The organism is Micromonospora sp. KC606, assembly GCF_004348675.1.
Lineage (GTDB): Bacteria > Actinomycetota > Actinomycetes > Mycobacteriales > Micromonosporaceae > Micromonospora.
Genome location: NZ_SMKN01000017.1, coordinates 1 through 56,783, shown reverse-complemented (window position 1 = coordinate 56,783; position 56,783 = coordinate 1). Strand labels below are relative to the sequence as shown.

Here is a 56,783-nt window from a genome sequence, read left to right as displayed (position 1 = left end):
ATCCACGGCGTGGGCGCGGGCCGCTCGGGGACGAGCAGCCATTCCTCGTCACAGCCGACCCCGAGCGCGGTCAGCACCTGCCCGGCAACCCGCCGGTGCCCGGTGGCGGACAGGTGCAGCCGGTCGGTGCTCCACAGCATCGGGTTGAGGAACGTGTTGTCGGCGTACAGGTCGACCATGATCGCGCCGTGCCGCTCGGCGGTCTCCCCGACCGCCCGATTGAGCAGCTCCACCCGGGGCGCGACGAGGCGCTGGCCGGGCAGCCGGGCCATCACGTCGGCGAACCGGAACAGGATCACGTCGGCGCCGCCGGAGCGCAGCCGGCCGACCACTTCGTCGTAGCGGCTGACCAGGGTGTGCGGGTCGAAGTTGCGGCGCAGCACGTCGTTGCCGCCAGCCGCGAAACTGATCAGGTCGGGTTTCATGGCCAGGGCCGCGGGCACCTGCTCGGCGACCACGCTGGGGAACAGCCGGCCGCGGATCGCCAGGTTGGCGTACCCGAAGTCCGGCCCGGCCTCGGCGGCCAGCCTGGTCGCCACCAGATCCGCCCACCCGCGGTAGGTGCCGTCCGGGTACGCGTCGTCCATGCCCTCGGTGAAGCTGTCCCCCACCGCCACGAAGCTGCGCCAGCGCACGCCGCCTCCCTCGTCCGGTTGCCTGCGGCGACCAGTTTGACACCGCCCGTCCCGGTGGCTGCCACCGCACGTCCGCCGGGGCGAGTCGGGCCCCTCCGCTTGCGGCATATCGGGCTGTCCGTCGCCTCGGACGCCCCAACATGCCGCAAGCGGAGTCAATCAATCAGAGTCGATCACGAGGACAGGAGCGTCAGCTGGACGGTCCCACGCCGGCGTTCACCGCGATGATCCGGTCGATCAGCCCGCCGCCGGGAAAGTCCATCATCAGCATCCCGGTACGCCGAACCGGCGGGTGCACCTCCGACCCCTCGGACAGGTAGGTCAACAGGAACGGGTTGACGCCCTGCACCCCGAGCGCGCCGCCGGCCACCGACTCCGGCGTGGCGAAGACGCTCGCCCCGCTGGTGAAGTTGACGTACATCCGGGTCGGGTCTCCGGCGCTGGTCGTGTCGAGGTGCCGGCGTACCCGGTCACGCTTGGTGGCGATCGCCCCGACGTTCGGCACGTGGTAGTCGTCCTGCACGTAGGTGGATGAGCCGTCGCCCCAGTCGGCGAACTGGGCCAGCCCGTACTGACCGTGCCGGCCACCGCGCGAGCCGTGCAGGACGGCGAGGACAACCTTGCCCCGGACCGCGCCGAGGGTGGGCACGGCGGCCCCGGTCCGCCGGTTGACCGAGGGGCCCCAGAACAGACCGGGTCGGGCGTCGCGGTAGCGGTCGAAGATGTCGGCAAAGCCGAGCTGCCCGGTGACGTCGGTGCAGGAGCCGAACTCCCCGGTGCACTCGTGCTTGAGTCGCATGACCACGGTCTCGGTGGGCCGTGCGACGAGGAACGAGCCGAGGACGTTCAGCACGTCGTCGAAGTTGGCCTGCTGGTACGTCGCCCCGTGGTGAATGGTGAAGGTGTTGCCGCCGCTGATGCGGGCGCGGATGTCGATGGCCCGTACCCCGGCGTCGAGTTGGGCGGCGAGAGTGGCGGCGCTGTTGCCGTGGTTCTCCTGGGTCTGCGTCCACGCTCCACCATGGATGGAGAGGGTGTCGTGGGTGCCGGGCAGGGAGAGGGCGGCGAGGTTTGCACCGTCCGGCAGGCGGCGCATCCAGTCGGGGTTGCTGGCGGAACGCAGGGAACGGTGGGCGGCGTCCGCCGCCAGCGCCGAGGCGGGCGACACCAGGAGCCCGCCGGTGGCGACGAACACGGTGGCGACGAGTCCGGCGGTGAGGCGCCGCCGGAGGACAGGGGTATTCATGCTCATGCCGGTGAATATAGAAATCTTCGACCCCGCGTGACCGGTTGGGAACGGGCCACCTACCGGGTGACCGCCACGATCTGCCAGGTTCGCAACCCGGCCGGTTCGGTGACGACGGCTACGTGGCGCCCACCCCGGTTCACCAGCAGCAGCGCGAATCCCGCACCCGCGCGCACCCGCAGCACCATCGACCCGTCCGGCCGGAAGAACACCTGCCGCAACTCCCGGCCCTCGGTCGGCAGCGTGACCTCCCGCCCGGTCCGCGTCTGCAGCACCGCGTTGACCGTGAGCATCCGGCCGATGTCGCCCACCTGCCCGTTCGGCCGGGTACGGAGCAACGCGATCCGGGTGCCGTCCGGGGAGAGACTGGCGACGTGGGTGCTGCGCCAGGGCGCGGGACCGGACAGGTGCGGAACCGGGCGAGGGCTGCTGCCGTCCGGGCCGAACATGGTCACCCCGGTGGCGCTGTTCATGGCGATGGTCCGGCCGTCGGCGGACCAGAGCGCGTGGCAGGCCTGCGGCTCGGTGTCCCACCACCGGACCGGGGCCTTGCGCCCACGGGTGTCCAGCACCCCGAACCGCTCCGGGTTGCCCATCGGGTCGGCGGCCCGGAACAGCAGGTGCCGGGAGTCCGGCGACCAGGTCGGTGTGACGCAGTACTGGTCGACGTGCCGGGTCAGCGCCCGCTTCCGCGAGCCGTCCACATCCGCCACGAACAGGGTGGCCGCCCGCTCGGGATCCACCCAGGCGACCCGTTGGCCGTCCGGCGAGACGCTCGCGTTGGCCAGCGCCGCCACCTGCGGCAGAGCGGCCAGGTCCTGGGGCTTCTGACCGGGCCGCCACGACCGCAGCCGGACCTGCTTCCTGCCGGCGACCTGCTCGGCCGGCAGATAGAAGAGCTGGCCGAACGCCGACGGGGAGCCGACCGGTGTGACGGCGGCAGCCGGCGAGGCCGAGGCTGATCCGGCCGGAGTCGCGGACGGTGGCGGCGACGTCCACGGTCTGGAGGTTACGGTGATCGGCAGTATCGGGGCGGGAGCGGCGGACGGCGTGGCGGCGGACCGACGTACGCCGGGCAGGTCGGCCAAACCGACGGCGAGCACCAGCACGGCGGCGGCGCCCGTCATGGCGTACCGGCCGGGCCGGTGCCGCGCGGGACGGGCGGGGCGGTCGGACAGGTCGATGGTCATCGCGTCGCCTCCGGCGTCGTTCGGTGGATACCTCCCTGACGGGATTCCGGTGGGGAAGGGTTGCCGGGGACGACGGCCGATGTCCGCTACGTGACAATGGTCGCTGACGACAACCTCTTTCGCCGTCGGGCGTCGCGCCGACCGCCAGCGGCGGTTTACGACTCGACGGTCGCGGCAGGACGCGGCCCCCCGAAGGTGGGAGCCCTCGACCTGCCGTGACCGGGGTGGATCAGGACGATGTGACGGCGAGGATCTGGTGTTTCTCCAGCGCCGCGGGCTCGACCGCCTCGGTGACCCGGCGCCCGTCGGAGTCGATCAGCAGGAGGCGGGTGCCGTCCGTCGCCCTCACCCGCGCCACCAGCCTGTCGTTTGGCAGGAAGTACGCCTGAAGCAACTTCCGCCCGCCCAGCGGCAGCTCGACGGTCGCACCGGTACGCGTGTCGAGGATCGTGTTGACGCTCAGGTTCCGACCGGTGTTCGCGCCTTCCTGCTTGTAGTCGATCCGCAGCAGCGCGACCCGCGAGCCGTCCGGCGACAGGCTGGCCACTTCGTAACTGTGGAAGCTGTTGCTGCCGCCCAGTCTCGGCACCACGTGGATGACCTTGCTGAGCCAGTTCATGACAACCACCTGGCCGCTGCCGTCGGTGTATGCGAGGAACCGGCCGTCCGCCGACCAGACCGGGTGGCAGCTGTCCTCCTCGATCTGGAGGAATTGGAAACTTTCCGTCTTCGGGTCGACCAGGCCGCGTGTCAGCGCGAGCGGTTTGCCCGGATTGTGCCGGACGGCCACGGTGATCCATTGGGTCTCTGGTGTCTCCCGACCCTCAGGGTGCCCTCGGTGCGGTACCCAGGACGGCCCCCAGCAGCTGCCCTCCACGCCCGAGTGGACCACCGCTCGGTTCGGTCCGTCGAGGTCGGCGAGCATCAGGTCCCTGTCCTGGACCCAGGCCACCTGTGTGCCGTCGGGTGAGACGGCCGGGCTGATCTCCAGCAGCGACCCGGGCAGGTCGACCAGCGTGGTGAGCTGGCCGCCCGGCCGCCAGGCCGCCAGCGCGTTGTTGGCCTTCTGGCTGACCTGTGGGGCGTAGAAGAGCCGCCCCACGCCCGACCACGGATCCGCCGCGGTGGGGCTGGCGGCGACGGACGGAGGGCCCCCGGGCAGCGGGGCCGGGGCGGCGTCCGGCCGGATCGCGAAAGCGGTGCCGGTGGCCGCGCCGAGCAGCGCCACCGCCGCGGCCGAGGTGGCGACCGCACGGCGGATGCCGATCCGGCGCGACGTGCGCAGGGCGCGGTCGCGCAGGTCGACCGGGGTGACCTCCTCGGCCAGGTCGGCCAGGTCCAGCCGGAGCCGCTGGTTGTTCATCGGGCACTTCCTTCCAGGACGTACAGCTCAGCGAGCTCAGGCGCGACGGCGCGTAACTTCGCCAGGGCCTTGGAGGTCTGGCTCTTCACGGTGCCGACGGTGACGCCGAGCATGTCGGCGGCCTCGGCCTCGCTGCGGTCCTCGAAGAAACGCAGCACCAGCACGGCACGCTGCTTCGCGGAGAGCCGAGCCAGCGCGGCCCGCAGGGTGAGGCGCAGGCTGGTCTGACTGGCGTGGTCGGCGTCGTGCCGCCGGGGCTCGGGCAGCTCACCCGTCACCGACTCCGCAACCCGACGACGACGCCACCAGGAGACCTGGAGGTGGTACATGGTCTTGCGGGTGTACGCCTCGGCGTTGCCCGTGTCGTGCAGCCGGCTCCACGACCGGTGGGTGCGGGCCAGGGCCGACTGGACCAGGTCCTCGGCCAGGTGCTGGTCCCCGGTCAACAGGTACGCCGACCGCAGCAGCGCCGGCGTCCGGGTACGAACGAACGAATCGAACTCACTCAGCAGCGGGTCCACACGAGCCGATCCTGATAGGGGTGGTTGACGACTACCCAGACGTCGATCCGGGCCGTCGGGGTTGCCGTCGGGCCGGAAACGAATACCGAGGGCGGCCAAATCGGATCGCCTACCCGGCGACCCCGACCGTACGCTGCGCTGATGTTGCTTCGTACATCGACCGCGCTGCTGCGGACCCTTCGGGAGGACCCGGCGGACGCGGAGGTGCCGAGCCATCGGCTCCTGGTCCGCGCCGGCTACGTCCGTCGGGCCGCGCCGGGCGGATACACCTGGCTGCCGCTGGGTCGATTGGTGCTGGACCGGGTGACCGAGATCGTCCGGCGGGAGATGACCGCGATCGGTGACCAGGAGGTGCACTTCCCGGCGCTGCTGCCGGCGGAGCCGTACCGAACCAGCGGCCGGTGGACCGAGTACGGCGACGACATCTTCACCCTCGCCGACCGCAGAGGCGCCGAGCACCTGCTCGGCCCGACCCACGAGGAGATGGCGGCCCTGCTGGTCAAGGACCTCCTCTCGTCGTACCGGGACTTCCCGGTGACGATCTTCCAGATCCAGACAAAGTTCCGGGACGAGGCCCGGCCCCGGGCCGGCCTGTTGCGCGGGCGCGAGTTCCTGATGAAGGACGCCTACTCGTTCGACCTGGACGAGGCAGGTCTGGCGGAGTCGTACGACCGGCACCGGGCCGCGTACCGGCGGGTCTTCGACCGGCTCGGGCTGGACTACACGGTCGTACACGCGGTGGCCGGTGCGATGGGAGGCTCCGCGTCGGAGGAGTTCCTGGCGGCCACGCCGGTCGGCGAGGACACCTTCGTCGGCTGCACCGCCTGCGACCACGCGGCGAACACCGAGGCGGTGACCACCCGCGTGCCGGCCGCCGGCGACCCGGACGTCCACCCGGCCGCCGAGGTGCACGACACCCCGCAGACGCCGACCATCGCCTCCCTGGTCGACCTGGCGAACGCCCGCCGGCTCGCCGGCCGGGACGACTGGACCGCCGCCGACACCCTGAAGAACGTGGTGCTGACCGTACGTCGGCCGGGCGCGGGGGCGGCCGAGCTGCTGGTGGTGGGGCTCCCCGGCGACCGCGAGGTGGACCTGAAGCGGGTCGACGCCGCGCTCGCCCCCGCCACCGTGGCGGTCTTCGGGGACTGGGCGGCCCGCCCGGAGTTGGTCCGCGGGTACATCGGCCCGCAGACCCTGGCCGGGCTGGGCGTACGGTACCTGGTCGACCCGCGGGTGGTCGCCGGCACCGCCTGGCTTACCGGGGCGAACGAGCCGGGGCGGCACGCCACGAACGTGGTCTGCGGCCGGGACTTCACCCCGGACGGCACGATCGAGGCGGCCGAGGTGCGCCCGGGTGACCCCTGCCCGGCCTGCGGCGACGGTGTGCTGACCATGCGGCGGGGCATCGAGGTGGGGCACATCTTCCAGCTCGGCCGCCGGTACACCGACGCGTTCGCCGTCGACGTGCTGGGCGCGCAGGGCAAGCCGGTCCGGCCCACCATGGGCTGCTACGGAATCGGCGTGTCCCGGGTGGTCGCCGCGGTCGCCGAACAGCACCACGACGAGCGAGGGCTGGTCTGGCCGGCGGCGGTCGCGCCGTGCGACGTACACCTGATCGCCGCCGGCAGGGGGCCGCAGCTCGACGCGGCGCTCGACCTCGGCGCACGCCTCGCCGACGCGGGCCTGCGGGTGCTGGTCGACGACCGGGTGAACGTGTCGGCCGGGGTGAAGTTCACCGACGCCGAGCTGATCGGCATCCCGCGCGCCGTCGTGGTCGGCCGCCGTCTCGCGGACGGGTACGTGGAACTGCGCGACCGGGCCACCGGCGAGCGCGCCGAGCTGCCGTTCGACGGCCTTGTCGAGCGACTGCCGACGGAGGTGCGCGCGGCGCTCCGCGACAGGGTGTAGCCGACGCGCCACGGGGTACCGCAGCGGGATCGACGACGGCGCAACGGAGGCTATCGATGTTCCGGGTCAGTGACGTGATGACGAAGCAGGTGGTGTACCTGCCGGCCGAGACCACCCTCGACGAGGCGGCCAGGGTGATGAAGGAGGCGGACATCGGCGACGTGGTCGTCACCGACGGGGCCACCCTCGCCGGTCTGCTCACCGACCGGGACATCGTGGTGCGGGCCGTCGCCGAGCGCAGCGACCCGGCCGCGACCGCCATCGGTTCGATCATGACCCGCGAGGTGGTGATGATCGAACAGCACTGCACCGCGGCGGAAGCCGCCCAGCTGATGCGCGAGCGCAACATCCGGCGGGTGCTGGTCTGCGACAACGAACGCAAGCTGGTCGGCATCGTCTCGCTGGGTGACCTGGCCATGCAGCTCGACCCCACCTCGGCGCTCGCCGACATCAGCGAGGCCGCGCCGAACGGCTGACCGCACGCGCCCGCACCGCCGGAGCACGCATCCGCTCGGGGGGCGGCGCGGCGCCGGTAGCCTGGCGGGATGCCCGAGATGCCGACGAAGCTGGCCGAGATCGTCGAGGAGTTCGCCGCAGCGCCGCGTGACGTGGTGCTGGAGATGCTGCTGGAGTACGCCGACGTCATACCGCCGCTGCCGGCCGGGACGGAGCGGGACGACCTGGAGCAGGTCCCCGAGTGCCAGACCGCCTTCTTCCTGCGGGCCGACGTCAACCCGGACGGCACGGTGAGTACGGTCTTCGACTGCCCGCCCGAGGCACCGACCACCCGCGCCTTCGCCGGCATCCTCGCCGAGGGGTTGGCCGGGGCGAGTGTGGCCGAGGTGCTGGCCGTGCCCGGCGACCTGTACCAGCGGATGGGGCTGGCCCAGGCGATCAGCCCGCTGCGGGTGCGCGGCGGCACGGCGATCCTCGCCCGGCTCCAGCGCCAGGTCCGGGAACAAGCCGGCTGAGCTCGGCGTTCACCTCAACCATGGAGATCGAGGTCTACGCCGACGTGGTCTGCCCCTGGTGCTGGATCGGCAAGCGCCGGCTGGAGGAGGCTCTGGAGTCGTACGACGGTGAGGTGACCGTCACGTACCGGCCGTTCCAGCTCGACCCGGCACCGGTCACCGAGCCCCGCCCGCTGCTCGCCGCGCTGGCCGACAAGTTCGGCGGCCCGCAGCGGGCGGAGTCGCTGGCCTCCCAGGTGACGCAGGTCGCAGCCAGCGTCGGCGTGGAGATGCGCTTCGACCACGCGGTGCAGGCCAACACCTTCGAGGCACACCGGCTGATCCGGTTCGCCGCCGAGCGGGGGCGGTCCGAGCAGGTGATCGAGGCGCTCTACCGGGCGCACTTCACCGACGGCGTGGATGTCGGCTCGCGGGACGCGCTGGTCACACTCGCCGTCGTCGTCGGCCTCGACGAGGCGGAGACCCGGGTGTACCTGGCGTCGAACGAGGGCCGGCGTGAGGTCGCCGCCGACCTGTCCGCCGCCCGCCAGCTCGGCGTGAGCAGCGTGCCGACCTTCGTGCTGGCCGGGAAGTACGCGGTCACCGGCGCGCAGGAGCCGGAGACCCTGCTCGCCGCGCTCCGCGAGGCCGCGCAGCGCGAGTCGGCTGTCGGGTGACCGGCTCGACCTGACGCGGATACGACGACCTTGGCGTAAGGACCGACGCCGGCAATGTTTCACGTGCAACAATATCGAAGCATGTCAATCATTTGGCTGGCTTGGCCAGATCTTCCAACACCGTCGCTCCGGGCAGGGCGCCGAGCGCCGGCCCGGGAACCACGATCTTGCTGTGCCGTAGGCCGGAGCCGACGATCACGTGCGGGATGGCGATCACCCGCGCGTCGACCAGGATCGGCCAGGATTCCGGCAATCCGATCGGGGTGATCCCGCCGTACTCCATGCCGGTCAGGTCCACCGCGTCGGCCATCGGCGCGAAGCTGGCCTTGCGCACGCCGAGCGTCCGCCGGACCATGCCGTTGACGTCGGCACGGGTGGTGGCCAGCACGACGCAGGCGGCGTGGCGGACGCCGCCCTCACGCCTGCCCGCGACCACCACGCAGTTCGCCGACACGTCGAGCCCCACCTCGTACGCCGCGCAGAACGCCGTCGTGTCGGCCAGCTCGGCGTCGATCGGGGCGACCAGCACGTCGCCCACGTCGATCGGCGCGTGCGCCGGCCACTGTTCCAGCGCGGCGGCTACCGGCGGTGCCAGCAGGTCGAGGCGGCTCCGGGCGGGTTCGGTCTTCAGCGTCCCCATCACGGATGCGATCCTCGCACCCGTCACGCCGATCCGCCCGCCACGCCGATCCACCCACCACGCCGGCCGCGTCCCCGTCCTGCGCCGCGTCCCGTCTTACCCCCGTGTCCCGTCCTGAGCCGCGTCCCGTCCTGCGCCGCCCACCCGTTATCGGCTCTGCCTCCGTCAGATAGCGGCGTCAGCACCGCTGGACACCGCTACTGGCGTATACGGCGATGGCGCACGCCAGCGACGGCCCGCGCGGGCGGGGTCAGTTGCCGCCGAGAAAGGCGTTCTCGCGCAGGAACGCACGGTCGTCGGCGGCGGCGTTCTGCGCCGCGCGCAACACCTGCGGGCGCCCTGCCTCCAGGTCCTCCATACCGTGCCGGACGGCGAGCCGGATCACGCCGTACAGGAAGACGAACCCGAAGACGTAGAGGATGACGGTGGCGATGAACATAAGCATGCCGTCACGGTAGGGCGAGCAGGAACGAGGGAAAGTTTCATTTCACCCGGGTTCACCCGGTCGTGTCCACGAGGTGGTCGGCCCAGGTCCGCCTGCCGGTCGGGGTGGCGGTGGTGGTCAGGCCCCCCGCCCGCAGCGCCCGGCCGAGCCGGCCGGGGAACCGGACCGGCAACAGCGGGCGGCGCGAGCCCCGTGCCGCCCGCCAGGCGCGTACCGCCTCGTCGAAGCGGAGCACCTGCGGCCCGCCGTACTCCTCGACGCCGCACAGCGGGCCGGCGGTGAGCCGTTCGGCGAGCCGGCCGGCGACCTCGTGCTGGTCAACGGGTTGGGCGAGCATCGCCGGATCGCCGACCACCGGGCCGAACCGGCTCGCCGTCCGCAACAGGACGTCCACGAACGGAAGGAACTGGGTGGCGCGCAGCACCGTCCAGGGCACCGGTCCGGCGGTGACCGCCTGCTCGGCCGCCAGCTTGTGCCGGTAGTAGCGGAACGGCACCCGGTCGACACCGACGATCGAGACATACACGAGGTGACCGACGCCGGCCCGCCCGGCGGCGAGCAGCAGGCGGCGGGTGCCGAGCACGTCCACCTGGTGGGTGTGCCGGCTGTTCGGCAGCGACGCCAGGTGCAGCACGGCGTCCACGCCGGCCACGGCCTCGGCCAGCCCGGCCCCGGTCGCCAGGTCCACCACCGCCCAGTCCGTCCCCGGGTCGTGCCGTGGATGCCGGCTCGTCGCCCGTACGTCGAATCCGTCGGCACGCAGCCTCGGCAGCGCCGCCCGCCCGAGCGTGCCGCTCGCTCCGGTGACCAGAATCTTCATCATCTCACCCCTTCCGGTATGCCGACGGATCAGCGGATCCGATCGTGACACCGTCGAGCAGACACGAATCGGCCGGGCTCCGCCCAGCGCCTGACCGGCTCCGCCGGTCGCGCCCTTGATGCCCCTCGTGCCCAGCCAGGCGAGCGTGGTGACAGGCACGACCACCGCGGCGGCGCCCGCCAGGAAGCCGACCGACGCGCGGCACGGCCGATCCGCGGAGGCCAGGAAGACCGCCGCCACGGACACGCCAAAGACCGCAAACGACAACCTCGTGATCGACGGGAGGTGGAGGTGCGGTGGCGGGTAAGCCGGGCGGCGTGACCCGGTGGGCGAGGAGCAGGCCGATTAGGGCGCAGGACGTGGCGACGGCGAGCATGGCGGCGTACTCACCGGGACCGGGCACGGTGCCGGCGGCGAGCACGGCGCCGGTGAGGGCCAGCACGGTGGCGACGAAGAGCGAGTCGCCCAGCTGCAGCGACGAACTGTTGCGCCCCTGCTCGTCGGGGGCGGACAGCTCCAGGGTGAGCACCGACAGCGACGGGTAGAGCAACCCCATCCCGGCCCCGGCGACCGCCCAGCCGAACACCCCGACCGCCACCGGCACCGCCGGCCACACCGACAGGGTGACCGTGGCCGTGCCGACGGTGACGCAGGCCAGGCCGGCCCGGGGGAACGTCGCCGACGAGCGGGGCGTGGGCAGCCGCCCCTGCAACCAGGAACCCACCGACCAGGCCAGCGCTCCTACGGTCAGCACCAGGCCGGCGGCGGTCGGTGAGAAACCCCGCTGCCGGGAGAGCATCAACGGGATCACCACCTCGGCCCCGGCGAACGCCGCCGAGGCGAGCCCGCGCAGCCCGATCACCGTGGGCAGGCCGCGCGCCGCGCGCAGGAAGCCGGCCGGCAGCAGCCGGGGCGCGCAGCAGGCCAGGCCGATCAGTGCGACTCCCACCAACGGAACAGCGGAAGCGCCGCGCTGCTGCCCCCCGTGGTGCAGCAGTGCGGCGCTCACCCCCGCCCCGGCCGCCCAGCCGATCCGCGCGAGCGCGCCGGCGGGCAGCCTCGCGGCGGCCGGCGCACGCAGTGACCGCAGACCGGGTTGGACCAGCAGCGCCGCCGGCACCGCCACCGCCGGCACGGCGAGGAAGACCCACCGCCAGCCCAGGTGCTCGACGATCAACCCGGCCACCGCCGGACCGACCAGCGCCGGTACGACCCAGGCGGCGGCGAACGCGGCGAACACCTTCCGTCGCAGCTGCTCCGGGTACGCCTGCCCGACGACGACGTACAACGCGACCGAGAGCAGCCCGGAGCCGAAGCCCTGCACCGCCCGGCCGACGACGAGCTGCCCCATGCCGGTGGCGCTGCCAGCCAGCAGCAACCCGGCCACGAACAGCCCGACGCCGCTCCACATCGGTACGCGTGGCCCCCGGACGTCGCACCAGATGCCGGAGAGCACCATGGCGAACACCCCGGTGGCGAAGGTGCCGCCGAAGGCGAGCGCGTAGAGGGCAAGACCGTCCAGGGCCCGGGCGACGGTGGGCATCGCGGTGCCCACCGCCAGCGCCTCGAAGGCCAGCAGGGACACCAGGGAGACGACACCCACGGTCATCGCGCGCAGGCGCGGGTCGTACAGGCGGGCGACCGGGGGGTGTGCCTGGGCGGTCGCTGTCACCGTCCGGCCGCCATGCCGGGCATCCGACGCGGGCGCGACGGCGGCGGTGCAGGCCGGTACGGGTACCGAGGCGGCGTGGTGCGGTCCCGGTTCGCGTCGGACCTGAGCAGTTCGATCAGCACGGGGTTCAGCCTGCGACCTGAACCCGACTTGAGGTCAACGGTGAGCCGGGTCTCGTCAGGCGTGTTCCCACGCCTCGCCGATGTCCCGGGCCAGACCGGAGAGGTGCTGATCGGCGAGGAGGCACCCCGCATCGGCGGCGGAAACCTCCCTGGCGCCGGCGGCATAACGGGCGTGACGGCGGGAAGGCAGCCGCCGGACGACCGCGGGAGGCGAAATGGCGTACGGCAGCAGCGGCCGAGGGGACGGCGGGAAGCGGGGCCGACGGCTCGGCCACGCCGCTCGATGACCACGCTGGGCCGGCTCGCCGACCGGGTGCTTCCACCGGTGCCGCCCCTGGTCACCGGCGCCTCCCGTACCGTCGGCGTGACCGCGTCCCGCCTGGCCCGCGCGGCCGGGCTGACCAGACGCCGGGTCTGGTCCCGTGACAGCCGGCACCACATCGAGGTGCACGGCGTCTGCCAGGACGGCGGCGACCGGCTGGCCCGCCAGGTCGAGCAGGCCCTGGAGCGGATTCCCGGGGTGGCCTGGGCGCGGGTGAACGCCCCCTCCGGCCGGGTGGTGGTGGCCGTCGAGGAGCCGAAGCCGAAGCTGCGCGACCTGATCGTGGCGGTGGCCCGGGCCGAACGGCTGTGCCCCCACGAGCCGGACCCGGACATCCCGCCGCCACACCCGCCCGAGGAGGGGCCGCGTACGCCCCGCACGCTGGGTGCGCTCGCCTCCGACGCGCTGGGCCTGACCATCTCGGCGGCCACCAGAATCCTGCCGTTCACCCCGGTTCCCGGTGAGGTCGCCGGCCTGCTCGGTGCGGTCGACCTGCACCCGAAACTGCACGCCCTCGCCGACCGAGGGCTACGCGCCGACCCCCGCGCCGACGTGCTGTTCCCGCTGGCCGAGGCGGTGGTGCAGGGCCTCACCGGCGGCTGGGCCGGGATCGTGCTGGACGGCGTACAGCGGATCATCCAGTGGGGTGAGGCCCGAGCACAGCTCTCCACCTGGAACCAGGCCGAGCCGCGGCTGACCGGCGACCCGGAACGGGCCGTCGCCCGCTCACCGGCGACCGACCGGCCGTGCCCGAAGCCGGACGGCCCCGCCGAGCGGTACGTCACCTCGGCGCTCGGCGCCGGCGCGGTCGCCGCGGCGGCGGCGCTCCCGGTCGTCGGGTGGAAGCGGTCCGCCGCGCTCGGCCTGTCCTCGCTGCCCAAGGCTCCGGGCAGTGGTCGCGAGGGGTACGCAGCCCAACTCGGCCGGATGCTGGCCCACCGGGGCGTGATCGCGATGGACCGCAGCGTGCTGCGGGAACTCGACCGCATCGACACGGTGGTGCTGGACGCCGCCGTGCTCGGCTCGGAGCGTGGTGTCCTGGCGGACCTGGCTCCGCTGGCGGGCGTGGACACCGGCGAGGTGGCCGGCCGCGCGTTCGCGCTCTTCGTGCCTGAGGAGCCGGAGGCGGTCCGGGAGGAGGACGGGTGGCGGCTCGGGCCGCTGGCCGGGCTGGACGCCGACGACCCGGGAGACACCCCGGACAGCCGGCGGCTGCGCGACGACGGCGGCCTGCTCCTCGGCCTCGCCCGCGCCGACAAACTCGCCGCGGTCATCCGGGTCGCCCCGGAACCCGCACCCGGCGTCGACCTGCTCCCCACCGCCGCCCGGCAGGCCGGCCTGCGGCTGGTGGTGGCCGCCGACGACCCCCGACGGTACGACTTCGCCGACGCCGTCCTCCCCGGCGGGGCGCAGCTCGCCAACTCGGTGCGCGCCCTGCAACGCAACGGCGCGGTGGTGATGCTGGTCTCCGGTGACCGGGCAGCGCTCGCCGCCTCCGACTGCGGACTCGGCGTGGCCGCCCCGGACGACCTGCCGCCGTGGGGCGCGCACCTACTCGTCGGCACCGACCTGCGGATCCCGGCGCTGCTGATGGAGGCGGTGGGGGCCGCCCGGCAGATGACCCGGCGAAGCATCCGCATCGCCATGGCCGGCAGCGGCCTCGGCGCGCTCGGCGCGTTCACCGCGGACCGTCGGCAGTTGCCCGGCCGGGCCCTGGCCGCGGTGAACGGCGCCGCCGCGCTGGCCTTCGCGCACGGCGTGTGGCGGGCGCACCGGCTGCCCGACCCGACCGGGACGCCCGCGCCGGCCACCACCGCCTGGCACCTGATGCCGGTGGAGACGGTGCTGCGTCACCTCGACACCACCCCCGCCGGGCTCACCGACGCCGAGGCCCGCCGCCGGCACGGCGGAAGCACGGCGGGAACCCCCGGCCCCGGGGGCCTGCTGCGCGCCTTCGTCGACGAACTGTCCAACCCGCTCACCCCCGTGCTGGCCGTCGGGGCGGCGCTGTCGGCCGCCGTCGGGTCGCTGGTCGACGCCGCCCTGGTCGGCGGAGTGGTGGGCGGATCAGCCCTGGTCGGGGCGGTGCACCGGCGCACCACCGAACGGTCCCTGGCCGCGCTCCTGTCCCGCTCGGCGGTCACCGCCCGGGTCCGCCGGGACGGTGCCGAGCAGGTGCTCGCCGCCGACGACCTGGTGCCCGGCGACGTGATCGTCCTCGGGACGGGGGACGCGGTGCCGGCGGACTGCCGGGTGCTGACCGGCGACGGGTTGGAGACCGACGAGTCGTCGCTGACCGGGGAGTCGTTACCGGTGGGCAAGTCGCCCGAACCGGTGGTCGCCGCCGTCGTCGCCGACCGGCACTCGATGCTCTACGAGGGCACCACCGTCGCGGCCGGTCACGGCACCGCCGTTGTGGTGGCGGTCGGCGCCGACACCGAAGCCGGCCGCAGTCTGGCCATGGCCCGGCAGGCGCCCCCGGCCAGCGGGGTGGAGGCCCGGCTCGGCCGGCTGACCAGCGCGGCAGTGCCGCTGGCGGCAGGCTCGGCGATCGCGGTCGCCGGGACGGGTCTGCTGCGGGGCGTACCGCTGGCGGAGACGGCGGCGACCGCCGCGAACCTGGCCGTGGCGTCGGTGCCCGAGGGGTTGCCGTTCCTGGTCAGCGCCGCACAACTGGCGGCGGCCCGGCGGCTGGCCGAGCACGGCGCGCTGGTCCGCAACCCTCGCACCATCGAGGCGCTGGGCCGGGTCGACGTGCTCTGCTTCGACAAGACCGGCACCCTCACCGAAGGCAAGCTGATGCTGGCCGGGGTGGGCGACGACGACCGGTACGCCCCGGTGGACCAGCTCGACGACGGGCTGCGCCGCATCCTCGCCGTCGCGTTGCGCGCCACCCCGTACGCGAAGGATCCGGTGGATCTGTCGCGGCACACCGACCGGGCCGTCCGGTACGGCGCCCGGGACGCCGGGGTCTCCGAGCGGACCGGGGCGGCCGGCTGGGAGGCGGTCGGTGGTCTGCCGTTCGAGCCGTCCCGGGGTTACCACGCCACCGTCGGACGGGCCGGCGGTGGGCTGCTGCTCAGCGTGAAGGGCGCACCGGAGACGGTGCTGCCCCGGTGCGGCGCGTGGCGAACGCCGGACGGGCGGGACGAGCCGCTGGACGACGAGAGCCGCGACGGACTGCACGCCATGCTCGCCGACCGGGCCGGGGCGGGGCACCGCATCCTCGCCGTCGCCGAGGGCCGGGCGGGCACCGAACAGGTGACCGACGAGCAGGTGACCGGCCTGGTGTTCGTCGGTTACGTGGCGCTGGCCGACGGGGTACGCGAGTCCGCGGCGCCGGCGGTGCGCCGGATCCGGCAGGCCGGCGTGCACACCATCATGATCACCGGGGATCATCCAGCCACCGCCGAGGCGATCGCCTCGACCATCAGCCCCGACCACGAGGAACAGCGGGTAACCACCGCCACCGAGCTGGACCGGCTCGACGACGACGCGCTCGCGGATCGACTTGCCCGCACCGACGTGGTGGCCCGGTGCACCCCGGCGCACAAGGTGCGGATCATCCAGGTGTTGCAGAAGCACGGGCGCACCGTCGCGATGACCGGGGACGGCGCCAACGACGCGCCGGCGATCCGGCTGGCCGACGTGGGCATCGCTCTCGGCCAGCGGGGCACCCCCGCCGCCCGCGCCGCCGCCGACCTGGTGGTCACCGACGACCGGCTGGAGACCATCATCGCCACCCTGGTGGAGGGGCGGGCGATGTGGTCGTCGGTGCGCCACGCGCTGAGCATCCTGGTCGGCGGCAACCTCGGCGAGATCGCGTTCAGCGTGCTGACCGCCGCCACAACCGGCCGTTCGGCACTGACCGGACGGCAGTTGCTCCTGGTCAACCTACTCACCGACCTGGCGCCGGCGCTGGCCATCGCGGTCCGCCCGCCCGGCACGAACCACGCCGACGGGCTGCTGCGGGAGGGCCCCGACACCTCCCTCGGCGAAACGATGACCAAGGAGATCAGCCTGCGGGCCGCCGCCACCACCCTCGGCGCGACGGCCGGCTGGACCCTGGCCCGCCACACCGGCGGGCAGGATCGCCGGGCCGGAACGGTGGCGCTGGTGTCGCTGGTCGGCACCCAGCTCGGCCAGACGGTGCTGGCCGGCGGGACCAGCCCGACGGTGCTCGCCTCCACCGCCGCCTCCGTCGGTGTGCTGGCCGCGGTGGTGCAGACTCCCGGGGTCAGCCAGTTCTTCGGTTGCACGCCGCTGGGCCCGGTCGGCTGGGGCATCGCCGCCGGGTCGGCGCTGGGCGCGACGTTCGCCAACGGCGCGCTCACCCGGCTGGTCGACCGCCTCCCGCCACCGCCCGGCGTCGCACCGCCACCGGGTTCGACCGACGAACCGGGGGTACGGACCGCAGATGACCCTGGACAGAGCTGAGCGTTCCCCGCCGTCGACGCGATGCTGATCCACCTCGGCGGCACCCGGATCGCCGCCGTCCTGAGGCAGGGCCGTCGCCCGCGTACCCGACGGCCGTCGCCCTGCCTGTCCTGAGCCGGAGGTGACGGCCGACGGCGGATCCGGGGTCAGCTCCGCTCGGAGAGGGCCTCGATCAGGTCACCCACCGGGCGCTCCGGCAGCGACCGGGCCACGTCGGCCACCGCCACGATGCCGACCAGTTCGTGCCCGTCGATCACCGGCAGCCGGCGTACCTTGTGCTTGCCCATCGTGCGCAGGATCTCGGTGGCGTCGTCGTCGGCGCCGATCGTCACCGCCGCACCCTGGGCCAGCTCACCGGCGGTCACGTTGACCGGGTCCTTCCCCTGGGCCAGCACCTTCACCACGATGTCGCGGTCGGTCAGCATGCCCCTTAGCCGGTTGTCGTCGCCACAGATCGGCAGCGAACCGACCCCGAGGTCGGCCATCCGCCTGGCGGCGGCGCGCAGGTCGTCCTGTTCGCGGACGCAGGTCACGTCGGCGGTCATGATGTCGCGTGCGCTCGGCATGATCACACCTCCATTTCCGGGGGTCGTTGTCACAGATTCGTACCCCTGGATGGTCGGCCCATGCACGCGAGGCGTCAGCCGGCGGCGTTCCAGGTGGCGGCGGCGCGTCGGAGGCGGTCGTTGACGGCCCGGCCGACCCCCTCTTCCGGGACCGCCTCGGCGTGGATCTCGGTCACCCCGGCCGCGTCGAGTCGGTGCAGAGCGTCGAAGAGCCGGGCGGCGGCTTCCGTCACGTCCCCGCCGGGCGAGAGCACCTCGACCACGGCGTACCCGGCGGCCGGGGCCGCCCGGAAGGCCAGAAAGCCCCGCCGCTCGCCGCCGCCGGGCGCCGGCTCCGCGCCGGACACCAGCCGCAACGGGGTACGCGGCGCGTAGTGCGCCGCCAGCGTGCCGGGCGCCACCGGCTGCCCGGAGCTTCCCGGGCGTACGCTCACCGGCCCCGCCGCCGCGACGAGTTCCTCCAGGGCGAGCGCGCCGAGCCGCAACACCACCGGCTGTGGGCCCCGCGCGTCCACGATGGTCGACTCGATGCCGCACCGGGTGGCGCCGCCGTCGAGCACCACGTCGACCGCAGCGCCGAGCCCACTCACCACGTGTTCCGCCCGGGTCGGGCTGAGCTGTCCGAAACGGTTCGCGCTGGGGGCGGCCACCGGCACCCCGGCGGCCCGGACCAACGCCCGGGCGGACGGCTCGTCCGGCACCCGGACCGCCATCGTGTCCAGCCCTGACGTGACGATGGGCGGGATCACCGCAGGCCGGTCCACGATCAGCGTCAATGGTCCCGGCCAGAACCGCCAGGCCAGCGCGGCGACCGCCGCCGGCACCGCACCGACCAGCTTCTCCAGGTCAGCGGCGTCGGCCAGATGGGTGATCAGCGGGTCGAAGCTGGGCCGCGCCTTCGCCTGGAAGATCCGTGCGGCGGCCCGGGCGTCGAGCGCGTTCGCACCCAACCCGTAGACGGTCTCGGTGGGAAACGCCACCAGCCCACCGGCGCGCAGCACGGCGGCGGCCTCGGCGATGCCGGACTCGGCGGGCAGGAGGCGAGGGGATCGGGAGGTCACGCCCCGACGCTAACCTGCCCCCGGTGTCACCCCGTCGCCGACCAGGCGATCCCGTCCAGCCTGTCACTCGTCGCCGACCAGCCCCCACGACGCGACCACCAGGACGGTCCCGAAGGCCAGCAGGGCCGCTCCGCCGAGCGCCCGAAGCCAGACGTCCAGGAAGTCTGGTCCGAGGCGGGCATCCTGCACGTGGTGCACCGGGTCGGCCGGGGCGTACCGCACCCGCATCGTCCCGCCCTCGACGGGCTCCGGATCGGCGCGGAAGTCGTACACGTCGGTCTCCACCCCGGTGCCGTCCGTGGTGTCGAACCGCACCCGCACGTAGCTGTCGTCACCGAGCCGGTGCACCTCCCGCACGTCGGCGGTCGTGACGAGGCCGTGGTCGCGCAGATCGACGGCCTTGCGGTACGCCCCGACCGCGCCGATCCACACGAACGTGGTCACCGCGACGGTCAGCAGGGCTCCGCACACCACCGACGTACGCGTCACCCGTCGCGGCCTCATCGACCTCATCCCCCACCACCGTCGCCGGGCCGACGAGCTGCTGCGACCATTCTTCCGCGTTGTCTCAGCGCTGCCCGGAGCCAAGATTACTCACGCATTGGCGTTCACCGAGCGGCGTTCCGACGTCAGGAACCGGCAGCCGGCTCCTTCCCGTCGGCGGAGACCCACAGCACCACGACGTTGTTGGCCAAGGGCTCGGTGTCGTAGACGTACCAGCTGTCCGGCACCTGGTCGGCGGCCGCCTCGCGGGACTCGAAGCCCACCCGGTAGGTGGCGGTCTGACCTCGGGCGGTCAACGCCCGACGCGCGTCGGACACCCGTTTGCCCTCCAGTGCCTTCAGTTCCGCCTCCTGCCCCTCGGTGAGGACCGGGGCATCGCCCTCGACGGTCTCGCCGGTCTTCGGCGTACGGCCGAAGACGATTACCGCCTGACCCTTGTAGTCCAGCGGCACCCGGACGCCGACGGAGCAGTTGCCGCCAGCGGTACAGTCGCCCGGCGCCTCGATGGTGGTGATGCCCGGGCTGCTCTCCTCCAGGAAGATGATCCGTCCGACCCGATCCGCGGTGGCGGGTGCCAGCTTGAGATCGATGTTGAGCCCGTGCCGGGCGAGTTCGGCCTTGTATCGCTGCGGGTCGGCAACGGAGTCCAGAATCTTGACGTCGAGGTGAGCCCCTTCCTGGCTGATCTGAAGCGTGTTGGCTTGTGCCGGGGTCGGGCCGACGGGGCTGGATTCCGGCAGCACAGCGCTGACGACGAAGGCCAGCGCGCCCAACCCCGCCAGGGCCGGCCCCGCGAAGGCGAGGCGCCGGCGCAGGCTCCAGGTCTTGTGACGGCCGCCTGCGGCCTTGGTCGGCTGAACGTCCTGCTTCGTGAGTTCGGTTACCGGCGACACGGTGGGCACTCCCATGATGAGTTGGCGTAGTTCGTCGGCGGCGGGCCCGGTCGGCTCCGACGCGGAGCGGGGGATGGAGAACTGTGGGGACAGCAGCCGGATCAGCCGGTCGTGCTGCTCGTCGGTGTCGGTCATGGTCATTCCTTCGTCATGTCGTGCGATCGGTTTTCACGTTGTGAGGAAGGAGGCCCGCAATGCCTCGGCGAACCGGCGGCGGGCGCGGTGCAGGCGGATGCGTACGGCGTTCGCGGAGCAGTCGAGGGTCAACGCCAGTTCGTCAGCTGTCAGCTCCTCCCAGACCACGAGACGCAGGAGCTCCTGGTCGGCGTCCGGAAGTTCACGGAAGGCGGCAGCCACGTCGGCGGGGACGTCTGGCTGGGTCACCGTGACGTGAGCGAGCTCATCGCGCAGTCTGCTGGCGAGCCTGGTGGCGCGGCGGGCGGTCCGATGCTGGTTTGCGAGAACATTGCGGGCCACCCCGAAGAGCCACGCCCTTTCGTTGTCCGCCGGGATGTCGTCGATGCGTTGCCAGGCGACGACGAAGGTGTCCGCCACCACATCGGCGGCCATCTCCGGTCGGTCCGAGCGGCGCAGGGCATACCGGAGCAGATCTCCGTAGCATGCCCGGTACAAAGCCTCGAACCGGGTGGCGGCATCGCCATCACGCGAGGGGGGTGCGGCGCGTGCCAACTGAGCTCCCTTCACCTGGGCCAGTACTGGACGGGGCCGCCCAGCATCAGCTACATGTCCGGCAGGAAAGCGTCATTTCATCGACAATCTTCGATTATTTGCGATCCGACCCCGTCGCGGTGGTCCGGGCCGACGTGATCGTGCACAGCCTCGGCGGCGCCATCGCGTGCGTGCTCGCGGCTAGCCATCCCGAGCTGGTGCGCCGAATGGTGCTGGTCGATCCGGTGCTGGACCCGGTGCGGCCGCTGCCGAAGGTCAAGCACCCGCCCACTCCGCCGTCGAGGTCACCGACTCCCTCGAGAAGCTCGGACATCGGGGTCTACCGGGACCGAGGCCGAGTTCCTCGACCACGGCCGGGTCGAGACGATGGGCCACGTCGGTCCAGGGTGGGCCGGCACGGGGCGACTGGCCGGGCCGCAGGCCCCATACCGCACGGCGATGAACATGCCGCTCGGAAGTACGCCGACCCCGCGCGAGCACCTGGAACGCCTCCCGGTTGCACGGACGCTGCTGTGTCCGGCTGCGAACGGACTAGGTTCCGACGCCGACCAGCGGGCCGCCGCAGGTGTCGAGGCGGTGGCGATCCCCGAGTGCGGTCTCAACACATGATCGACAACGCCAACGGGTTCGTCGTCGGCGCCGCCGCCGTCGCACTTCGTGACTGACCCTGCACGGCCCGGCCGAGATCATGGATGATCGCGTCGTTCTGCGCCCAGCCAAAGCGCCATAGCGGCCTTGATAGCCCTCGGTAGCAGTCAATACCTTCGGTGCGTGACCGCTGACCGAGGGCTACTCATCGAAGTAACCATCCGACTCGCTCCCATCGACGAGGAGCGCTGGCAAGCTCAACGGAGCCTGGTGCGGAGCACGGGTGCCACCTTCGACGCTCACACACACGCTCGTCCCGGCGTGCCCGAGAAACCGCATTGGAGAACATGCGGTGCGCCGGGCGCCGAGGGAGCGGTCGAGATAGATACGAGCGCAGCCAGTGCGACCGCACTCCTTGAAACAGGCGTGCGGATCGGCGAGCACGGCGATCCCGCTTCTGGCGATTTGGGAGAGTACGGCGAGGAGGACTCCCGACATGTGCGAACCTGCGTCACTGAGCTTGATCGTGGGCACCGGTCCGGCGGCCGCGTCGTAGACGATCTTGAGGCTGCCCGGATCGAAGGGCCAGTCGAGCATGCGGATGAGCGCAAGTCGGTAGATCGCTTCTCGCAGTGACAGCGCAAACTGGAAGGTTGCGAAGTCGGCGGTAACACAGTCGGGAGCTCGTCACATTCGGCCACCCACCGCTCGAGGTCTGCGGGCGCGACCAGGGCTCGATTGAGGGCCTTTCCGGAAGCGGGGCGCAGCCTCGTCGCCGGAGACCGAGTCGGGCGGTCCTCACAGGCTGGATTGAGCTGGTCATCGCAACACCTGCCCGGGGGTGTTTCGTGAGAACACCAGCGGGGTGGATGACGACCTTGACGGGGTGCCCCGGCGACGCGTTCGCCGGGGCACCCTCCGCTGTACCAGTCGATGTAGTCGACGGTGACGAATGGCGTTCCTTCCTGTACAGACGCTGATGGCGATCAGGTGAAGGGGTACGGGCCGAAGCGGCCCCACGCCACCACGCCGGCCAGCGCGACCAACACCAGGTTCGTCACGATCGCGCTGGGCTCCTTGCGTCTGGCGTGGGTTATCGCCGCCCCGACCATCAGCAGCACAAGGCCGACGGCTGCCATCGGCACCAGGACGGGGATGATGTCCAGCGCGGCGGGCAGGATCAGCCCGACCGCGGCCAGCACCTCCAAAGCGCCGATCAGTTTGATCGTGCCCGGAGAGAAGTCCTGGGCCCACGCCATGTTCGGCGAGGCGACGAGCTTGTCCTTCGGCTGGGCCAGTTTCGCGCCGCCAGCGGCCAGGAAGAGCGCGGCGAGCAGGCCGGCCAGAATCCACAGAACGATGTTCATGAGTTGACCAATCAGGGGTAAGACAGGGCCTCGACGTTGTCGTGATGCGTCCCGATGTGCTCCGGTGATGCGACCTCGGCTCCAACAGCCGTGATCAGCGACAAGGTCGGGTTAGTCGCTGCCGTCACGACGGGACGGAAGCGGCCTTTCGCGGGAACGCCGGGGCCCCGGGGGGGTAGATGGGTGGAATGAGGTTCGCCGGGGCGCCCGTCAGGCGCTGGCGAAGGCGTGCTTGTGTGCGTCCAGCCACTGCTGGAACGTCTGCAGTTGCGGGTTCAGGTCGCGGACGACGTCGAGGTCGCGGACCGCGTTGAACTGCGGCACTTCCGCGTAGAACTGGAACATGTTCCCGGTCTCGGCCGCGGCGGGGAACGGCTGTGCCCGTACCGCGTCGAAGGGCACCGGCGCGTACACCACCTCTTCGCCCAGGGCCGCGCTGAGCTGCTCGGCCATCTGCGTGCCGGTCAGGTGCTCGCCGGCGATGGGTACGGTGCGGCCAACGAGGTCACCGCCGCGGCGGAGGATGCCGTAGGCGGTCTTGCCGATGTCTTCGACGGCGATGCCGGCCAGCGGACTGTCGGCCATCGGCATGGCCAGCACGAGCCGGCCGTCGTCTCCCCGTTTCGGCGCCATCGGGCCAAGCAGGTTCTCCCAGTAGAAAGTGGTCTGCAGGAAGGTGGTCGGCACCCCGGCGTCGGTGAAGAACTGGTTGGCCTCGGCCTTGGCATCGAAGTGCGGCACCTTGTAGCTACCCATCAGCGTCGGCATACGCTCGTCGTGCAGTGGGATGTGCTCGCGGGTGTCGTCCAGCGTCGACCAGATCACATGGCTCACGCCGGCAGTCCCGGCGGCCCGAGCCATGTTTGCCGCGTCCTGCTTCTCCTGCTCGGGTGACATGTGCTCCCAGAAGTTGGTCACCAGGAACGCCCCATACGCCCCATCGAACGCCTTCGTCATGCTCCACTGGTCGCTGATGTCGGCCTCTACCACCTCGGCACCCAAGGCCTCGAGCTCGCGTGCGCTGTCCGAGTCGGGACGGCGGGTCAGCGCACGTACCGCGAACCCACCACCGGCGTCGGCCAGGATCGCCCTGGCCAGCCCGCCACCTTGAGCGCCGGTCGCGCCGACCACCGCGATCACTCTCTGCTCAGCCACGGTCTTCTCCTTCTTGTTGGGTCAGGGGGCGACACCCACCGAAATACATGACGTGTCAGATGATGCGTCATGTACGCTAATCACGGATGCATGACATGTCAAGCATTGAGGTAAACTCGTTGCCTATGAACGGCAGACCCGCGTGGCTGAGCCCCGCCGAGCAGCACGCCTGGCGTGCCTTCATCCGCCTGCACCAGAAGCTCTGGGCCACACTGGAGCGTGACCTGAAGGCCCACAAACTATCCGGCGCCGACTTTCAGATCCTCGTCGCCCTCACCGACACCCCCGACGGTCGGCAAAGATTCCAGGACCTCGCCAACACCATCGAGTGGGAACAGAGCCGCCTGTCCCACCAGATCGCCAGGATGATCAAACGCGGCCTGGTGGCCCGGGAAGAATGCTCGGAGGACGGACGCTCTGCCTTCGTCGCCATCACACCGGACGGCCGCAGAACCATCGAGGCCGCCGCACCCCACCATGTCGCCACGGTCCGCCGCCTGGTCATCGACGCCCTCAGCCCGGATGAACTCGCCACCCTCGCACGGCTCTCCAACCGCATCCTCGAACAACTGGACAACGCGCCACCGTGACCCTTCCCACGATCGTCGGACTGGTGACACCCCGACGTCGACCTCGCCGAGGCAGTCCTCCACCATGCCCGGCGCGCCGACCGCGCCTGGCGGGCGGAGCACCGGCTGCCGGACGCGGTCGAGAAGGGCACGGCGGAAACCCCGCACGCCGAGCTGGGCGACACCTGTACATGCAGGGTCACCCCCACGTCACGCCCGTCCTTCTGGATCTCAGCCACACCTACGACTGGTTCCTCATGCCCTTGGCCGCCGACACAGCCCAAACGCTGGCCACCGAGTTGGGCAGCCCGGCAACGCTTCGCGGTCTCGTCACATCAGTGCGTGAAGCACTGCGAGAACGCACCAACGCGGCTGGATCCGCCGAGACCTCAAGCCGGCCAACATCTTCAAACGTAACGGCCGGTGGCTGGTGACGGACTGGGGGCTGGGCCGGCAACCCCGCGGTTTCGGGTGAGCCGGAGGCATCACCATGCGAACCAGTCGGTGACCATCGCCGGTGGCCCGCTACCACTGCGAGTGGGCAGGCCAGCCCAATGAAGCGCGGTTCCAGACGTGGCCCTAGAAGCGGTAGTCGTCGCGCCGGTGGCGAATCGAGTGGATCTCCACGACGCGTTTGGCCTCGCTGATCCGGTAGATGACCCGGTATGTGCCGCGGCGGGCGGAGTGGAAGCCGTCGAAGGGCTCGTCGAGTGGCTTGCCAGCCCGATAGGGGTTGATCGCGATCGCGTGCTGGATGGTCTCCGTCGCCGCGACCGCAACCTCCAGCGGCAGGTCCTCGTACAGGTTGCGGCGGGCCTGCCGGGAGAACACCACCGTATACGGGCTGGTCACCTCGCGCGCGTCGTCCCGCCGCCCGCCCTGCGGAGGCATCAGGCCGCCCTACCGCGGCGCCGTTCCAACTCGGCGCGAACCTCGTCCATCGAGAACGTGTCGCCGGCCGCGAAATCCTCCCGCGACTGGCGCAGATCCGCGAGGGCCTTGTCGGCGGCCCTCACATCCTCAGCTGTACAGCACGTCCGTGGACGTGACCGGCGCGCATGCTATCGAGGTTGTGCTGGGTCACCGGAACCCGGCGCAGCGGCGGGGACATCATCTCGGTCTGGTCGCGCGCCGCTGAAACCACCACAGACGTCAGGCCCGGAGCGATGCTCCAGGCCCTTCGTCGTCGTGCGACTACGCGTCGCGCTTCTTGAACAGGATCCAGGCGGCACCGATGATCAGGGCCGCGAAGACCGCGAACACGCCACCCGAGGCCCAGCGGTCGAAGAAGTCGAAATCCGGAGCTGCGGGACCGAAGTTCGCCGGGCTGGTCAACATCAACTCCTCCCCGGCGGTGAACGGCAGGAACTTCACGGCCGACGCCAGCCATTCCAGGGCCGGGACCATGGTGAGCCCGACGAACAGGGTCTCGATGATCAGCGGCATCAGGAAGATGACCACCAGCGCCGAGGGCACGCCGCGGAACAGCAACCCCAGGCCGAGCCCGACCAGCGCGTAGATCAGGTTGTAGGCCAGGTACCCCAGCAGCGCCGAGCGTACGGGGTCGTCGAATAGGCCCGGGACCTCGCCCCAGAAGACGAGCACCACGGTCGCGTTGATCGCCATCGACACCAGCGTGGCCACGGCCGTCAGCGCCGTGACGGTCAGGATCTTCGCCAGGATCAGGCGCGAGCGCTGCGGAAGCGCGGTCAGGGTCGGCTGGATCGTGCCGTGCCGGTACTCGTGGCCGGTCGCGAAGATACCGACCACGGCCATGAACACCGCCAGGAACGGGATCACGAAACTCGCCCCGCCGTTGACACTGATGTTCACGGCGTCGGCATGGAGCGGCTCGTCGCTGGCGGCGAGGCCGAGGACCACCGGAATCGCGGCGGAGGCCACCAGGCCGGAGCCGACCATCCAGTAGGTCGAGCGGAGCGTGCGCAGCCGCGTCCATTCGAATCTGAGCGCATCAAGCATTCTTGGCACCTTCGGGGGTCTGAGCGGTCTGGATCGGCTGTTCGGCGACGAACTGCTCTGCGGCGCCGGTCGCGGACATGAAGGCCTCTTCGAGCGAGGCCGAGCGGCTGGAGAGCTCCGTGAGCTCGATACCCTCGGTGAAGGCAAGGTGCCCGACCATGCCGATCTCCATTTCCGAGACGACCAGTTCGCCGTCGTCGCCCTTGGTGACGCTCGCGCCCTTGGCTTCGAGGGCGGAGACGAAGGCGTCGGCAGAGGGGCTGCGCACGATCACCGTGGACGTGGTGAACTCGCGGACGAACTGATCGACGTCGCCGTTGAAGATCATGTGACCGCGGCCGATGACGACCAGCTCGTCGGCCATCAGCTGCATCTCCGAGAGCAGGTGGCTGGAGACGAAGATGGTGCGGCCCTCTGCGGCCAGGCTCTTGAGCAGATCGCGCATCCAATGGATGCCGTGCGGGTCGAGGCCGTTGGTCGGCTCGTCCAGCATCAGCGTGTGCGGGTCGCCCAGCAGCGCCTGAGCCAGGCCGAGGCGCTGTGACATGCCCAGCGAGTAGCCCTTGGGCTTCTTGCGCTTGGCCGGGCCGAGCCCGACCAGGTCCAGGACCCGGTCGATCCTGGCGTTGGCGATGCCGTTGGCGGAGGCGAGCATCTTCAGGTGGTTGCGGGCCGAGCGGGTGGGGTGGAACTGCTTGGCCTCCAGCAAGGTGCCGACGCAGTTCATCGGCCGACGGATCGAGGTGAACCGCTCACCGTCGAACAGGGTCTCGCCCCCGCCGTGGTCGAGGCCGAGCATCAGCCGCATGGTGGTGGACTTCCCCGAGCCATTGGGACCGAGGAAGCCGGTGACCACCCCTGGCCGGACCTCGAAGGACAGATCGTCCACCGCGACCGTCTTCTCGTATCTCTTATGCAGGCCTTTCGCGGAGATCATGGTGTTCCCATCTGGAGGATTGAACGGGTTGAGGTGTTCGCCGCTATGTGTCCGGCTCGGCCGTCGGTCGGCCCGTGACCTTCGGGAAGGCACCTGCCAGAACCTTGATCCAGCCCTGGTGCGCCGCGGCGCCCGGTATGCTCGTGACCCCCGGAGGTGCTCGTCACAAGAGCCGTTCCCACTGCCGATTCCGGGACTGCGGGCGGCTCGCCGGCCCAAGCCCGTGACCGACAGCAACAGCCTAGGAACCGCGCCAGGGGGCAGACATCCCGCGCGCACGCCAGTGCGGGATGGTGCGGGCACTACCGTCGACCGGGGGCTGTCCGGCTCACACCGGTAGGTGGGATTCGACGGCACAATGAAGAGCGCTGCCACGTGCGTTGCGGCAGCGCGAGGTACATGTGGATCGCCTTCACCTCATGCGATCCCCACCGATGCCGGAGCCGCGGTGACGGGCCGGCCCCTGCGACGCCGTCACCGGTACCGTGCCGTCGCCAGAGGTAGTGCCAGCCCTACCCCGAACCGGCATGCTTGCCCAGATCGTCCGCCGACAACCCGCCGCCTAATATCCGCGCATGTCCCCGAAATGGCGTCGCGTCGGCGCCTCCACCCTCTACTCGCTGTCCACCTTCCCCTTGGCCTTGATCGGCGTGGCCCTGATCACCCCCGTCCTGGCACTCGGCGTGACCACGTTGGTCATCGGCATCGGGCTGCCCATCCTGGCGCTCGCCCTGCGGATCGCACGCGGATTCGCCGAGGTCGAGCGGCGCGCCCTGCCGGAAGTGCTGGGCCATTCCGTGGCTCGGCCGATGTACAACAAGCCTGCCGGGGGGTCTGGTGTCTTCCGGCGAAGCATCACCCCGCTAGGCGGCGGCCAGTACTGGTTGGACCTCCTGTACGGGATCGTGATCTTTCCCGTATCTGTGATCGTGTTCGTGACCACCGTGGTGTGGTGGGTGGTGACGCTGGCCCTGCTCACCTGGCCGCTGTACGGATGGATCATCCACGAGGCGGTGGGCCTCGAGAACCTGCAAAAACTTCCCAAGCTGGTCGGGGTGGAGAACTACCTGTTTGCGTCAGCGTTCTACGTGACGATCGGCGCGCTGTTCGCCCTCGCCCTGCCGTTCGTCGTGCCCGGCGCCGCCCTGGCAAGGGCGAACCTGGGGCGCGTCCTGCTGACGGCGATCGGCGAGCTGCACGAACGTATCGCTGACCTGTCCGAGGGGCGGGCCGCCGCCGTCTCGGCCGAGGCGGACGCGATGCGGCGCCTGGAGCGCGATATCCACGACGGGCCCCAGCAGCGGCTCGTACACCTGGCCATGGAGCTGTCGCGGGCGCAGCGCCAGCTCGCCAAGGACCCGAACACGGCACATGCCACCATCACCGGCGCCATCGCCGAGACTCGGGAGACCCTGGAGGAGCTACGCACGCTGTCGCGCGGGATCGCGCCCCCGGTACTCACCGACCGCGGGTTAGCCCAGGCCCTGGCGGCCCTGGCGGCCCGCAGCCCGGTGCCGGTGGAACTGGACGCCCCGGTCCTGGACCGCTTCTCCGCCGCGGTGGAGAACACCGTGTACTTTGTGACCGCCGAAGCCCTGACCAACGTCGCCAAGCACAGCCGCGCCGACTCCGCGCGCCTCACCCTGTCCCGCACCGCGAACCGGCTGATCCTGACCCTGTCCGACAATGGCATCGGCGGCGCCCACCTGGCCAAGGGGCACGGCCTCGCGGGGCTGGCCGACCGCGTCAGGTCGGTCGATGGCGATCTCGTGGTGCACTCCCCCGAGGGAGGCCCGACGGTGGTAGTGATGGAGGTCCCATGCGGGTAGTGGTCGCCGACGACGCCACGCTGATCCGTTCCGGACTGATCCGGCTGCTCAAGGAGTTCGAGTTCGAGGTGGTCGCCGAGGTGGGCGACGGCGACAGCTTCGTCTCTGCCGTGGTCGAGCACCGCCCGGACGTCTCGGTGGTGGATGTGCGGATGCCCCCCTCGTTCACCGATGAGGGCCTGAAGGCCGCGGTTGCGGCCCGCGAGCGGGTTCCCGGTACGCCGGTGCTGATCCTGTCGCAGTATGTGGAGGTTTCCTATGCTGAGGATCTGCTGGCCGACGCCAGGGGAGCCGTGGGCTACCTGCTGAAGGACCGGGTGGTGGACGTCGACGAGTTCATTGACGGGCTGCGGCGGGTCGCCGCCGGGGGGACGGTGTTCGATCCGCAGGTGGTGGCCCAGCTGATCTTCCGGCGCCGCGGCAACGACCCTCTGGCGACGCTGACCGCGCGGGAGCGGGAGGTGCTCGGACTCATGGCCGAGGGGCACTCCAACCAGGCCATCGCGCGCAAACTCGTGGTGAGCGGCGGCGCGGTGGAAAAGCACGTCCGCAGCATCTTTGCCAAGCTGGGCCTGTACGTCGAGGACACCGACCACCACCGCCGGGTGCGCGCGGTGCTGGCCTACCTGCGTTCCTGAGCGCCCATAGCGGCGATGCCGCCTTTGTCGTGCTCGGACAAGTGAGCGAAGGCCCGCGCCCACGGCGAGTTCAGCGACGACGCCCACACCCGGCTGAGCACCGCGCTCACCGAACTCGGCGGCGGCCGCAATGGGCCACTCACGGCGTTCGTGCGACCACCGCGGGCCTCACGATGTGGCGCGGTGTCTCGCCGACGGTCCCGGGCCACGCGAACTCTCGACGAGTTGGGCGGGGAAACAGGCTTGTGCAGCCGCAACCACCAAGACATTCGATTTGGAGGGAAGCAGAGTTTGCAGCTGTCCTGGCCACACTCCGACCACCGGAACTGGTGCCACCACGACAGGCCAACAGTTTCCATGCCGTGAGGTGATGCGAGACACCCAGGTCAGCGGCATTGGCAAGAATCGCTTTAAATGCCGCTGACCTGCGGTTAGAGGTGGAGCCCAGGGGACTCGAACCCCTAATGCCGTGGGCCGGGTAGAGATCGTCTGCAATCGGGCAGATCTGGCCTCTGAACAGGGCGGGAACCGTCAACGTCTCACGGCTTTCTACACCCGTTGTCGGGCTCGGTTGTGCCGGAGCGATGCCCGATGATCTTGCACCGGGCATCGATGGCTATTCGCCCTCTGGCTTGACGAACGTTCCGCGTTGCGGCACCACGAACAGTACGCCCTGATCCACCATCACGGCGATCGCACGTCGCACGGTCGCGCGAGCAAGGCCGTACTCCTGGACAAGCTGAGACTCGGACGGCATGGCCCGGTTGGGCTGCCAGTCACCGCGGCGAATCCGGGCCGCCAGGATGCCGGCAAGTTGGCGATAGGGCGGCAGCGGCGCGCCGTGGTCGATGCCGGCGTCCGGGTCAGGCTCCATGGACGCTCTACAAGCCCCCACGCCGCTCCCCGTCCGGTGGGCCGACGATCCGGATCTCCGGGACCCTGGCGTTCGGACGGTTGAAGATCCGCCACGCGCGGCGTTGAGGCCCCATCCGGCACCAGCACCACCTGTCCGTCACTTCTTCGTCCCCGCCCGACTGCTGATGCTGTGACCTCATTGGGTCGCCAGGTTGGCTCAGTGTCAGGCGGCCGTGTGAGTGGTCATGGCTTCCCCCCCCCTCTGGTGGGGAGCAGAGGGGGGGCGGAGAAGGGCCGTCAGCCCTGGGTGCCGTCCTGGTTGACGGGGTACAGGCCGAGCACGCCCTGCGGGTCGGAGGGGTTCACGCCCTTGACGTCGCCGACATAGAGGTTGATGCGGGCCTTGTAGCGGTCGAGGGCCGTGCGGTTGCTCATGAATTCGCCGAGACCGAGCGGGTTCATGTTCTCGTAGTCGAAGATGCCCTTGCGGCCCGCCGGCGCGGCGACGTCGGTGCGGGCGCTCCAGGTGTCAATGGAGTCGCGTTGGGCGTCCTTGGACAGCAGCCAGCTCAGGTAGAGCTTGGCGGCGGCCTTGTGCGGGGCGTTCTTGAGGATGGCACCGGTCTGCGGCCAGGCGACCCACGGCGAATTCTTCGGCAGGGTGGTCTCAGCGACGCCCGGGACGCCTCCGGTTGTGCCGAAGCTCGCCACGTAGTCGCCGGAGCCGACCAGGTCGGCGGAGTCCTGGGTGCCGCGGACGAACTTCGGGTTCTGGGCGAGCAGCTTCTTCAGGTAGTCGAAGCCGTACTTGTCGGTGAGCTGTTTGAAGTAGTAGAGGACGGCGTCGTCGTCGTTCGGGTACGTAAAGACGAGCTTGTTCTTGAACTCGGGCTTGAGGAAGTCCTTGGCCTCGACGGGCGCATCGTCGCCGAGCTTGGTGGCCGTGACGTTGGAGAAGGCGAAGAAGAACAGGCCGGTGTAGTAGCCGTCCTTGTCCTTGAGCTGGTCGAAGACCTTGTTCCAGCCGACCGGCTTGTACTTCTGCAGCACTCCTTCCTTCTTCCAGCGCGGGAAGTCGTCGACGGTCTGGAGGTGGACGACGTCGGCCACCACGTGGTGCTCGGCGATCTGGTTGTCGACGCGGGCGTCGTGGTTCTTGCTGAAGTCGACGACGATGTCGACCTTCATCTTGGGGAACTTCTTGACGAACGCGTCCTTGAGGTAGTCCGCCTGGCCCGGCTTGTCACCGCCGGCGTAGACGACCAGGCGGCCGCCCTCGGCCACGGCCTCCTTGTACAGCTTCTGCAGTTGGTCTTCTTCGCTCGTGTGCTTGGGGGCGGGTTTCGGGGAAGCGGTGGCGGTGGCGGCGGTGGCACCGCTTGCGGCCAGGACGCCCAGAGTTGCGGCGACGGCCCATGCCTTGCGGGAGGACTTCACACTCGGCTCCTTCGTGGTGGGGACAAGAAGGGGAAGCTTGATGCTTCAACTATCTGCCGTCACTCTAGAACAGGTACTGCAAATCTGCAATAAATAGCGGTAAGTGTCTGGACGGTCAATGCAGGGTAGTCAGGGAGGATGGGAGTTCGGCGGGCTCGCCTCTGCCTCTGGAGGGAGGTCAGCGACGCCAGGGGAGGTCGGCGGGGAAGGCCGGGCGGTCCGGGCCCGTGAGGCCGTTGAGGATGATCTCGCACGCTTCACCGAAGGCGCGCGCCTGCTCGGGTGTCAGCCGGTCGAAGACGGCAGCCCGGACGGTGGCTACGTGACTGGGGGCGGCCTGCTCAAGGGCGGTCAGCCCCTCGTCCGTCAGCACGGCGAGCTGAACCCGTCTGTCCCCCAGCGCGTCCTCGCGGCGCACCCAGCCGCGCTCCTCCATGCGGCTGACGGTGTAGGAGAGCCGTGTCCGGGCGATCTTCAGCTGTTCGGCGAGGTCTGTCATGCGCAGCCGTCGCTCGGGGGCCTCCGAGAGGAACACCATCACCGAGTAGTACAGGTGGCTGAGGTCGGCCTTATGTCGCAGTTGCTGGTCGAGAGCGTCCTCTAGCACCAGGCTGAGGTCGCGGTAGGCGCGCCAGGTGCGCTGCTCCTCGGGGGAGAGCCAACGGGGTTCCATGGATCGCACTCTAGTGAGAGCTCCTTCGAGGGCCGTCGCTCCGACGGGGTTCCGGGGGCCTGATAGCAGCGGCATTCAGGTGATTACCCGTACTGGATGAGGCGAGTCGGCGACTAGCGCGCGGCTTTGAGGGGCAGGCGGTGCCTACTGGGTACTGCTGCCATCACCCGGCAAGGGCCCTTCGCGGGAATCTCGAAGCGTGGAGAACGGCCCGCCTTCGCTGTCCCGGGAAGACCAAGGTCGACCAGGCGGAACGACAGGTCACTTTCCGCGAGTACGGCGAGCGGTGGCGGCTCTCGCGCGAGATCGGCTGGGCCTTGGAAACCCGAGACCGGGTCAAGTCGAACCTGAGCCGTCCCCTGTACCCGGTGTTTGGTGACCGCCCGCTTCGGTTGATTCGGCTGACCGGGGCCCTGAAGTGGTTGACTCGGCGGTTGGACGAGGGCACGCCGAAGTCGTCGCTCAAGCTGGTTGGCCCAAGAAGCACGGCGGGTTCCACGCGCTACGGCACTTCTTCGCCACGACGCTGATCACCAACCACGTCGAGCCGCAGGAGGTGCAGCGTCTGCTTCGACACAGGACGTTGCGCATCACGTTGGAGACGTACGTGCACTGGCTGCCGAAGCGAGATCGGCCCAGCGGCGTCGTTGGCTCGGTCCTGAGCTCAGCGGCGGAACGCGCCAACAAGGCGACCATCCGACCGCAAGATCATGACTGACCTGTGCCCGGCTTGCGCCTGTTGATCTTGTTCGGAAGAAACGCCTGGCCATAGGCGGCAATGGTGGAGCCCAGGGGACTCGAACCCCTAACCCCTGCCTTGCAAAGGCAGTGCTCTGCCAGTTGAGCTAGGGCCCCCAGGGCGGGCGGTGCCGCCTGGTGCTGGCTACGACGAGTGGATCAGCGCAGGTCGGGTGCGGTAGTCGCCTCGTGCCAGAGGGCACGCTCGTCGTTGGAAGCCTTGACCTTCTGGGCGACGACAGCAGCCACGGCGACGACGCCGGCCAGGATCAGAAGCTTCTTGAACATGGGGCGCCCCTTCGCGCTCGACTACCGTCGGAACGGGTGTGCGGTGGGGCTAGCTGGAATCGAACCAGCGACCTCAGAGTTATCAGCTCTGCGCTCTAACCGACTGAGCTATAGCCCCGCGTGGCGACGAGCAAGGTTAACCCATTGCCGTGTCCGGCCCCAAATCGGGGTCGCCGTGGCGCTCGCGCCACGCTGACCGTACTCGCAAGTGCTCGTCGACGGCGACCCGTTTCCCTGGGTGCCCGACTCGGGGCCGCGACGATCTCCTCCTGTGTTGCATGTAGGGGTGTCCGGGCACCACGAAGGCACAGGATGCGGCAACCGGAGCCGAGCAAGCCGGGGGCCGCTGGTGCGGCGCCCCGGCCACCGAAAACCAGGTCAGTCGCGCTCGGCGAGGGTCAACTCGATTCCGCCGACCAGGTCGGCGCAGACGTTGTAGACGAACGCGCCGAGCGTGGCGAGCGCCGTGAACAGGACGACGTTGACCAGGCCGATCAGCGCCGAGCTGAGGATCACGCCCTTGGCGGTGATCTGGAATCCGCTGGAGGTCTGGCCGCCCGCGTTGACCAGGTCGGTCAGGCTCTTGTTGACGCTCTCGAAGACGCCCATGGCGTCCAGGGCGAGATAGAGCACCGAGGTGGCGACCACCACCACGATGAACAGCACCACGGAGACGGCGAACGCGAACTTCATCACGGACCAGGGATCGATCCGCTTGAGGTTGAGCCGGGCCCGGCGCGGACCGCGCGAGGCGGCCGAGCTGACCGAGGTACGCGCGGCGCGGACCGCGTCACCCACCCGTGCGGCCCCGACGGCCGCCGGGTTGCCGATCCCCGGCGGCAGGCCGCCCCCGGTGGCGGGACGGCCCGCCCCAGTCGCCCGGGCCCCGTCCGGCGACGGCGACGGCTTGGTTCCGCCGACCTTGGGCTGGGTGCCGGTGCTCGACGGCGACGCGGCACCCGCCCTGATCGGCTGGGTGGTGTTGCTCGACTTGTTCGAGGTGACCACCGGCATGGCGGCGGAGGTCGGCGCCTCCACTCCCGGTGTCTCAGTCTTCTCGCTCGCCACCGCGTCGTCGCCGGGCTTCTCGGGCGGCGGGGCCATGCCAGGGGCCCGGGTGAACTTCGGGGCAGGCGCGTCGGCGGGGACGGTCGCCCGACCCACGGCCGCGCGGCCGGCCGCGGTTGTGCCGCTCTTGGCGGCCTCCTCGTCGACCGGGGTGGCCGAGGTCCCCTTGTTCCCCGACTTCGCCTGTGTCTCCGTCATCAACTAGTCCTGTTCGTCAGGCTCGTCGGCATTGCGAGCAATCGCCACGATAGTCACGCCGTCCGGGAGGTCCATCAGCTTGACCCCCATTGTGTTCCGGTCACGCGTACGGCGTACAGGCTTCACCGGAGTCCGGATGACGCCACCGTTGCTGGTAATCGCGAACAGCTCGTCCTCCGGGTCGATCACGACCGCGCCGACCAGACCACCGCGTCGCTCGGTGATCTTCGCAGTCAGCACACCTTTACCTCCCCGGCCCTGGACCGGATATTCCTCGATCGGGGTGCGTTTCGCGTATCCCCCGTTCGTGGCCACCAGAACGTCCAGTCCCTCCCGGACCACCTCCATGGCGAGAAGGACGTCGTCGTCGGAGAATCGCATGCCGATCACGCCAGTCGTGGCCCGGCCCATCGGCCGCAGCGCCTCGTCGCTGGCGTTGAACCGGATCGCCTGCGCGTTCTTCGACACCATCAGCAGGTCGTCGGTGGGTGCGGCGAGGGCGGCGCCAACCAGCTCGTCCTCATCGCGCAGGTTGATCGCGATGATGCCACCGGACCGGTTGGAGTCGAACTCCTCAAGCCTCGTCTTCTTCACCAGGCCGTTCTTCGTGGCCAGTACCAGGTAGGGAGCCACCTGGTAGTTCGGAATCTCGATGATCTGCGCGATCTGCTCGTCCGGTTGGAAGGCGAGCAGATTGGCCACGTGCTGGCCCTTGGCCACCCTACTGGCTTCCGGCAGCTCGTACGCCTTGGCCCGGTAGACCCGGCCCTTGTTGGTGAAGAACAGGATCCAGTCGTGCGTCGAGCAGACGAAGAAGTGGCTGACGATGTCGTCCTGCCGCAGTGTGGCCCCGCTGACGCCCTTGCCGCCGCGCCGCTGGGAGCGGTAGAGGTCGGCCTTGGTCCGCTTGGCGTACCCGGTGCGGGTGATGGTGACCACCACGTCCTCGCGGGCGATCAGGTCCTCCATCGAGACCTCGCCGTCGAACGGCACGATCTTCGTCCGCCGGTCGTCGCCCCACTTGGCGACGATCTCGCCCAGTTCCTCGGAGACGATCCGCCGCTGCCGCTCCGGCTTGGCGAGGATGTCCTTGAGGTCGGCGATCTCCACTTCGAGCTTGGCCAGGTCGTCCAGGATGCGCTGCCGCTCCAACGCGGCCAGGCGGCGCAACTGCATGTCCAGGATCGCGGTGGCCTGGATCTCGTCGATGTCCAGCAGCCGGATCAGGCCCTGGCGGGCGTCGTCGACGGTCGGCGAGCGCCGGATCAGGGCGATCACCTCGTCGAGGGCGTCCAGCGCCTTGGAGAGACCGCGCAGGATGTGCGCCCGTTCCTCGGCCTTGCGCAGCCGGAACGCCGTCCGCCGGCGAATGACCTCGATCTGGTGCTCGACGTAGTAGCGGATGAACTGGGCCAGGTTGAGCGTGCGCGGCACGCCGTCGACCAGCGCCAGCATGTTGGCGCCGAAGGTCTCCTGGAGCTGGGTGTGCTTGTAGAGGTTGTTCAGCACCACCTTGGCGACCGCGTCGCGCTTGAGCACGAGCACGATCCGCATGCCGGTGCGCCCGGAGGACTCGTCGCGGATGTCGGCGATGCCGGCGAGCTTGCCCTCCTTGATCAGCTCGGCGATCCGCTCGGCCAGGTTGTCCGGGTTGACCTGATACGGCAGCTCACTGACCACGAGGGCGGGGCGGCCCCGCTTGTCCTCCTCGACCTCGACCACCGCGCGCATCCGGATCGAGCCGCGGCCGGTCCGGTACGCGTCCTGGATGCCGGCCTGGCCGACGATCAGGCCGTAGGTGGGAAAGTCGGGGCCCTTGACGATCTCCAGCAGCGCTTCCAGCGTGGTGGCCTCGTCGACCTCCGGGTTCTCCAGGCACCACTGCACGGCCGCGCCGATCTCGCGCAGGTTGTGCGGCGGGATCTTGGTGGCCATGCCGACCGCGATGCCCTCGGAACCATTGACCAGCAGGTTGGGGATGCGGGCTGGCAGGATGGTGGGCTCCTTGGCCCGGCCGTCGTAGTTGTCCTGCATATCGACGGTGTCCTCGTCGATATCCCGCATCATCTCCATGGCCAGCGGGTCGAGCTTGCACTCGGTGTACCGCATGGCGGCGGCCGGATCGTTGCCCGGTGAACCGAAGTTGCCGTTGCCGTCGACCAGCGGGTAGCGCAGCGACCAGGGCTGGGCCATCCGGACCAGCGCGTCGTAGATCGGCGAGTCACCGTGCGGGTGGAACTGGCCCATCACGTCGCCGACGACCCGGGAGCACTTCACGTAGCCACGATCCGGCCGGTAGCCGGAGTCGAACATGGCGTAGAGGATCTTGCGGTGGACCGGCTTGAGCCCGTCCCGGACGTCCGGCAGCGCACGCCCGACGATCACGCTCATCGCGTAGTCGAGGTACGAGCGCTGCATTTCGACCTCGAGGCCGACCGGCTCGATCCGGTCGTGCGCCACGACGGCGGCCAGTGCCTCCGGGGCTTCCGGGGTCTCCGGCTCGTTCGGGGTGGACTCGGGAGTATCGGTCACTGTTAACCCTTATCAGACTCAGAGTCGTTTTCGTGCTGTGGATAACGGCTGTGGAAACCGGCCAAGCTGTGGATAACTCTGTGGACCGGTGGGTCGGCCGGTGGATGGCCGCCCGCCCGAGCCGTCAGATGTCCAGGAACCGCACGTCCTTGGCGTTGCGCTGGATGAACGAGCGGCGCGCCTCGACGTCCTCGCCCATCAGCACGCTGAACAGCTCGTCGGCGGTTGCGGCGTCGTCCAGGGTGACCTGACGCAGCGTGCGGGTGGCCGGGTTCATCGTGGTCTCCCACAGCTCGGGGTAGTTCATCTCGCCGAGACCCTTGAACCGCTGGATGTCGTCCGGCTTGGCGTTGGACTTCTTCTGCTGGCGCAGCGCGATCAGCCCGTCCCGCTCCCGGTCCGAGTACGCGTACTGGGCGTCGTCGCCCTTCCTGTTCCACTTGATCTTGTATAGCGGCGGCGCGGCCAGGTAGACGTGACCCAACTCGACCAGCGGCCGCATGAAGCGGAACAGCAGGGTGAGCAGCAGCGTCTGGATGTGTTGGCCGTCGACGTCGGCGTCGGCCATCAGCACGATCTTGTGGTACCGCAGCTTCTCGATGTCGAAGTCGTCGTGGATGCCGGTGCCGAGGGCGGTGATCAGCGCCTGGACCTCGTTGTTCTTGAGCACCCGGTCGATGCGGGCCTTCTCCACGTTCAGAATCTTGCCGCGGATCGGCAAAATCGCCTGGGTGCGCGGGTCACGCCCCTGCTTGGCCGAACCGCCGGCCGAGTCGCCCTCGACGATGAAGACCTCGGACTCGCGCGGGTCGGTGGACTGGCAGTCCGCCAGCTTGCCCGGCATCGAGCCGGACTCCAGCAGCGACTTGCGGCGGGCGAGCTTGCGCGCCTGCTGGGCGGCGATCCGGGCCCGGGCCGCCTGGGACGCCTTCTGGATAATGATCTTCGCCTCGGCCGGGTTCCGGTCCAACCAGTCGACCAGCCACTCGTTGCAGACCCGCTGCACGAAGCTCTTGACCGGGGTGTTGCCCAGCTTGGTCTTGGTCTGGCCCTCGAACTGCGGGTTGGCCAGCTTAACCGAGATGATCGCCGCCAGGCCCTCGCGGATGTCCTCGCCGGAGAGCTTCTCGTCGCCCTTGAGCAGCTTCTTGTCCGCGCCGTACCGGTTGACGACGCTGGTCAGCGCGGCCCGGAAGCCCTCCTCGTGGGTACCGCCCTCGTGCGTGTTGATCGTGTTGGCGAAGGTGTAGACCGACTCGCCGTACGACTCGTTCCACTGCATGGCGATCTCGACCGACATGCCCTCCTCCTCGGCGCCGAACTCGACCACCGTCTTGTGGATCGGGGTCTTCGAGGCGTTGAGGTGCCGGACGAAGTCGGCGATGCCGCCCTTGTAGCAGAAGGTGACCTCGCGAACCTTGCCTTCCTCACCCTCGGGAACCCGCTCGTCGAGCAGGTGGATGGTGAGGCCCCGGTTGAGGAAGGCCATCTCCTGCAGGCGCCGGTAGATGGTCTGGAAGTCGAAGTCGACGGTCTCGAAGACGTCCGGGTCGGGCCAGAAGGAGACCGCCGAGCCGGAGCGGTCGGTCGGCTCGCCCTTCTCCAGGGCGGAGGGCTTGGAGTTGAAGTACTGCTGGCGCCAGACGAAGCCGGACTTGTGGATCTCCACGGCCATCCGGGTCGAGAGGGCGTTCACCACGGAGACGCCGACGCCGTGCAGACCGCCGGAGACGGCGTACGCCTTGCCGTCGAACTTGCCGCCCGCGTGCAGCACCGTCAGCGCGACCTCGACGCCCGGCTTCTTGAGCTTCGGGTGCAGGTCGACCGGGAAGCCACGACCGTTGTCGGTGACCTGGACGCCGCCGTCGGCCAGCAGCACCACGTCGATCGTGTCGCAGTGGCCGGCGAGCGCCTCGTCCACGGCATTGTCCACGACCTCCCACACGAGGTGGTGCAGACCGCGCTCCCCGGTCGACCCGATGTACATGCCGGGCCGCTTGCGGACTGCCTCCAGCCCCTCGAGAACGGTGATCGACTCGGCGCCGTACTCCTGCTTGTCCTGCGCTGCCACCCTCGGCCACTTTCTCGCGCCGGCCACGCCACAGGGCGCGGGGGCGCGGGTTCGGCGGGCAGGTAGCGACGTCGGCGCACGGACCGGCCTCGGGGACGCGAGGTCACGGATCGTGTGCGCCGGTCGTCGCGGTTGCCCGCGATCGCGATCGGCTCGACCCGACACAGGACTTTGATCAGGGGCCCGCCGGGGCCCGTGCCCGTCGCTCCGTGCCAGGTCTTCGTCTCATCCCCAATCCTACTGTGCGCGACCGACGAAGCCGCCACTCGGCACCCCCTGCGCGGCGTCTGAGACCTCCGTAGCCGGCCGAACCGCGCTGTCCACGACTCCCCCCACGTGCCAGGGTGGATCTTCGGCGGCTCCGCCTGGGAATCGGGCCACAGGGGCGGCCGGTGGAGGGCCGCGCGGAGAGTGGCCGTACCGTACCTTTGCGGCACCGCCGCCGCTCGTCTTGATCTTTACCGGTCACAACCGGGACGATTGACCCGACCGACCCGACACGTGCTCAAGGGGTGACGCCAGATGGGGCTGGACAACGTCGCGGTGCACTGGCCGCGGACCGGCCGCTTCTACGATCCGGTCGCACCGGCCGAGTTCGTCGACTTCGGCGAGATCGTGGATATCCCGCAGATCTCCGCGCCCACCGCCGCGCTCGCCGAACACATCGCCAAGACCGGCACCGTCCGGGCCACCGCCTACACCGAGTTGGTGGACCTGATCCTCGGCCTGGAGAATGTGCTCTACGCCACCGAGGCCGCCGCCGAGGACGAGGATCCGGTGATCGACCCGGACGGCTGCTCCTGGATCGCCGGCGGGGTGGAGAAGTTCATCGCGCAGCACCGGCCGCACGGCGAGGCGGTCACCTTCGAGTCGGTCAGCGAGGTGCTTCGCTCGCTGCTGGCCGACGGCCGCCTGGCCGAACAGCAGCTCCGCTGGCTGGACAGCCGGCTCGACCGGCTGCGCGACGAGAACGGCGCCCCGCCGCAGTGGGACTTCACCTGCGCCGAGCTGGGCGTACTGGCGGCCTTCTACCGGCGCTGCGCGGATCGGGGCTTCGCCGTCTACGCCGACGCTGAACCCGGCCGCCGCCCCGCCACCCAGCCGTAACGGCCCCAGGTCGATCCGCCCCGGTTGCGCCGATTCGCGGTGTCGCCGGGGGTGGACGACGTGAGATGCCATCCATCGGTGTGGGCGGTGCCCGGCAGCAGCGGGCAGCGGGCGCAGCGAAGGGCGGTCAGCCGTAGGTGTCGCGAGGGCCTCGACCTCGGACCCGGCGCGGGCCGCGTGACCAGGACGGCGCGGCCGGGCCGTGGATGTGCAGCTTGCGGACCACGTTGTGGCCCACCTCGCCGGCGATCCGCCTGAGCAGCGACGCGGCCAGCAGGCGCAGCTGGGTAGCCCACGCCGTCGAGCGTGCCTCCACGGTCAGCTCGCCGTCCTCCAACTTCACCGGGCGGCTGTGCTGGGCGATCTCCGAACCGACGACCTTCTCCCAGGCGCCGAAGACCGTCGCCTCGGCGGCCGGCTGCTGCCAGCCACGCGCCTTCATCAGCCGCTCCAGCACCACACCGAGCGGCTGCGGGTCGCGCGGGTCCGGCCCCGGCCCGGAGTAGCCACGCAGCCGCCGCTCTCCGCCGTTCGCGGAGACCACGCTCCGCCGGCGGGTCTTCGCCGCCGCCTCCCGGCTGGCCCGGGCCGCGTCCAGCACCGCCCGGGCGAGCTGAGGCCCGGACGCACTCCCGGCCGCCGCCCGGCCCGGCCCCTCGGGCTCGCCCGGACTCGGCTTGGCGGGCTCGCCCGGACTCGGCTTGGCGGCTGCGGCCGGATTCGGCTTGGCGGTCCGGCGGGCGGGGCTGCCTGTCGCCGGCGCGGTGCCGGCCCGGCGGGCCGGTGTTTCGCCTGCTACGTCACGTCCCGGTTCAGTCGACACGTCGTACCGTCCCCTCGCCCACCGCGTACCGGATGCCCCGCAGGGCCGCCGGCACGTCGTCGTCGACCGCGCAGGTGACCAACAACTGTCCGGCGCCGCCGACCAACTCCGCCAGGCGCTGCCGACGGCCCGCGTCCAGCTCGGCGAAGACGTCGTCCAGGACCAGCACCGGCTCGATGCCGTCGGCGCGCAGCAGGTCGTACCCGGCCAGCCGCAGCGCCAGGGCGAACGACCAGGACTCGCCGTGGCTGGCGTACCCCCGGGCGGGCAGCGGGCCGAGGGTGAGCATCAGCTCGTCGCGGTGCGGGCCGACCAGTGTGGTGCCCCGTTCGATCTCGGCCGACCGGGACTCGGCCAGCGCGGCGGTCAGCGCGGCGGCCAGCGCGACCCGGTCGCCGGTCGGCTCGGTCAGCTCCACCGACGGCCGGTACGCGATGCCGGCCGCCCCCCGGCCGGCCGCCACCGCGTCGTACGCCTTCGTCACGTGCGGAGCCAGCGCGGAGACCAGCTCCAGCCTGCCGGCCAGCAACTCGGCGCCGTGGTGCGCGAGGTGGGTGTCCCAGACCGCCAGGGTGGACAGGTCCCCGCCCCGCGGGCCGCCCGTCTTGCGGGCCAGGTACGCCGTCCGCAGCAGGGCGTTGCGTTGCTTGACCACCCGTTCGTAGTCGGCGCGCACCCCGGCGTACCGGGGCTGCCGGAGCACGAGCAGGTCGTCCAGGTAGCGACGGCGCTCCGCCGGGTCGCCCCGGACGAGTTCCAGATCCTCCGGGGCGAAGAGCACCAGCCGCAACGCGCCAACCACGTCCCGGGGTCGGCGGGCCGGCGACCTCCCGAGCCGGGCCCGGTTGGCCCGACCGGGAATGATCTCCAGTTCGACCAGAAGCTCCCGGCCCTCGTGCACCACGGCGCAGCGGATCACCGCCGAGGAGGCGCCCATCCGAACCAGCGGGGCGTCGGTGGCGACCCGGTGCGAGTCCAGGGTCGCCACATAGCCCAACGCCTCGATCAGGTTCGTCTTGCCGACGCCGTTGGCGCCGATCAGGACGTTCGGACCCGGCTCCAGGTCGACGCCGACCTGCTCGTACGAACGGAAATCGACCAGGTCGAGCCGGCGAACGTACACAGTTGGCGGATACCGGTCAGCGCTTGTGGACGGCGTGCCCACCGAACTGCTGGCGCAGCGCGGAGACGGCCTTCATCGCGGGCGAGTCGTCCTGCCGGGAGGCGAACCGGGCGAACAGCGCGGCGCTGATGACGTTCAGCGGCACGGCGAGCCGGACGGCCTCGTCGACCGTCCAGCGGCCCTCGCCGGTGTCCTCGGTGTAGCCGCTCAGCTCGGCCAGCTCCGGGTCCTCGTCCAGAGCCCGGTCCAGCAGGTCGAGCAGCCAGGACTGGACCACGGTGCCGTCGCGCCAGGACTTGAACACCCCCGGCACGTTCGTCACGATCTCGGACCTGGCCAGCAGCTCGTAGCCCTCCGCATAGGCGTGCATCAGGCCGTACTCGATGCCGTTGTGCACCATCTTCGCGTAGTGGCCGGCACCGACCGGGCCGGCGTGCACGAAACCGAACTCGCCGGCCGGCTTGAGCGCCTCGAAGACCGGCATCAGCCGCTCGACGTGCTCCTGCGCGCCGCCGACCATCAAGCCGTAGCCGTTCTGCCGGCCCCACACACCGCCGGACACACCGACGTCGAGGTAGCCGATGCCCCGCTCGGCGAGACGCTCGGCGCGGGGGGCGTCGTCGGTGTACCGCGAGTTGCCCCCGTCGATGATGATGTCGTCCTCGGCCAGCACGCCGGCCAGTTCATCGATGGTGGCGTCGGTGACGGCGGCCGGCACCATCACCCAGACCGCGCGGGGGGATTCCAGCTTGCCGACGAGGTCGGCCAGACTGGCGGCGTCGCTAAGCTCCGCGTTGCGGTCGTAGCCGACCACCTCGTGCCCGGCGGCGCGCAACCGCTCGCGCATGTTGCCGCCCATCCGGCCGAGTCCTACCAGGCCGAGCTGCATCGCTCCTACCTCCGTGCGTCTGTTCTGCTGGGGCTGCCGGTCAGCGGGACACGCGGATCGGCATGATGAGGTACCGGTACCCCGGGATGACCTCGCCATCCTCGTCTGCGGGTGAAATCACCGCGGGCTTGAAGGCGTCGACGAACCTCAGCAGCGCGTTCTGGGCGCCCAGGTTGGCCAGACCGTCGATGAGGTACTGCGGGTTGAAGCCGATGGTCAGCGGCTCACCGGTGAAGGTGGCCTCCATCGCCTCGCTGGCCCGCGCCTCCTCGGTGCCGCCGGCCTCGACCACGAGCCCGTCGGAGCTGAAGCTCAGCAGCACCGGTGTGGTGCGCTCGGCAACCAGCGCCACGCGCTTGACCACCTCGATCAGCGTACTGACCGGCACCCGGGCCTCGGCGTTGTGGTTGGCCGGGAAGAGCGAACGCACCGGCGGGTAGTTGGCCCCGTCGAGCAGCCGGCTGGTGGTGCGCCGGGTGCCACCGGCGAAGCCGATCATCCCCTCGCCGGCGGAGCCCTGGGAGAGCGCCAGGGTGACCTGCCCGCCGAGCGGGCCGAGCGCCTTGGCGGTGTCGTGCAGGGTGCGCGCCGGGACCAGGGCGTTGAGGCTGACGTCGGCGTCGTCCGGGTGCCACTCCATCTCACGCAGGGCGAGGCGGTAGCGGTCGGTGGCGAGCATGGCGAGCATGCCACCGGTGAGTTCGAGGCGTACGCCGGTCATCATCGGCAGCGTCTCGTCCCGGCCGGCGGCCACCGCGACCTGGGCGACGGCGGCGGCGAAGGCTGCCGCGTCGACGGTGCCGGTGCTCTCCGGCATTTCCGGCAGGGTCGGGTAGTCCTCGACCGGCATGGTGGGCAGGGTGAACCGCGCACTGCCGCAGACCAGCTCCAGGTGGGCCCCGACGGCGGCGATGTCCACCGGCTTGGCCGGCAGCGCCTTGGTGATCTCGGCGAGCAGCCGGCCGGAGACCAGGGCGGCGCCGTCCGCGTCCCCCTGCACCTCGACGGTCACCTGGCTGGAGACCTCGTAGTCGAAGCCGGAGACCTGGAGGTTGCCGTCGGTGACCCGGAGCATCACCCCGGCGAGCACCGGTACGGACGGCCGGCTGGGCAGGCTCTTCGCGGTCCACGCCACCGCTTCGGCGAGCGCGTCGCGCTCCACTCGGAACTTCATCAATGCCTCCGCGTCGACGTCAGCGACAACTCTCTCATGCCGACCGCTGCCCACCGTCCCGCCCGACCGTGCGGGTACCCATCGCACCTTAGGGCGCGTGGGCATCGGCTGTGCGCCCGACCCCGTGGATCCAGGTGCCGGGGCGACCGCCGACGGCAGCGTTCTGGCCCGATCCACAGGAAGTCCAACGGTGATGATTGGTTTTTGTTGTTCAGAAGAAAAACCTCATCGTCTTCATCGCACCTGTGCAAACTGTGGAGAACCGGCGTCTGCCCAGCTCAGACAGGTTATCCACCGGTGGGTTTGCTGTGGAGAACCGGGGGGTAAGCCCGCTGCGCCGTCCACAGCCCTCGTCGTCTCCACCGTTGTCCACCGTTGTCCACGGGTTATCCACCGGTTGTCCACCGGGTTTCTCCCCAGCGCTGTGGACAGCGCCGATGACCGTGTCGGAGGTCGTCCCCAGAATCTTCCACAGGCTGCCCACAGGCGGACCGTCGACGGTGGACAACGCTGCCGTCGTCCCCAGGCGTCCACAGCACTGTCCCCAGGGTTTTTCCACAATCTGTGGGTAACTGGTTCCCGACCACGCGTGGTTATCCACCGCCTGTGGAACAGGGGGTGTGGACAACCGGGCCGTTCTGTGGACGAACATGACTCCGATCCTGGGCCCTCCAGCCGGTCGAGGGTCAACCCACGCCGCTGCACAGGCACGAAAACGCCCGGCCGACGGTCCCGGCCGGGCGTTGCAGATGCTGGCGAGTGGCGTACGTGACGACGGCTTCAGCTCGGCGTGTCTGACGCCGCGCCGCGACCTGAAGCCGTCGCTCAGGTGTTCTGCTTGATCCGGTTGGTCAGCTCGGCGATCTGGTTGTAGAGCGAGCGACGCTCGGCCATCTGTTGGCGGATCTTGCGGTCGGCGTGCATCACCGTGGTGTGGTCCCGGCCGCCGAACGCCTGCCCGATGCGGGGCAGCGACAGGTCGGTCAGCTCCCGGCACAGGTACATGGCGACCTGGCGGGCGTTGACCAGCACCCGAGAGCGGGAGTGGCCGCGCAGGTCCTCCAGGCTCACGCCGAAATAGTCGGCGGTGGAGACCATGATCTGGTCGGCGGTGATCTCCGGGCCGGTGCCGTCCGGGATGAAGTCCCGCAGCACCTCCTCGGCCAGCGACAGCTCGACGTTCGACCGGGTGAGGCTGGCGAAGGCGGTGACCCGGATCAGCGCTCCCTCCAGTTCACGGATCGAGTTCGACACCCGGGAGGCGATGAACTCCAGCACGTCCGGCGGGGCGAAGAGCCGCTCCTGGGCGGCCTTCTTCTGCAGGATGGCGATTCGGGTCTCCAGGTCCGGCGGCTGGATGTCGGCGAGCAGGCCCCACTCGAAGCGGGTCCGCAACCGGTCCTCCAGCGTCGCCAGCTGCTTCGGTGACCGGTCGGAGGTGATCACGATCTGCTTGTTGGCGTTGTGCAGCGTGTTGAAGGTGTGGAAGAACTCCTCCTGCGTCCGCTCGCGGTTCTCCAGGAACTGGATGTCGTCGATCAGCAGGATGTCGACGTCGCGGTAGCGGCGCTGGAAGGCGCTGGTCTTGTCGTCGCGCAGCGAGTTGATGAAGTCGTTGGTGAACTCCTCGGTCGAGACGTACCGGACCGAGCGGGCGTTGCCCAGGGTTGTTGCGTAGTGCCCGATGGCGTGCAGCAGGTGGGTCTTGCCCAGCCCGGAACTGCCGTAGATGAAGAGCGGGTTGTACGCCTTCGCCGGCGACTCGGCCACCGCGACGCTCGCCGCGTGCGCGAACCGGTTGGACGAGCCGATGACGAACGTCTCGAACATGTACTTCGGGTTCAGTCGGTTGCCACCGCTCTCCGCGCCGCCGGGGCGCCGGTCGGCCGTGCCGCCGTGGCGGTGGTCCACCGACTGCCGGCCCGGGCCGCTGTCCGTTCCCCCGTCGCGAACCAGACCGCGCGTGTCGCGTGGCGATCGGGCGTTGCCCCGGTACGCCGGCTCGAACCCTCGCCCGTCGACGCCGGGTGAGGGCGGCGCGGGGCGCTCGTCGAAGCCCCGCCGTTCCGGTGTCGGGTGGTTGACCCGCATCGGCTCGGCGAAGCCCGCGCTGAACAGGGTGTCCTGCCCGCCGTCGCGACTCGCCGGGATCCGGGGCAGGTGATGTCCGTCCTGGTCGGCCGGCTGCCCCGGCGGCGCGGGCACCTCGTCGTACGCCTCCGGGTAGCCCGGCCCGGGGTGGGACACCTCCGGAAACCCGGCCGCCGGGTCGGGGAAGGGCGCCGGCCCGGCGGTGAGGTCGGCGCCGGGTGCCTCCGGCTCGGCCTCGGGGGCGCTCCGGTAGACGGTGCCGGCGGGCTGGCCGGAGGTGCCCTCGGCGACGCGGACGGTGACCGCGACCTGGATGGGACGGCCCAGCCGCCGGGTCAGCGCCTCGGTGATCGCCGGCCGCAGCCGCGACTCGATCACGTCCCGGGTGAAGGCGTCGGGGACGGAGAGCAGGGCGGTGTCCTCGACGATCGCCCGCAGCCGGGTCAGCCGCAGGTACGCGCGCTGCTGCGCGGAGATGATCTCGTCGGCGAGTTCGTCCGTCGCCGCGGTCCACACCGCGGCAAGGTCGGTCGTACCGGCCACCGTCGTGCCACCCCCTCGCCTCTGCTCCCGGCCGCCGCTGTGGTCCAGTCGGCCGTTCCGGGCCCGCCACCGCGTTCGAGCGGGTGGTTCCTCACCCCACCGGGCGACTCACCGACCGGCATCCACAAGTTATCCACAGCCTGTGTGTACCGACGATTGTGCCGCCCGCCGGACGCGAGTCGGACCGTGGCCCCCCTTGTGTCGAGGGACGTTGAAGCGGGTTCACCGTGCCGAACGATTCACTGCCCCGTCCGGTCTTGCCCGTCAGCGACAACCGGGCCCCGACGCTGACCGCAATCGCGCACGGTAACAGCGACGAAGGGGCATCATCAACCGCCGTCGTCACACGGCGGTTGTCGGCATCAGTGAAAAACGCCGGTTCGGTCGCCTCGTCACTCCTGCTCGCGCCGCTGATGGGAGGTTTGACGGTCATTGCCCCCCTGCGTAGCCTAGGGAGGCTGCTCTGTCGCCCTCTGCTAGGGTGATGGGTGCTTGCTGCCCGCGGTCGGATCCCCGCACCGCCGAGGTCCACGTCGCCGGGCAGCACCGATCGGAGGCCACCCGCCGAGGTGGCCTGGACCATCACACGACCCCGGCGATCCCGCGCCGTGGACGTACGAAAACGGAGAGCCTGACGTGAGCAAGCGCACCTACCAGCCGAACAACCGCCGGCGCGCGAAGACCCACGGCTTCCGGCTGCGCATGCGCACCCGGGCCGGCCGCGCCATCATCTCGACCCGCCGCAGCAAGGGCCGCGCCCGCCTGTCGGCCTGAGCCGACCGGGCCCGTACCGGGGGACGTGGGCAGTCGTGCTGGCGGCCGCACAGCGACTGCGGCGTAGCACCGACTTCGCCGCAGCGGTCCGGGGTGGCCGGCGCGCCGGCCGTGGCGCGGTCGTCGTACACCTGACTCTGCCGACCCCCGAAACCGCCACGACAACCTCGCCGGAGCCGGCGCGGGACGCGGGCGCGGAGTCAATCTCCGTGCCGACCCGCGCCGGCTTCGTCGTGTCCAAGGCGGTGGGCCCCGCCGTGGTCCGCAACAGGGTCCGACGCCGGCTGCGGCACCTGGTCCGCGAACGGCTGGCGGCGCTGCCCTCGGGGAGCACCCTGGTGGTACGCGCGCTGCCCGCCGCGGCCGAGGTGTCGTACTCGCGGCTGGGGGCCGACCTCGACGCGGCGATCGTCGCCGCGCGGGCGCCCCGGGAGCGGCGGTCGCGGTGAGCAGCGGATCCGCCGAACCGCGGGCGACCAGCCTGGGTGCCCGGGTGCTGAGCGGCCCCATCGTCGCGTACCGTCGTTGGATAAGCCCGGCGCTGCCGGCTCGCTGTCGGTTCTACCCGTCGTGCAGTGCGTACGCCCTTGAGGCGGTGGCCCGGCACGGCGCGCTCCGGGGAGCCGGCCTGGCGGTCCGGCGGTTGTTGCGCTGCCATCCTTTCCACCCAGGTGGACATGACCCGGTGCCGGAGCCGGGCGGCCGCCGCCGTGCCGATGTGACTGGAGCCTGAGTGTTTAGTCTCGACTGGATCTACTACGCGATCTCGTGGATCCTGCTGACCTGGCATTCGGCCTGGGACGCCATCGGGGTGCCGGTCGGTGCGGTGATCGGCACGAACTGGGCCTGGATTCTCGCCATCGTCTTCCTGGTGGTCACCGTCCGGGTGATCCTGTTCCCGGTCTTCGTCAAGCAGATCAAGTCGCAGCGAGCCATGCAGGCGCTCCAGCCGAAGGTCAAGGAGCTGCAGGAGAAGCACAAGGGTGACCGGGAGACGCTCCAGAAGGAGATGATGGAGCTCTACCGGAAGGAAAAGGCCAACCCACTGATGGGCTGCCTTCCGATGTTCCTCCAGATCCCGGTCTTCCTCGGTCTCTTCCACGTGCTGCGCCGGCTCGACCCGGCCAAGTCCAACAAAACCCTCTACGGCTGGACTGTCGACCAGTTCGACAGCGCGGCGACCGCCAAGATTTTCACCGCCCCGATCGCCGGCAAGTTCGGCTCCACCGCGGAGGAACTGGCCCGGCTCGGCGCCAACGGCACCACCGTCAAGATCATCGCTGGCATCCTGGTACTGGTCATGATGGGTACCACCTACCTCACCAGCCGTCAGATGATCCTCAAGACCGGCTGGGCGGAGGACCCGCAGCAGCGGATGATCCAGCGACTGATGCTCTACGGCATCCCCCTGTCGCTGCTGATCTCCGGCGCGATCTTCCCGATCGGTGTGATCATCTACTGGGTCACCAACAACCTCTTCACCCTCGGCCAGCAGCAGTGGGTGCTGCGGAAGTTCCCGCCTCTGGTCACCAACGCCAAGCCCGGCGCCACCGCCGCCCGCAACGCGGTGCAGCCGGCCAAGACCGGTGGTTTCCTCAGCCGGAACAAGCCGGCCCCGCAGGCCCCGGCCGCGCCGACCACGCCGAAGGTCGCCGGGCCGAAGCCGGGAGCCAAGCCGGCCAACCCGAAGAAGGGCGGCCGGCCGGCCAAGCGGCAGGGCTGACCCACCGGGCCGCCGTCGGGAAACCCGAACGCCGGCCCTCCGGCAACCGCGCAGCCGCCGTACGGCCGGCGCCGGGCCGGAACCGCCGCGCGCCGCGCGGTCACGGGCGAAACCGCCCGTACAGACGTGCCCGTGGCACCGGACTTCGCCCGCCGGTTGCCCACGGGAAACCAGCGGACCCGACGGTCCGGCCGAGCGAGTACGGAGATGAGACCGTGACCGACACCAGCATTCCCAGCGCGGAACAGTCCGTGGACGAGGAGACCGTGCCGACCACCGCCCCCGGCGACGGCGAGCCCACCGAGGCGGGCACGCCGAAGAGAGCCGCCAACGAGAGCGAGTTGTTCGCGCAGAGCGAGATCGCCGCAGATTACATCGAGGGCCTGCTCGACATCCTCGACTACGACGGCGACATCGACGAGCTGGTCTCGGGTGGCCGTCCCGTCGTCGAGGTGGTCGGCGGCCGGCTGCAGAACCTGGTCGGCCAGCGCGGTGCCACCCTGGAAGCCCTCCAGGAGCTGGCCCGACTCGCGGTGTTCCGGCAGACCGGCACCCCCAGCCGGCTGCTGCTCGACGTCGGAGGCTATCGCGCCACCCGACGCAAGGAGCTCGCCGCGGTGGCCCGTAACGCGGTCGAGAAGGTCAAGGAGCACGGCGAGGCGGTCCGTCTGGAGCCGATGTCTGCCTTCGAGCGCAAGTGCGTGCACGACGTGGTCAACGCCATGAGCGGCGTGGAGAGCGAGTCCGAGGGCGTCGAGCCCAACCGGCGCATCATCGTTCGGCCGGCGGACTGACCGGAGTGACCCACGACGACGCCACGGCCGGTGCCGTGTCCGGCCCGGGCGGTACCCCGCCCGGGCCGTCGGCCGTCCGCCCCCTGCCCTCGCCGACCGACGCCGTCCTCCCGGCGGAGCTGGCCCCCGCCGCCGGGACGCTCTTCCGTGACCGGCTCGACCTGGCCGCCGCGTACGCCGAGCTGCTCGCCACCGACGGCGTGATCCGTGGCCTGATCGGGCCCCGCGAGGCACCCCGGATCTGGGACCGACACCTGCTCAACTGCGCGGCGGTGGCCGAGCGTATCCCCGAGGGCGCTACCGTCGTCGACGTCGGGTCGGGAGCCGGGCTGCCCGGTGTGGTGCTGGCCATCGCTCGCCCCGATCTCCAGGTGACCCTGGTCGAACCGCTCGCTCGGCGTACCTCCTTCCTGGTCGAGGCGGTCCAGCAGCTGGGCCTGGCGAAGATGGTGCGGGTGTTCCGGGGGCGGGCCGACGAGGCGGCCTCGGCCGGCTCCGGGCTCGGTCCGCTGAGCGCCGACATCGTGACGGCACGGGCGGTCGCGCCGCTTGACCGCCTTGCCGGCTGGTGCCTGCCGTTGACGGTTCCGGGTGGCCGGCTGCTGGCCCTGAAGGGGTCGTCCGCCGCCGACGAGATCGCCGAGCACGCCGCCACGGTCGCCCGGCTCGGCGGCGGTGAGCCCGAGGTGCACCTCTGCGGGGTCGGGGTGATTGATCCGCCGACCACCGTTGTGGAAATTGTCCGCGAGCGGGTCGTCCGTCCGCCCGCGACGAAGAAGGCCCCCAAGCGATCCCGGGGTGGCCGTAAGCGGGCCGGCTGAGGCCGTCCGGCAGAGCCGCTCGTCGAGCCGGCGCGGACCGTGTGGACTTCCTTGCTGAACCGCATCGGGTAACAGCGCCAGGTTCCGCGACCCACGCCCGGGTGCCCCGCGCCGCACGTCGTGTCGGCCACCGGTTGGTCGGACTCGGCGGCGGAACTGGTTCCCTGTCCGTGCGTGGCGGTGTCGACCGCTCGCAGAACGGAGATGGACCCGCCGCGCCCGTCCCCCGTAGGCTGACCGCGCGTCGATAGTGTGGAGCGGGCGGGTGCCGGGGCGCACCGAATCCCGACCACTCCCGCCGGGTCGTACGCTCGGCGGTGCGAGCGCGCGTGCGGCCAGTAGACGGGGTGCGGACCGACCATTCGGGGCGGGGCAGGGATGACAGGTGCATGACGACGGCAGGTACGACGATCCACGGGTGAACGACCCTGAGGGCTTTCCTCCTGGCGTGGACCCTGTTTCACGTGAAACCGACCAGCAGGCATGGCCTACCGGCGGCCAGCCTGGCGTCGTTCGTCCACCGGATCGGGATGCCGCCACCCGCGGTGACCTGCCCGCGGTCGGCGCGGCGCGACCCTCGCCCGAGTCGTACGTGCCGCCACCGCCCATTACGGACGGTTCCGGTCGGCCCGGGAACGCGTCGACCGGACGAGCGGCCCCGGTGCGCCGTAATGCCGGTGTGCCCGTCCGGTTCGAGACACCCGTCGGCGGAAACGTGCCGCCGGCCGTACCGCAGCAGCCGCACTCCGGCATCGAGCCGGAGCGGACGCCCGTCACCGTCGACACGCCGGGCCCGCCCACCGGGGCCGTCGCCGACACCGCGACCGCTGCCGCGTACGTTTCACGTGAAACCCCGACGCGCGAAGAGGATGACCCACCGTTGGCTATGGAGGCGATGCGCGCCGTGCAGATCCTTAACCCGAGCGGCGAGGTGACCATGCCTCGTCCTGACCGGACGCGGGTGATGTGCGTCGCGAACCAGAAGGGTGGCGTGGGTAAGACCACGACCACGGTCAACCTGGCGGTGGCTCTGGCCCTGCACGGCAATCGGGTCCTGGTGGTCGACCTCGACCCGCAGGGCAACGCGTCGACCGGGTTGAACGTCCCGCACCACACCGGTGTGCCGGACGTCTACGACTGCCTCATCAACAGCCTGCCGCTCGAGGAGGTCGCCCAGGAGGTGGAGGGCATCCCCAACCTCTACTGCGTGCCGGCGACCATCGACCTCGCCGGTGCCGAGATCGAGTTGGTTTCGGTCGTCGCTCGGGAGTCCCGGTTGGCTCGGGCCATCGCCGCCTACCCGGGGCACTTCGACTACGTCTTCATCGACTGCCCGCCGTCGCTCGGCCTGCTCACGGTCAACGCCCTGGTGGCGGCGCAGGAGGTGCTGATTCCCATCCAGTGCGAGTACTACGCCCTGGAAGGGCTGAACCAGCTCATCAACAACATCAACCTGGTCCGTCAGCACCTGAACCCGAAGCTGGAGGTCTCCACGATCCTGCTAACGATGTACGACCGCCGCACCCGGCTGGCCGACGCCGTGGAGCAGGACGTCCGGAACCACTTCGGCGACAAGGTGCTCCAGGCTGTCATCCCGCGCAACGTCCGCGTCTCCGAGGCACCCAGCTATGGCCAGTCGGTGATGACCTACGATCCGGGTTCGCGGGGCGCCACGAGCTACTTCGAGGCGGCCCAGGAGATCGCCGAACGTGGCGTCAAGGAGCCGGTGAGCCGGAATGCGTAGTGCGGACAAGTCGCTGGGAGGCGTCGCATGAAGAACCGACCCCGTGGCGGTCTGGGTCGAGGACTCGGGGCGCTGATCCCGACCGGGCCGGCGCCGGCTGCCCCCGGGGCCGTCGCCACGGCCCCCGAGCCGGAACAGGGCGTCACCGCGCCGGAGGCACCCGCCGAAGCGCCCACCTTCCCGGTGTCCGCCCCGGCCATCCAGCCCGAGTCGCAGCTGAGCCCGGTGCCGGGTGCCCGTTTCGCCGAGATTCCGGTCGACGCGATCGTGCCCAACCCGAAGCAGCCGCGGCAGGTCTTCGACGAGGAGGCCCTGGAGGAGTTGAAGACGTCGATCCAGGAAGTCGGTTTCCTCCAGCCGATCGTGGTTCGGGACCTCGGCGGTGACAAGTACGAACTCGTCATGGGCGAGCGCCGATGGCGGGCGGCCCAGGCGGTGGGCCGGGAGAACATCCCGGCGATCGTCCGCGACACCAAGGACGACGCGATGCTCCGGGACGCGCTCCTGGAGAACATCCACCGTGCCAACCTCAACCCGCTTGAGGAGGCGGCTGCGTATCAGCAGCTGCTGGACGAGTTCGGTGCCACCCACGAGGAGTTGGCCCGGCGGATCGGCCGGAGCCGGCCGCAGATCTCGAACACCATCCGCCTGCTGAACCTGCCGCCTCAGGTGCAGCGGAGGGTCGCCGCTGGGGTGCTCTCCGCCGGCCACGCCCGGGCCCTGCTGAGCCTCGACGAGCCGGAGGCACAGGAACAGCTGGCCCTCCGGATCGTCGCCGAGGGGCTCTCCGTTCGTGCGACCGAGGAGATCGTGGCGGTCGCGCTCTCCGACGGGGCGACGAAGGCCCCGGCGGCGAAGCGACGGCCCAAGCCGGTCGCACCTGCGCTCACCGACCTGGCCGACCGCCTCTCCGACCGGTTCGATACCCGGGTGAAGGTGGACATCGGTCGGAGCAAGGGAAAGATCACCATTGAGTTCGCCACGGTCGACGACCTGGAGCGGATCGTCGGAATCATCGGCGTGGGCCAGGAGGCGGAGCCCGAAGAGGACTGACCGCCACGCGACAGCCCGATCGGCCGTGCCTTCCAAGCGGAAGACCCGGCCGATCTCCTTGCCCGGCGACAGTCCTCCGGAAGGTCCGGTGCTGTTGGGTCAGGGAGACGCTGCGGGACACGCCGTTGCGGGCGCTCGCGCCGCTGCGCCACGAGGAGGTTGGCACCGGTACGCCCTCCCGCGTGACTCCTGCGGCTGCGAAACGATGGCCGGCGGCCGGGCGTCGACGGCCAGTACAGGAGACCGGCCGTCGCGACGGCCGCCGATCAGGGCTCGGCTTCGAGGAAATCGGAGAGCCGCCGGGCGAGGTGTGGAAGTTCCCTGCTCGCCTCGATCCCGAACAGGAGAGTGGCGGACCAGGGCGCGAACGCCGGCGCGGTGTCCGCTGCCCGCAGGGTGACACCGAGCGAGACACGCCCAACTCCGTCGTGCGCCGCCTCAAGGGTGAGCTGTCTTCGAGCGGAGGTCCACTGCCGTACACCCTCCCAGCCGCGCCGATCGGCGGCCAGTGTCCCGAAGAACGCGGACAGCCTGGCCGTGTGCGGGCTGACGAAGATCCCGTCGAGCTCGACCACGGCCGCCGCTGTCATGCCGTCGCCGCGCAGCTCGGTGGGCAGGGCGAGAACATAGCCGTCGCCGTAGGGATCCTCCGGCGGGTACAGCACCCAACGCGAACCGTTACCCGACTGGAGGACGAAAGGTTCGCTCATCGCGGCCAGCGTAGGCCCCGCTGACCACCGTTGTCGCGCGCACTGTGGCCGAGCGTGGCTCCTCGGTCCGGGTTGCTGTCGAGTGCCGGGCGACCCGACGCTTGGGTGGTGTACGACTCGTCCTGCCCGTGCAGCCCTTCACTGGCGGAGTGCGCCCGTCTCGCCACGGGCCGCGCGGTCATTGTCGCGACTCGTTTCACGTGAAACGCCGCCCGGAGCGCCTGCCGACCGTCACCTCGTTCCACGTGAAACGCAAGACCCTGCCACCTCGGGGTGTCCCCGGACGCGTGGCTTCTGGGGTGAGTCGGCAGCGGAGCGAGCGAGCAGCTGATCCCATGCCCTCTTGGTGGTCGTCTGGCCCCGGCCCCTCCGGGACAGGGATCGCTGGTTCGCCCGGTAACCGCCGGCAATCCTCGACCGATCAGCAGCGGTTCGGTCGTCCGGATCGTTGAAGGGTAGGGGCCGCCCTGCTCTGCGGCGAGCTGTGGATGAGCCACAAGTTATCCACAGCGGTTTTCCACAGGCTGCCTCCGTTTCACGTGAAACACGCTTGCGGCAGCGCTCTGACCTGTGGATGACGGGGTGTACTGGTGATCTCATCAGCCTGTGGACAACCCTCTCCGGTGGCCGCTGGTGCTCCGCGTCGCGCAACGGGACAACCGTGGTGAACAGCGCCGGTCGGGGTAGGGACAGCGGTGGTGGACTCGACTAGGGTCAGCGTCGTGCCCGACACCCCTCCCGCACTTCCGGACTTTACCCAGTGGCCCTCGTTTCCCTTCGAGGGTGACCTCCGCGTCAAGCGGCTCGACGATCCGGTGCCGGTCGAGCCGCCCCGCAAGGGCGAGGGTCATCGGGAATGCACCGCATGCAACGCACCCGACGATGCCTACATCTGGGTGGGTGAGCGGTGGCGGGTCCGTGCCATGGACCGACCCACCGGCCTCCCGATGGTGCTGATCCTGGAGTCCCGCACCCATCTCGACCTCGGCGATCTGCCCAACCTGCTCGCCGCCGAACTGGGGGTGATGACGGTCCGCCTGGAACGCGCCATCCGTTCGCTGGACGGTGTCGGACGCGTACACGTGAACCGGTGGGGGGACGGTTCGGCGCACCTGCACCTGTGGTTCCTGGCGCGGCCGTACGGCCGGCTCCAGCTGCGCGGCACCTTCCTCTCGCTGTGGGATTCGATCCTGCCGCCGATCTCCGAGTCGCAGTGGCGGGAGAATCTGGCCATGGTGGCTGCCTGGCTCGCCGAGTTCGGTGGGCGCCCACTCGCCGAGCCGCCGCGAATCCAATGGCAGGCACCCTCCAGCCTCGCCGAGTCGGCTGGCAGGGAGGAGTTCGAGGAATCCGTGTCGGTGATCGAATCTGAGGAGGAGACACCCGTGACGGTGGACGTGACCGATGGCAGTGGAGACGCAGGGGAGCCGGGATCTGTTGGCGTCACCCCGACCGTCGGCGAACCGACTCTCACCGACGCGCGGGTCGGTAACGTCGACCCTCGGCTCCCGGCTACAAGCGACGACCCGGACCGGCGTTAACCGGGTCCGGCGGAAGCGACGGCACCGATCCGGCTACCGCGGGTCCGGCGACAGCGGCGACCGGCGATCCGCCGACTAGAGCGGCGACCGGCGCCGACTGACAGCGGCCGTGTCACGAGCCACACGAACCACGCAGTTTCCGCCGGGGACGAAGGACCGGTGTGGAGGTGACCGGCGGCATCCGAGCAGGGGCGGCCACCCGGGAACAGCAAGGCCGCATTCGCTACGTCCCCGGCATGTCAGCTGGCGTCCGCACGGGTCTTGCCGGCCCCCGCCCTACTACCC

52 protein-coding genes, 2 tRNA genes and 1 pseudogene (1 of these 55 running past the window's edge) are annotated in these 56,783 nt (G+C 70.6%); 19 read left to right on the top strand and 36 right to left on the bottom strand.

What is annotated here, in order from left to right; all coding sequences use genetic code 11:
- From E1193_RS06905 to E1193_RS06885, 5 genes are all read right to left on the bottom strand, one after another.
- Positions 1-635, bottom strand: partial view of an SGNH/GDSL hydrolase family protein gene (locus E1193_RS06905; RefSeq protein WP_132181357.1) — the 5' portion only. 133 nt of this gene lie to the left of the window's left edge; 635 of the gene's 768 nt are visible here — the first part of the coding sequence; the start codon lies at positions 633-635; its stop codon lies off the left edge, out of view.
- 190 nt (positions 636-825) lie between these two features.
- Positions 826-1,887, bottom strand: coding sequence for a phosphatidylinositol-specific phospholipase C (locus E1193_RS06900; protein ID WP_243707341.1), 1,062 nt, complete (start codon positions 1,885-1,887; stop codon positions 826-828).
- Between the two features lie 53 nt (positions 1,888-1,940).
- Positions 1,941-3,071: a hypothetical protein gene (locus tag E1193_RS06895; protein WP_132181355.1), complete on the bottom strand. Its 1,131-nt coding sequence runs from the start codon at positions 3,069-3,071 to the stop codon at positions 1,941-1,943.
- A 229-nt stretch (positions 3,072-3,300) separates the two neighbouring features.
- Positions 3,301-4,434 (bottom strand): PD40 domain-containing protein, encoded by a 1,134-nt coding sequence (locus E1193_RS06890; RefSeq protein ID WP_132181353.1) that lies wholly within the window; start codon positions 4,432-4,434, stop codon positions 3,301-3,303.
- Positions 4,431-4,955 carry a SigE family RNA polymerase sigma factor gene (locus E1193_RS06885; protein WP_132181351.1) on the bottom strand — a complete coding sequence of 175 codons (525 nt, stop codon included), beginning with the start codon at positions 4,953-4,955 and terminating at the stop codon, positions 4,431-4,433. The genes E1193_RS06890 and E1193_RS06885 overlap by 4 nt, the downstream gene beginning before the upstream one ends.
- 141 nt (positions 4,956-5,096) lie before the next feature.
- Between E1193_RS06885 and E1193_RS06880 the strand changes: the two genes are divergently transcribed.
- The 4 genes from E1193_RS06880 to E1193_RS06865 all read left to right on the top strand — a co-directional run bounded on the left by E1193_RS06880 (position 5,097) and on the right by E1193_RS06865 (position 8,493).
- Entirely contained in the window at positions 5,097-6,866 is a 1,770-nt protein-coding gene (locus E1193_RS06880) for a proline--tRNA ligase (protein ID WP_132181349.1), read from the top strand.
- Between the two features lie 56 nt (positions 6,867-6,922).
- On the top strand, positions 6,923-7,342 hold the full coding sequence (locus tag E1193_RS06875; protein WP_132181347.1) for a CBS domain-containing protein: 420 nt from the start codon (positions 6,923-6,925) through the stop codon (positions 7,340-7,342).
- A 69-nt stretch (positions 7,343-7,411) separates the two neighbouring features.
- A complete protein-coding gene (locus E1193_RS06870) occupies positions 7,412-7,837 on the top strand; it encodes a SufE family protein (protein WP_132181345.1) in 426 nt (141 codons plus the stop codon).
- A gap of 20 nt (positions 7,838-7,857) precedes the next feature.
- A complete protein-coding gene (locus tag E1193_RS06865; RefSeq protein ID WP_132181343.1) occupies positions 7,858-8,493 on the top strand; it encodes a DsbA family oxidoreductase in 636 nt (211 codons plus the stop codon).
- An 88-nt stretch (positions 8,494-8,581) separates the two neighbouring features.
- On the opposite strand, the gene E1193_RS06860 is transcribed toward E1193_RS06865, so the two are convergent.
- The 4 genes from E1193_RS06860 to E1193_RS06845 form a co-directional block, all read right to left on the bottom strand.
- Positions 8,582-9,133 (bottom strand): YbaK/EbsC family protein, encoded by a 552-nt coding sequence (locus E1193_RS06860; protein ID WP_132181341.1) that lies wholly within the window; start codon positions 9,131-9,133, stop codon positions 8,582-8,584.
- 250 nt (positions 9,134-9,383) lie between these two features.
- The gene (locus E1193_RS06855) at positions 9,384-9,578 is read right to left on the bottom strand and encodes a hypothetical protein (protein ID WP_132181339.1); all 195 of its coding nucleotides are present in this window, start codon (positions 9,576-9,578) and stop codon (positions 9,384-9,386) included.
- 52 nt (positions 9,579-9,630) lie between these two features.
- Positions 9,631-10,398: an NAD(P)H-binding protein gene (locus tag E1193_RS06850; RefSeq protein ID WP_132181337.1), complete on the bottom strand. Its 768-nt coding sequence runs from the start codon at positions 10,396-10,398 to the stop codon at positions 9,631-9,633.
- A 4-nt stretch (positions 10,399-10,402) separates the two neighbouring features.
- A complete protein-coding gene (locus E1193_RS06845) occupies positions 10,403-12,070 on the bottom strand; it encodes an MFS transporter (RefSeq protein ID WP_243707340.1) in 1,668 nt (555 codons plus the stop codon).
- A gap of 405 nt (positions 12,071-12,475) precedes the next feature.
- Between E1193_RS06845 and E1193_RS06840 the strand changes: the two genes are divergently transcribed.
- On the top strand, positions 12,476-16,951 hold the full coding sequence (locus E1193_RS06840) for an HAD-IC family P-type ATPase (protein WP_132181335.1): 4,476 nt from the start codon (positions 12,476-12,478) through the stop codon (positions 16,949-16,951).
- 146 nt (positions 16,952-17,097) lie between these two features.
- Here E1193_RS06840 and E1193_RS06835 read toward each other — a convergent pair whose 3' ends face one another.
- The 8 genes and pseudogenes from E1193_RS06835 to E1193_RS06795 all read right to left on the bottom strand — a co-directional run bounded on the left by E1193_RS06835 (position 17,098) and on the right by E1193_RS06795 (position 23,751).
- Positions 17,098-17,517, bottom strand: a complete 420-nt coding sequence (locus E1193_RS06835) for a CBS domain-containing protein (RefSeq protein ID WP_132181333.1) — start codon at positions 17,515-17,517, stop codon at positions 17,098-17,100.
- Between the two features lie 74 nt (positions 17,518-17,591).
- Complete coding sequence (locus E1193_RS06830; RefSeq protein WP_132181367.1) at positions 17,592-18,554, bottom strand: L-threonylcarbamoyladenylate synthase; 963 nt, start codon at positions 18,552-18,554, stop codon at positions 17,592-17,594.
- An 87-nt stretch (positions 18,555-18,641) separates the two neighbouring features.
- Positions 18,642-19,082: a DUF3592 domain-containing protein gene (locus E1193_RS06825; RefSeq protein WP_132181331.1), complete on the bottom strand. Its 441-nt coding sequence runs from the start codon at positions 19,080-19,082 to the stop codon at positions 18,642-18,644.
- Between the two features lie 125 nt (positions 19,083-19,207).
- Complete coding sequence (locus tag E1193_RS06820) at positions 19,208-20,110, bottom strand: hypothetical protein (RefSeq protein ID WP_132181329.1); 903 nt, start codon at positions 20,108-20,110, stop codon at positions 19,208-19,210.
- 33 nt (positions 20,111-20,143) lie between these two features.
- Positions 20,144-20,680 carry a sigma-70 family RNA polymerase sigma factor gene (locus E1193_RS06815; protein WP_243707339.1) on the bottom strand — a complete coding sequence of 179 codons (537 nt, stop codon included), beginning with the start codon at positions 20,678-20,680 and terminating at the stop codon, positions 20,144-20,146.
- A gap of 774 nt (positions 20,681-21,454) precedes the next feature.
- Positions 21,455-21,910 (bottom strand): annotated as a pseudogene (locus E1193_RS32440) (CGNR zinc finger domain-containing protein); the annotation flags it as partial.
- Between the two features lie 329 nt (positions 21,911-22,239).
- Positions 22,240-22,620 (bottom strand): DoxX family protein, encoded by a 381-nt coding sequence (locus tag E1193_RS06800; protein ID WP_132181323.1) that lies wholly within the window; start codon positions 22,618-22,620, stop codon positions 22,240-22,242.
- 210 nt (positions 22,621-22,830) lie between these two features.
- On the bottom strand, positions 22,831-23,751 hold the full coding sequence (locus E1193_RS06795; protein WP_243707338.1) for an NmrA/HSCARG family protein: 921 nt from the start codon (positions 23,749-23,751) through the stop codon (positions 22,831-22,833).
- Positions 23,752-23,900: 149 nt separating this feature from the next.
- Here E1193_RS06795 and E1193_RS06790 point away from each other — a divergent pair, with 149 nt between their 5' ends.
- Positions 23,901-24,365 carry a MarR family winged helix-turn-helix transcriptional regulator gene (locus tag E1193_RS06790; protein WP_132181319.1) on the top strand — a complete coding sequence of 155 codons (465 nt, stop codon included), beginning with the start codon at positions 23,901-23,903 and terminating at the stop codon, positions 24,363-24,365.
- A gap of 558 nt (positions 24,366-24,923) precedes the next feature.
- Here the strand turns inward: E1193_RS06790 and E1193_RS06785 are convergent.
- From E1193_RS06785 to E1193_RS06770, 4 genes are all read right to left on the bottom strand, one after another.
- Complete coding sequence (locus E1193_RS06785; RefSeq protein ID WP_132181317.1) at positions 24,924-25,235, bottom strand: type II toxin-antitoxin system RelE/ParE family toxin; 312 nt, start codon at positions 25,233-25,235, stop codon at positions 24,924-24,926.
- Positions 25,235-25,360: a hypothetical protein gene (locus E1193_RS33685; protein WP_279433300.1), complete on the bottom strand. Its 126-nt coding sequence runs from the start codon at positions 25,358-25,360 to the stop codon at positions 25,235-25,237. Before E1193_RS33685 ends, E1193_RS06785 begins: the two co-directional genes overlap by 1 nt.
- A 178-nt stretch (positions 25,361-25,538) precedes the next feature.
- Positions 25,539-26,324, bottom strand: coding sequence for a hypothetical protein (locus tag E1193_RS06775; RefSeq protein ID WP_132181315.1), 786 nt, complete (start codon positions 26,322-26,324; stop codon positions 25,539-25,541).
- The gene (locus tag E1193_RS06770) at positions 26,317-27,261 is read right to left on the bottom strand and encodes an ATP-binding cassette domain-containing protein (protein WP_132181313.1); all 945 of its coding nucleotides are present in this window, start codon (positions 27,259-27,261) and stop codon (positions 26,317-26,319) included. The genes E1193_RS06775 and E1193_RS06770 overlap by 8 nt, the downstream gene beginning before the upstream one ends.
- Before the next feature lie 575 nt (positions 27,262-27,836).
- Here E1193_RS06770 and E1193_RS06765 point away from each other — a divergent pair.
- Together E1193_RS06765 and E1193_RS06760 are read left to right on the top strand one after the other, a co-directional pair.
- Positions 27,837-29,090: a sensor histidine kinase gene (locus tag E1193_RS06765; RefSeq protein ID WP_132181311.1), complete on the top strand. Its 1,254-nt coding sequence runs from the start codon at positions 27,837-27,839 to the stop codon at positions 29,088-29,090.
- Positions 29,081-29,728, top strand: coding sequence for a response regulator transcription factor (locus E1193_RS06760; RefSeq protein ID WP_132181309.1), 648 nt, complete (start codon positions 29,081-29,083; stop codon positions 29,726-29,728). Before E1193_RS06765 ends, E1193_RS06760 begins: the two co-directional genes overlap by 10 nt.
- A gap of 616 nt (positions 29,729-30,344) precedes the next feature.
- Here the strand turns inward: E1193_RS06760 and E1193_RS06755 are convergent.
- The 3 genes from E1193_RS06755 to E1193_RS06745 all read right to left on the bottom strand — a co-directional run bounded on the left by E1193_RS06755 (position 30,345) and on the right by E1193_RS06745 (position 32,693).
- Positions 30,345-30,602, bottom strand: coding sequence for a GntR family transcriptional regulator (locus E1193_RS06755; RefSeq protein WP_132181307.1), 258 nt, complete (start codon positions 30,600-30,602; stop codon positions 30,345-30,347).
- A gap of 278 nt (positions 30,603-30,880) precedes the next feature.
- Positions 30,881-32,020: an extracellular solute-binding protein gene (locus E1193_RS06750; RefSeq protein ID WP_132181305.1), complete on the bottom strand. Its 1,140-nt coding sequence runs from the start codon at positions 32,018-32,020 to the stop codon at positions 30,881-30,883.
- Between the two features lie 178 nt (positions 32,021-32,198).
- A complete protein-coding gene (locus E1193_RS06745) occupies positions 32,199-32,693 on the bottom strand; it encodes a MarR family transcriptional regulator (RefSeq protein ID WP_132181303.1) in 495 nt (164 codons plus the stop codon).
- A gap of 418 nt (positions 32,694-33,111) precedes the next feature.
- Here E1193_RS06745 and E1193_RS31745 point away from each other — a divergent pair, with 418 nt between their 5' ends.
- Entirely contained in the window at positions 33,112-33,411 is a 300-nt protein-coding gene (locus E1193_RS31745; RefSeq protein WP_165945662.1) for a tyrosine-type recombinase/integrase, read from the top strand.
- A gap of 61 nt (positions 33,412-33,472) precedes the next feature.
- Here E1193_RS31745 and E1193_RS06735 read toward each other — a convergent pair.
- The 6 genes from E1193_RS06735 to gyrB form a co-directional block, all read right to left on the bottom strand.
- Positions 33,473-33,548: transfer RNA gene (locus E1193_RS06735), tRNA-Ala, on the bottom strand.
- Between the two features lie 42 nt (positions 33,549-33,590).
- On the bottom strand, positions 33,591-33,719 hold the full coding sequence (locus E1193_RS32960) for a DLW-39 family protein (RefSeq protein WP_243704690.1): 129 nt from the start codon (positions 33,717-33,719) through the stop codon (positions 33,591-33,593).
- A gap of 44 nt (positions 33,720-33,763) precedes the next feature.
- Positions 33,764-33,837, bottom strand: a tRNA-Ile gene (locus E1193_RS06730).
- Positions 33,838-34,097: 260 nt separating this feature from the next.
- The gene (locus E1193_RS06725; protein WP_132181301.1) at positions 34,098-34,985 is read right to left on the bottom strand and encodes a DUF3566 domain-containing protein; all 888 of its coding nucleotides are present in this window, start codon (positions 34,983-34,985) and stop codon (positions 34,098-34,100) included.
- A gap of 3 nt (positions 34,986-34,988) precedes the next feature.
- Positions 34,989-37,517, bottom strand: a complete 2,529-nt coding sequence (gene gyrA, locus E1193_RS06720) for a DNA gyrase subunit A (protein ID WP_132181299.1) — start codon at positions 37,515-37,517, stop codon at positions 34,989-34,991.
- A gap of 124 nt (positions 37,518-37,641) precedes the next feature.
- Entirely contained in the window at positions 37,642-39,588 is a 1,947-nt protein-coding gene (gene gyrB, locus E1193_RS06715; protein WP_132181297.1) for a DNA topoisomerase (ATP-hydrolyzing) subunit B, read from the bottom strand.
- 522 nt (positions 39,589-40,110) lie between these two features.
- Between gyrB and E1193_RS06710 the strand changes: the two genes are divergently transcribed.
- Positions 40,111-40,695 (top strand): hypothetical protein, encoded by a 585-nt coding sequence (locus E1193_RS06710; RefSeq protein WP_132181295.1) that lies wholly within the window; start codon positions 40,111-40,113, stop codon positions 40,693-40,695.
- A gap of 127 nt (positions 40,696-40,822) precedes the next feature.
- Here the strand turns inward: E1193_RS06710 and E1193_RS06705 are convergent, their stop codons facing one another.
- The 5 genes from E1193_RS06705 to dnaA form a co-directional block, all read right to left on the bottom strand.
- On the bottom strand, positions 40,823-41,518 hold the full coding sequence (locus tag E1193_RS06705; RefSeq protein ID WP_243707336.1) for a DciA family protein: 696 nt from the start codon (positions 41,516-41,518) through the stop codon (positions 40,823-40,825).
- A complete protein-coding gene (gene recF / locus E1193_RS06700; protein ID WP_132181293.1) occupies positions 41,508-42,641 on the bottom strand; it encodes a DNA replication/repair protein RecF in 1,134 nt (377 codons plus the stop codon). The genes E1193_RS06705 and recF overlap by 11 nt, the downstream gene beginning before the upstream one ends.
- 16 nt (positions 42,642-42,657) lie before the next feature.
- Complete coding sequence (gnd, locus tag E1193_RS06695; protein WP_132181291.1) at positions 42,658-43,629, bottom strand: phosphogluconate dehydrogenase (NAD(+)-dependent, decarboxylating); 972 nt, start codon at positions 43,627-43,629, stop codon at positions 42,658-42,660.
- The gene (gene dnaN / locus E1193_RS06690) at positions 43,571-44,704 is read right to left on the bottom strand and encodes a DNA polymerase III subunit beta (RefSeq protein WP_132181289.1); all 1,134 of its coding nucleotides are present in this window, start codon (positions 44,702-44,704) and stop codon (positions 43,571-43,573) included. The genes gnd and dnaN overlap by 59 nt, the downstream gene beginning before the upstream one ends.
- A gap of 825 nt (positions 44,705-45,529) precedes the next feature.
- A complete protein-coding gene (gene dnaA, locus E1193_RS06685) occupies positions 45,530-47,338 on the bottom strand; it encodes a chromosomal replication initiator protein DnaA (RefSeq protein WP_132181287.1) in 1,809 nt (602 codons plus the stop codon).
- 636 nt (positions 47,339-47,974) lie between these two features.
- Between dnaA and rpmH the strand changes: the two genes are divergently transcribed.
- The 8 genes from rpmH (at position 47,975) to E1193_RS06645 (ending at position 54,247) form a co-directional block, all read left to right on the top strand.
- The gene (gene rpmH / locus E1193_RS06680; protein ID WP_013289388.1) at positions 47,975-48,112 is read left to right on the top strand and encodes a 50S ribosomal protein L34; all 138 of its coding nucleotides are present in this window, start codon (positions 47,975-47,977) and stop codon (positions 48,110-48,112) included.
- A 35-nt stretch (positions 48,113-48,147) separates the two neighbouring features.
- On the top strand, positions 48,148-48,561 hold the full coding sequence (gene rnpA / locus E1193_RS06675) for a ribonuclease P protein component (protein ID WP_132181285.1): 414 nt from the start codon (positions 48,148-48,150) through the stop codon (positions 48,559-48,561).
- 44 nt (positions 48,562-48,605) lie between these two features.
- Positions 48,606-48,845, top strand: a complete 240-nt coding sequence (yidD, locus tag E1193_RS06670; RefSeq protein WP_207922602.1) for a membrane protein insertion efficiency factor YidD — start codon at positions 48,606-48,608, stop codon at positions 48,843-48,845.
- Positions 48,846-49,835 carry a membrane protein insertase YidC gene (yidC, locus tag E1193_RS06665; protein WP_132181281.1) on the top strand — a complete coding sequence of 330 codons (990 nt, stop codon included), beginning with the start codon at positions 48,846-48,848 and terminating at the stop codon, positions 49,833-49,835.
- Between the two features lie 215 nt (positions 49,836-50,050).
- Positions 50,051-50,629 (top strand): R3H domain-containing nucleic acid-binding protein, encoded by a 579-nt coding sequence (locus tag E1193_RS06660; RefSeq protein WP_132181279.1) that lies wholly within the window; start codon positions 50,051-50,053, stop codon positions 50,627-50,629.
- A gap of 83 nt (positions 50,630-50,712) precedes the next feature.
- Complete coding sequence (gene rsmG / locus E1193_RS06655; RefSeq protein ID WP_207922601.1) at positions 50,713-51,450, top strand: 16S rRNA (guanine(527)-N(7))-methyltransferase RsmG; 738 nt, start codon at positions 50,713-50,715, stop codon at positions 51,448-51,450.
- 385 nt (positions 51,451-51,835) lie between these two features.
- Positions 51,836-53,194 carry a ParA family protein gene (locus tag E1193_RS33680; RefSeq protein ID WP_279433299.1) on the top strand — a complete coding sequence of 453 codons (1,359 nt, stop codon included), beginning with the start codon at positions 51,836-51,838 and terminating at the stop codon, positions 53,192-53,194.
- Between the two features lie 27 nt (positions 53,195-53,221).
- Positions 53,222-54,247: a ParB/RepB/Spo0J family partition protein gene (locus tag E1193_RS06645; protein ID WP_132181275.1), complete on the top strand. Its 1,026-nt coding sequence runs from the start codon at positions 53,222-53,224 to the stop codon at positions 54,245-54,247.
- A gap of 266 nt (positions 54,248-54,513) precedes the next feature.
- Here the strand turns inward: E1193_RS06645 and E1193_RS06640 are convergent, their stop codons facing one another.
- Positions 54,514-54,957: a DUF6228 family protein gene (locus E1193_RS06640; protein ID WP_132181273.1), complete on the bottom strand. Its 444-nt coding sequence runs from the start codon at positions 54,955-54,957 to the stop codon at positions 54,514-54,516.
- 722 nt (positions 54,958-55,679) lie between these two features.
- On the opposite strand from E1193_RS06640, the gene E1193_RS06635 reads away from it, so the two are divergent.
- Positions 55,680-56,498, top strand: a complete 819-nt coding sequence (locus E1193_RS06635) for a hypothetical protein (protein ID WP_347877013.1) — start codon at positions 55,680-55,682, stop codon at positions 56,496-56,498.
- Positions 56,499-56,783: the final 285 nt, after the last annotated feature.

What these genes read in the sequence shown, in the direction of transcription:
- E1193_RS06820 (WP_132181329.1), bottom strand. Translation starts at nt 20,110, where the DNA reads ATGACCGACACCGACGAGCAGCACGACCGGCTGATCCGGCTGCTGTCC.
- E1193_RS06840 (WP_132181335.1), top strand. Translation starts at nt 12,476, where the DNA reads ATGACCACGCTGGGCCGGCTCGCCGACCGGGTGCTTCCACCGGTGCCG.
- E1193_RS06800 (WP_132181323.1), bottom strand. Translation starts at nt 22,620, where the DNA reads ATGAACATCGTTCTGTGGATTCTGGCCGGCCTGCTCGCCGCGCTCTTC.
- E1193_RS06895 (WP_132181355.1), bottom strand. Translation starts at nt 3,071, where the DNA reads ATGACCATCGACCTGTCCGACCGCCCCGCCCGTCCCGCGCGGCACCGG.
- E1193_RS06825 (WP_132181331.1), bottom strand. Translation starts at nt 19,082, where the DNA reads ATGAGGCCGCGACGGGTGACGCGTACGTCGGTGGTGTGCGGAGCCCTG.
- E1193_RS06645 (WP_132181275.1), top strand. Translation starts at nt 53,222, where the DNA reads ATGAAGAACCGACCCCGTGGCGGTCTGGGTCGAGGACTCGGGGCGCTG.
- E1193_RS06855 (WP_132181339.1), bottom strand. Translation starts at nt 9,578, where the DNA reads ATGCTTATGTTCATCGCCACCGTCATCCTCTACGTCTTCGGGTTCGTC.
- E1193_RS06850 (WP_132181337.1), bottom strand. Translation starts at nt 10,398, where the DNA reads ATGAAGATTCTGGTCACCGGAGCGAGCGGCACGCTCGGGCGGGCGGCG.
- E1193_RS06890 (WP_132181353.1), bottom strand. Translation starts at nt 4,434, where the DNA reads ATGAACAACCAGCGGCTCCGGCTGGACCTGGCCGACCTGGCCGAGGAG.
- E1193_RS06900 (WP_243707341.1), bottom strand. Translation starts at nt 1,887, where the DNA reads ATGAGCATGAATACCCCTGTCCTCCGGCGGCGCCTCACCGCCGGACTC.
- E1193_RS06755 (WP_132181307.1), bottom strand. Translation starts at nt 30,602, where the DNA reads ATGGAGCCTGACCCGGACGCCGGCATCGACCACGGCGCGCCGCTGCCG.
- E1193_RS06860 (WP_132181341.1), bottom strand. Translation starts at nt 9,133, where the DNA reads ATGGGGACGCTGAAGACCGAACCCGCCCGGAGCCGCCTCGACCTGCTG.
- E1193_RS06725 (WP_132181301.1), bottom strand. Translation starts at nt 34,985, where the DNA reads ATGACGGAGACACAGGCGAAGTCGGGGAACAAGGGGACCTCGGCCACC.
- E1193_RS06880 (WP_132181349.1), top strand. Translation starts at nt 5,097, where the DNA reads ATGTTGCTTCGTACATCGACCGCGCTGCTGCGGACCCTTCGGGAGGAC.
- E1193_RS06835 (WP_132181333.1), bottom strand. Translation starts at nt 17,517, where the DNA reads ATGCCGAGCGCACGCGACATCATGACCGCCGACGTGACCTGCGTCCGC.
- E1193_RS06875 (WP_132181347.1), top strand. Translation starts at nt 6,923, where the DNA reads ATGTTCCGGGTCAGTGACGTGATGACGAAGCAGGTGGTGTACCTGCCG.
- E1193_RS06765 (WP_132181311.1), top strand. Translation starts at nt 27,837, where the DNA reads ATGTCCCCGAAATGGCGTCGCGTCGGCGCCTCCACCCTCTACTCGCTG.
- E1193_RS06870 (WP_132181345.1), top strand. Translation starts at nt 7,412, where the DNA reads ATGCCCGAGATGCCGACGAAGCTGGCCGAGATCGTCGAGGAGTTCGCC.
- E1193_RS06760 (WP_132181309.1), top strand. Translation starts at nt 29,081, where the DNA reads ATGCGGGTAGTGGTCGCCGACGACGCCACGCTGATCCGTTCCGGACTG.
- E1193_RS06790 (WP_132181319.1), top strand. Translation starts at nt 23,901, where the DNA reads ATGAACGGCAGACCCGCGTGGCTGAGCCCCGCCGAGCAGCACGCCTGG.
- E1193_RS06770 (WP_132181313.1), bottom strand. Translation starts at nt 27,261, where the DNA reads ATGATCTCCGCGAAAGGCCTGCATAAGAGATACGAGAAGACGGTCGCG.
- E1193_RS06865 (WP_132181343.1), top strand. Translation starts at nt 7,858, where the DNA reads ATGGAGATCGAGGTCTACGCCGACGTGGTCTGCCCCTGGTGCTGGATC.
- E1193_RS06640 (WP_132181273.1), bottom strand. Translation starts at nt 54,957, where the DNA reads ATGAGCGAACCTTTCGTCCTCCAGTCGGGTAACGGTTCGCGTTGGGTG.
- E1193_RS32960 (WP_243704690.1), bottom strand. Translation starts at nt 33,719, where the DNA reads ATGTTCAAGAAGCTTCTGATCCTGGCCGGCGTCGTCGCCGTGGCTGCT.
- gnd (WP_132181291.1), bottom strand. Translation starts at nt 43,629, where the DNA reads ATGGCGAGGTCATCCCGGGGTACCGGTACCTCATCATGCCGATCCGCG.
- E1193_RS06710 (WP_132181295.1), top strand. Translation starts at nt 40,111, where the DNA reads ATGGGGCTGGACAACGTCGCGGTGCACTGGCCGCGGACCGGCCGCTTC.
- E1193_RS06745 (WP_132181303.1), bottom strand. Translation starts at nt 32,693, where the DNA reads ATGGAACCCCGTTGGCTCTCCCCCGAGGAGCAGCGCACCTGGCGCGCC.
- E1193_RS06775 (WP_132181315.1), bottom strand. Translation starts at nt 26,324, where the DNA reads ATGCTTGATGCGCTCAGATTCGAATGGACGCGGCTGCGCACGCTCCGC.
- E1193_RS06785 (WP_132181317.1), bottom strand. Translation starts at nt 25,235, where the DNA reads ATGCCTCCGCAGGGCGGGCGGCGGGACGACGCGCGCGAGGTGACCAGC.
- dnaN (WP_132181289.1), bottom strand. Translation starts at nt 44,704, where the DNA reads ATGAAGTTCCGAGTGGAGCGCGACGCGCTCGCCGAAGCGGTGGCGTGG.